This window comes from Streptomyces sp. NPDC046881 (assembly GCF_040645015.1).
In the GTDB taxonomy this organism is placed as follows: domain Bacteria; phylum Actinomycetota; class Actinomycetes; order Streptomycetales; family Streptomycetaceae; genus Streptomyces.
This window is the reverse complement of record NZ_JBEYXJ010000037.1, coordinates 1-53,500: the sequence shown is the minus strand read 5'-3', so window position 1 is coordinate 53,500 and position 53,500 is coordinate 1. Positions and strand designations below refer to the sequence as shown.

Sequence of the window (53,500 nt, the reverse complement as noted above, 5' to 3'; positions counted from 1 at the left end):
GGCCTGCGGCCCGACGATCGAGTACCCGCCTATTCGTATAACCGGTCGGGAGATTCACTGACAAGCCCCCACTGCATGAAGTTGACAGCAGAAGACTCAATCTCTTATCTGCTCACGAGAGGGCAGGAAGGGAGGCCGCTGGTGACGGAAAGGATGAAGACTGTCTGACTGCTGGGGGCCCGCGGCGCGGCAGCGGTGGTTTTCGTGCCATGGATACCGGAAGGCAGGTGAGCATCGTGACGCGGCTGCCACGCCGACGGCGGCGATCTGGTGGTGCGTCTGCCGTGGCGGTGGGCACTGGCGGCGCGACGCCGCAGCGTGCGCCTGCCGCTTGAGTTCGTGGACGAGGTCCGCGGGGAGCCGCACTGGTGGCGCGCGGTCAGCCCGCACCCCGGGCCCCGCTACCGCTTCCGCCCGGGACGCTGGTGCGTGGGCGAGCTGGAACACAGGCGTGGCCGGGACTTCGCCGCCCTGAGCGCCCGAGGACCGGTGCTCGCGGTGACGACCTTCGGCCACGACGCCCCGTACACCCGCCTGGCCGTGTCCACCCGCAGTCCGGAGGCCGACGCAGCCTGGCTGCGGCAGATCATCGCCCAGAACGGCGAAAAAAGTTGAGCCGGTAGTTGTCAACTTTCCGGCGCAGTGGTACATCAGAAGGAGAGCGAACTGGACGCGGGAACGACCTGAAGGAGGGACGACAGATGCTGATGCGTACGGATCCCTTCCGCGAGCTTGACCGGCTCGTCGAGCGGGTCTGGGGCACGACCTCACACCCGGCGGGCATGCCGCTGGACGCCTGGCGTGAGGGTGAGACGTTCGTCGTCGAGCTGGACCTGCCGGGCGTGAACCCGGAGTCGATCGATCTCGATGTCGAGCGCAACGTCCTGACGGTGAAGGCCGAACGCAAGCCGGCGTACGGCGAGAACACCGAGACGGTGGTCACCGAGCGGCCCGCGGGGACGTTCAGCCGGCAGCTGTTCCTCGGCGAGACCCTCGACACCGACAAGATCGAAGCCTCCTACGAGGCCGGTGTGCTGAAGCTGCAGATCCCGGTCGCCGAGCAGGCCAAGCCCCGCAAGATCGCCATCAGCGGCGGCAGCGACCGCAGGGAACTGGGCGGCTGACGCCGGAGCAACTCCATCTCTTCCAGGGCCTCGGGCATCCGTCCGGGGCCCTGCCCGCGATGCGGCAGCACTAGGACGGGGCCGGGCCCTCCGCCTTCCCGCCGTCCGCGTCGAACACCTTGGTGAAGGTGGCCCCGCACCGGCAGCGGGAGTGCTCGACCAGTTCTCCCTCGGCCGACACGCTCAGCCCCTGGCTGAGCCGCACGTGCACATGATCACTCATGAGGAGCTGCCTTTCTTGACCTCGCCTGGTCCAGTCATCGTGGAGGCCGACCGCGCGGAGCGACAATGTCGCAGCTCACACGTGAGTGTATGCGCGCCCGTCGGCAAGGGCGGGCGCGCACTGTCGGGGTCACCCGGAGCGCTTCGTGGACGGCTGGGCCGCTCGTGCGCCGGGTTGCGGCTGCGGGTGGCCGGCGGCGTGCAGCATCGGCGCGGCGTGCCGCTCGGGACGATGGCCGCCCTCGACCGGGACACGACTGCGCGGCGCCTCGGCGTCACCAGGCAGCGGCACGGGCCGGCGCGCCACCAGGCGTCCGACCCAGCGGCGGCCGCAGTACTCGCAAGGTGGGGCGTCCTGTGGCGTGTACGGGGAGGGGACGGCGGTGTTGTCGCGGTAGAAGACCTCCCACTCGGCGTCGAGAGCGTCTCGGTAGCGCTGCACGTCGTAGTCGACGCTCCAGCGGTGCCAGCACGAGCCGCAGGTGAACTCCACACGTTCGACTGCGAGTTCGGTGATCACTGCACTGCACCTCCCATCCGGTGTGCGGGAACGGTCCGGGGTGCCGACAGGGCCGCGTCGAGGGAGGGATACACGGGCAGGCCGGAAGCAGCGCCGCTGCTGTGCAGCAGCCGCTCTGTCCGCCCTTGTGGGCATACCAGGCGTAGCTCTCCCTGGTCCTGGGTCAGTAGCGTCCGCACGGCCAGCAGAGCATCGAGGCCGTCGGTGTCGGCATGGGTCAGTTCGGACAGGTCCAGGATCAGATGCTGGTGCCGGTGCTGCGCGTGGACGGAAGCCGCGAAGTCGCGCAGTTCCCGGGCCGTGGCCCCGTCCAGGACGCCTTTGATCCCGATCACGGCCCAGCTGTTGTGCCAGTGCGCCGCGAGAAACAGTGCCATCATCCGCACCCCGCTCTCCGCTTCTCGATGCCCGCCCGAGCCGCCTACGGTCAACGGCCCCGCATCTCTGATTCCACTCCTCCAGGCTTGACAAGGCAAGACTCAAGTTTTATCCCATAAAGGTAGGCAAGAGAATGCGAAACCGCAGATCAGCATGGGCAAGGAGGTGTCCGCACGTGCAGGCACCGGAGCCGGAATCGGACCTGTACGCGGTGCTGGGGGTGCAGCCCTCGGCGACGGCCGAGAAGATCACCTCGGCCTTCCGCGCCCGCGTGCGGGAACTGCGCCCCGACACCCGCGTGGACGCGGACACCGCCGCACGGTTCGGCGAGGTGCGGACGGCGTACGAGACGCTGCGTGATCCGGTCCTGCGGGCGGCCTACGACCAGCGCCTCGAGCACCCGCCGCCGGCGCCCGATCGAGGAGCGGCCCCTACCCCGCGCGCTCGGCCCGCGCGGCGGTACGCCGGGGACGTCCGGCGTGACCCGCCGCTGTGGGCGGGGCCGGTCCGGTGGATTCCCGGCCGGTAAGACACGCCTGGTGTGCTCGCAGCTTCTCAGGCCCGGCTACCGGCTGGGCGGGAACCTGCTGCGCCCGGCCACTGTCGAGGTCACCGGGCCGGCCCCGCCCGCGGGGAGTGCATCGGGGCGGGAGTGCGGCGTACGGGGTGCATCCGCCCGAGCGGACAAGCCGCCCCTGCCTGTCGCGCGGACCTGACAGGCTTGCCCCTACCTGGGTACCGGAGAAGGCGTATCGCAGTCGACGCCCTCAGATCGCTGGCAAGCGGAGGTGACGAACGATGCAGCACCACGAGTTCCTCGCGCGCGTACGCGAGCTCGGCGAATACGGAAGCCAGGACGAAGCCGCGAAGGTCACCGACGCGGTGCTGAGCGTGCTGGCCCAGCGCATCAGCCCGGGTGAGGTCGACGACCTCGCCTCCCAGCTGCCCGGACCGCTCGGACAGGCACTGGCCGCGGCCAAGCAGGCGCAGGCCGAGAGCTTCGGGATCGAGGAGTTCCACCGCAGGGTCGCCGAGCGCACCGGCGCCCGGCCGCGCACCGCGGAGTGGGACGCCAGCGCGGTTCTGACCACCCTGGCCGGCGCCGTCTCCGGCGGTGAGCTGAACCAGATCCTCAGCCAGCTCCCCTCCGGCTACGCCGTCCTGTTCGGCAAGGCCGATCTGGCCGGCTGACACCAGGACCCAGGCACCCGAGTACGGCCACACCGGCGTGGGGACCACAACGGCGGGTCCCACGAGGAGCGGCCGGGGCCGACCAGCGGCGGAGGACGGGCACCTTGATCTCCCCCTCGCCCGCCCTCCGCCCACCGGAGCAAGGAAGCTGAAGAAGGGCGGTGGCCGACGTGACCCTGCGACGCGAAGCCTTCCTCGACCATGTGAAGGAGCGCGGCGAGTACGAGACGGAGCACGAAGCAGAACGCGCGGCGCGCGTGGTCCTCGCCCTGCTGGGTGCCCACCTGGTCGGCGAGGTACGCGCCCGGCTGGCGGCGCGCCTGCCCGAAGAATTCGCCTTGGTTCTGCTGAACCCCCTGCAGAGCGCCGAGCCGCTGCCGCCGGAGAGGTTCGTGCGGGCGACGGCCGCCTGGATCGAGGGGGCCACCGAGCAGACCGCGGCCTGGGACGTCAGCGCCGTCCTCAGCACCGTCGCCGACGCTGCGGGCCACGACCTTCTCGGCCAGGTCCTGCTCCAGCTCCCCGCAGGCTACGACCTCCTCTTCGGCCACCCCCAGTCCACCTGACCACGCCCCGCACCCGCACCCACCTCGGACTCGGGCCCCTGCCCGACCCTCGACCACGCACCTCATCTAACGGTTCGTCAGGCAACTAGGCAAAGGGTCAGCATGAGACCGCCCGTACCTGGTTACAGATGACGACAGGCGCACATCAGCCCGTGTCCGCGACACCTCGGTCGGCCTGGGCAGACACCGGTTCCAAGGGGAGCTGGTCGAGTGAGGAGCGAGCCGTGTTCTACTACCTGCTCAAGTACGTGTTCCTGGGTCCGCTGCTCAGACTGGTCTTCCGTCCGCGGATCGAAGGCCTGGAGCACGTGCCCGCGTCGGGGCCGGCCATCATCGCCGGGAACCACCTGTCCTTCTCCGACCACTTCCTGATGCCGGCGATGCTCAAGCGTCGCATCACCTTCCTCGCCAAGGCGGAGTACTTCACCGGGCCCGGGGTGAAGGGCCGGCTCACCGCTTTCTTCTTCCGCAGCGCCGGGCAGATCCCGGTGGACCGCTCCGGCAAGGAGGCGGGGCAGGCCGCGATCCGTGAGGGCCTCGGGGTGCTGCGCAAGGGTGAACTGCTCGGCATCTACCCGGAGGGCACCCGTTCGCACGACGGCAGGCTGTACAAGGGCAAGGTGGGGGTCGCCGTGATGGCCCTCCAGGCGGGGGTCCCGGTGGTGCCCTGCGCGATGATCGGCACGTTCGAGGCGCAGCCGCCCGGGAAGGTGGTCCCCCGGATCCGCCCGGTGACCATCCGCTTCGGCGAGCCCCTCGACTTCTCCCGCTACGCCGGCATGGAGCACGAGAAGGCCGTGCTGCGGGCGGTCACGGACGAGATCGTCTACGCGATCCTTGCGCTGTCCGGACAGGAGTACGTCGACGAGTACGCGGCCGATGTGAAGGAGCGGCAGGCGGCGGAACAGGGGGCCCGTGAGCGCAGGTTCCCGCGGGCGCCGCTCGGCTGACCTCCGTCGTGGGCGGAACGCCGTATGAAGACGGCTGTGGTGATCGGACGAGGGGGTACGGACGGACCGGCTGGACCGTGCCGGCGACACGGCCCCAGCGGGAACTGCTCGACGGGGGCGCCGAGTTGCCGGTTTCGTCGCCGCGACGGTGGACGCCTGGGGCACCGCATGGCGGGTGCACGGCTGAGGGGCGGCCGGAAGAGTCCGGCCGCCCCTCGTCACCGTACGGGTGGGGTTACGGCTTGGGCGTGGCGTGCGGGGCGCAGGTCACGTCCTTGCCGTCCAGCGTGCCGTCGAGCAGGTAGGCGTCGACGCGCTGGTTGATGCAGGGGTTGACCAGGCCGGTCACGCCGTGGGAGCCCGCGTTCTTCTCGGTGATCAGGCGGGAGCCCTTGAAGCGCTTGTGCAGTTCGACGGCGCCGTCGTACGGGGTGGCGGCGTCGCGCGTGGACTGCACGATCAGGACCTTCGGCAGGCCCTTGTGGGTCGTGACGTCGACCGGCGTGTGCTGCTTGGCCGACCAGGTGGCGCACGGCAGGTTCATCCAGGCGTTGGCCCAGGTGAGGAACGGGTAGTCCTTGTTGAGCCGGGTGTTGTCCCGGTCCCACTTCTGCCAGCTGGTGGGCCACTTGGCGTCGGCGCACTCGACGGCCGTGTAGACGGCGTTGCCGTTCTCCGCGGCGATGTTGCCCGCGGTGTCCGACAGGTCCGGGGCGGCGGCGTCGACCAGCGCCTGGGTGTCACCGGCGAAGTACTTGCTGAACACGGTGGCGACCGGCACCCACGAGGAGTCGTAGTACGGCGCGCCCTGGAAGAAGGAGATCAGCTCGGCCGGGCCGACGACCCCCCCGATCGGGTGCTTCTTCGCGGCGGCCCGCAGCTCCAGCCACTTGGCCTGGACGGCGCCGCGGGTGGTGCCGAGGTGGAAGGCGGCGTCGTTGGCGGCGACCCAGTCCTGCCAGTCCTTCCAGCGGCGCTCGAAGGCGACGTCCTGGTCCAGGTTGGCCTGGTACCAGATCTTCTCCCGCGACGGGTTGACGACGCTGTCCACGATCATGCGGCGCAGGTGGCCCGGGAAGAGGGTGCCGTAGACGGCGCCCAGGTAGGTGCCGTAGGACACGCCGAGGTAGTTGAGCTTCTTCTCGCCCAGCGCGGCACGGATGACGTCCAGGTCGCGGGCGGTGTTCGGCGTGGTCATGTGCGGCAGCATCGCGCCGCTGCGCTCGGCGCAGCCGTCCGCGTAGGCGCGGGCCAGCTTGCGCTGCTTGGTCTTGTCGGCCTGGCTGTCCGGCACCGGGTCCATCTTGGGCGCCTTGACGAACTCCTGCGGGTCGACGCAGGAGATGGGCGTCGAGTGGCCGACGCCGCGCGGGTCGAAGCCGACGAAGTCGTAGGCCTTGGCGGCGTTCGCCCAGATGGCGTTCTTGGTGGTGACCCGGCGCGGGAAGCGCAGGCCGGAGCCGCCGGGACCGCCGGGGTTGTAGACGAGCGCGCCCTGGCGCTCCTTCTTGGTGCCGGTGTTGCCGATGCGGTCCACGGCGAGCTTGATCTGCTTGCCGTAGGGGTGGGCGTAGTCGAGCGGCACGCTGACCCAGCCGCACTGGATGGGCTTCTCCAGCCCCCAGTCGGCCGGGCAGTCGTGCCACTTGACGCCCGCCTTGGCGGCGCGGGCGGCGGCGATCTCCGCGCCCTTGGCCTCCCGGTCCGGCGCGGTGCGCCCGGCGGCACCGGCCGTGGGCGCCGACACGACGCCGGCGATCAGGGTGGCGGTGACGAGTGCTCCGGCGGAACCGAGTGCCAGCAGGCGGCTCTTCGGTCTGTTCTCCCTCAAGTGGGCCCTCCCCGTACCTCGCTGTGAATGGTCAGGCGGGGATCCTCTCGGCTGTGAGGCCGCGGGGAACAGGGTTTGCCGGGCTTCTTTACCAATCCGATAACCGGATGATCATGTTCGTGCCGTGGGTCGCCGGATTCGGCTCAGCCGAGCCTGGTCAGCACCTCGTCCAGGACCCGCCGCAGGCGCAGGGCGTCCGGGGCGACGGCACTGACCAGGACCGCCGGACCGGCCAGCGGGATCAGGGCCGCGCACTCCCCCAACACCTGCGCCTCGACCGCGCGCTGCGCGTACTCGGGGCGCACGACGACGAGTTGGCCCACCGCACGGCACCCCGCCAGCACGGCCGGTCCGTCCCAGCCGCCCGGCGCACCGGGGCCGCAGGACAGTTCCTGGTCCAGTACGGTGCGGCCCGCGACCCGCACGGTCAGCCGGCTGGTGAGCCGGCCGGGCTGCTCCCCGGTCCGCCCCAGCACCTGCTCCTCGCGCAGCACGAGCCGGGCACCGGCGCCCAGTTCGGCCCGGGTGGTGACGTACAGGTCGCTGCCGTAGGCGGAGATCAACTGCTCGGGCAGCCAGTGCAGTTCGGCCCCGTCGGCCACGTCGAGCCGGACGTCGTAGCGCGCTTCGCCCTTGGCTTGGCCCGGCAGGGCGAGGGTGGCGGCGGCCGATCCGACGTGCAGCCGGGCGCCCTCCTCCACCCGGGCGGACAGCAAGAAGCGGTCGCCGCCGAGCGGTCCGCTCATCGCGCCGACGACCATGACCTTCGTCCCGGGCCCGGTGGACCGGGTACGGCGCAGCGCCAGCGGTCCCCCGCCGTCCAGCACGGGCAGGGCCGTACCGCCGCGGCCGTCGGCGCGGGCGACGATCCGGGCGCTCGCCCGGACCCCGGTGCCGGTCACGCCGTCCACGCGGCGAGCCGCCCGCGGACCCACGCGGCCACGTCCGCGACCCCCGTCTCGCCGCGCAACGACTGGAAGACGACGGGGAGTTCGGCGCGCTGCGCCTTGGCGTCGGCGGCCATCCGGGCGAGGTCGGAGCCGACGTACGGGGCGAGGTCGGTCTTGTTGACGACGAGCAGGTCGGCGGTGGTGACGCCGGGGCCGCCCTTGCGCGGGATGTCGTCACCGCCGGCCACGTCGATGACGAAGACCTGGGCGTCCACGAGCCCCTTGGAGAAGGTGGCGGTGAGGTTGTCACCGCCGGACTCCACGAGGATCAGGTCGAGCGGGCCGACCGCGTCCTCCAGGTCCTCGACGGCTTCGAGGTTGGCGGAGATGTCGTCGCGGATCGCGGTGTGCGGGCAGGCGCCCGTCTCGACGGCGGTGATCCGCTCGGGCGGCAGCACGGCCTCCCGGAGCAGGAACTCCGCGTCCTCGCGGGTGTAGATGTCGTTGGTGACGACCGCGAGGGACAACTCGTCGCGCAGCGCCCGGCAGAGCGCGGCGACGGTGGCGGTCTTGCCGGACCCGACGGGGCCGCCGAGCCCGATGCGCAGGGCGCGGCGGGTGCCGTCGGGACGGCGGGCGTCCGCGCTGACGGCGGCGGGGCCGGAGTGGGTGTGGTCGAGGTGCATGTACGGCTCCTTGTACGAGTGGCCCGGTGCCGGCGAGGGCCACTGTCCTTCCGGGAAGGTCGGTTCTGCGGGGGCGGGGTCAGGACGCGAACAGCCGCACGGGCCAGGCGGCGTGGGCCTCGGCCATGACCTCCAGCAGCGGTGCCGAGGCCGCCGGCAGGGCGTCGACGCCCTCGTCGGCCACCCTGCGCGCCGCCTCCACCGCGGTGTCCGCGACGCGGTTCAGCTCGGGGGCGAGCCGGGCGAGGACCCCGGTCGCATCGAACGGGTCGAGGCTCAGCAGCCGCACGGTGGCCGTCGCCGGTCCGCTGACGCTCTCGTACGCCGCGCAGTGCGCCGCGTCCTCGGGTCCGAGTCCGGCCGCGCGGGCGGCGAGGCCGAGCACCACCGGCTGGTGGGCGCCCTTGGGGAACTGCCGGGCGAGGGCGTCGAGTTCGGCGGACGGCCAGGTCGCTCGGGCGGCCCGCAGCAGTTGCCGTCCGAGGCGCCGCGCGGCGCCTCGCAGGGCCGGGGACGGGGTGCGGGCGTCGGCCGCCGCGTCCAGCCCGGCGGGGTCGGCGCCGAGCACGGCCGCCGCCGCGAGGGCCCCCGCGACCAGCCCGGCGGTGTGCAGCCGGCCCCGGCAGAAGTCCTCCAGGCTCGCGGCGTCGGTGATGCGGCCGGCCTTGACGGCGGCCTCCGCCCCGCCGGAGTGCGCGTGCCCTCCGGCGGGGAAGCGGCCGTCGGCCAGGACGAGGAGTGCTGCCCGTGACATCACGCCGCCCTCAGAAGAGGAAGTAGCGCTGGGCCATGGGCAGTTCGGCGGCCGGTACCGCCTCGACCAGTTCGCCGTCGATGTGCACGGCGAAGCTGTCGGGGTCGATCCGGACGTCCGGCAGGGCGTCGTTCTCCCGCATGTCGGCCTTGGTGACCGCGCGCGTGGACTGGATCGCCACGAACCGCTTGCCCAGTGCCAGCCGTTCCGGCAGCCCGTCCTCGATCGCCAGGCCGGCCACGAAGTTGACGGAGTTGGCGGCGGGGGCCCGGCCGATCGCGCCGTACATCGGGCGGGGCAGGATCGGCTGCGGGGTGGGGATGGAGGCGTTGGCGTCGCCCATCTGCGCGTACGCGATCTGCCCGCCCTTGATGACGAGGAGCGGCTTGACCCCGAAGAACGCGGGCTCCCACAGCACCAGGTCGGCGAGTTTGCCGGTCTCGACGGAGCCGATCTCGGCGGCGAGGCCCTGGGCGAGCGCCGGGTTGATCGTGTACTTGGCGACATAGCGCCGTACCCGGTGGTTGTCGGCGCGGCCGTCGCCGGGCAGCGCGCCCCGCCGGCGCTTCATGACGTGCGCGGTCTGCCAGGTCCGCAGGACGACCTCGCCGACCCGGCCCATGGCCTGGGAGTCGGAGGAGATGATCGAGATCGCGCCGAGGTCGTGCAGGACGTCCTCCGCGCCGATGGTGGACGGGCGGATCCGGGACTCGGCGAAGGCGAGGTCCTCGGGCACGGCGGGGTTGAGGTGGTGGCACACCATCAGCATGTCGAGGTGTTCCTCGGTCGTGTTGACGGTGAAGGGCCGGGTCGGGTTGGTGGAGCTGGGCAGCACGTTCGGCCGCGAGACGACCGTCATGATGTCGGGGGCGTGGCCGCCGCCGGCGCCCTCGGTGTGGTACGAGTGGATGCCCCGGCCCGCGATCGCGGCGAGGGTGTCGCCGACGAAGCCGGCCTCGTTGAGGGTGTCGGTGTGGATGGCGACCTGGATGCCGGTGCGGTCGGCCACGGTCAGCGCGGCGTCGATGACGGCCGGCGTGGAGCCCCAGTCCTCGTGCAGTTTCAGGCCGACGGCGCCGCCGCGGATCTGGGAGAGCATCGCCTCGCGGCTGACGGTGTTGCCCTTGCCGAGGAAGCCGACGTTGACCGGGTAGGCCTCCATCGCCTCCAGCATCCGGGCCAGGTGCCAGGGGCCGGGGGTGACGGTGGTGGCCTTGGAGCCCTCGGCCGGTCCGGTGCCGCCGCCGACCAGGGTGGTGATGCCGGAGGACAGCGCCTCGTCGGCGACCTGCGGGCAGATGAAGTGGACGTGCGCATCGATGGCGCCGGCGGTGAGGATGCGCCCGTTGCCCGCGATGATCTCGGTCTCGGGGCCGATGACGAGGTCCGGGTGGACGCCGTCCATGGTGTCGGGGTTGCCGGCCTTGCCGAGCGCGGTGATGCGGCCGTCGCGGATGCCGACGTCGGCCTTGACGATGCCCCAGTGGTCGACGACGACGGCACCGGTGATGACGGTGTCGGGGGTGCCCTCGGCGCGGGTGGCGCGGGACTGGCCCATGGACTCGCGGATGACCTTGCCGCCGCCGAAGACGGCCTCGTCGCCCGAGTTGCCGGGGCCGCCGGAGCGGTCCTCCTCGATCTCGATCAGCAGGTCGGTGTCGGCGAGCCGGATCCGGTCGCCGGTGGTGGGGCCGAACAGGTCGGCGTAGGCGGCGCGGGAGACCTCAGGCATCGAGGGCACCTCCGGTCTCCCCGCGCAGCCCCGGCACGATCCGGGCGCCGCTCAGCGGCACGAGCTCGGCCTCCACGGGGATGCCGGGCTCGAAGCGGACGGCGGTGCCCGCGGCGACGTTCAGCCGCTTGCCGCGGGCGGCGGCGCGGTCGAACTCCAGGCCCGGGTTGGCCTCGGCGAAGTGGTAGTGGGAGCCGACCTGGACCGGCCGGTCGGCGGCGTTGAGGACGGTCAGCCGGGTGACCTCGCGGCCCGCGTTGCAGACGACGGGGTCGTCCGCGAACAGGATCTCTCCGGGAATCATCGCGGCCCCTTCAGATGATCGGCTCGTGGACGGTGACGAGCTTGGTGCCGTCCGGGAAGGTGGCCTCGACCTGGACGTCGTGGATCATCTCCGGGACCCCGTCCATGACGTCGTCCCTGGTCAGGATCTTGCGGCCGGAGGACATCAGTTCGGCGACGGTGCGGCCGTCGCGCGCGCCCTCCAGGATGTGCGACGTGATGAGGGCGACCGCTTCCGGGTGGTTGAGTCTGAGGCCGCGGGCCCTGCGCTTCTCGGCCACGTCGGCCGCCACGTGGATCAGCAGCCGCTCTTGCTCGTGCGGGGTCAGTTGCACGTCCCACCTCACAGTCCTTGCTCCGGACCGTGCGGGGTCCGGTTGCCGCAGCCACCGCGACGGGGACAGGTGTAACACACAGACAAATCCCCGGATCGTCGTCAACCCGGGCAGAAAAACCCCTGGTGGCGTGGATCGGCAGGCTAGAGCGCCGGAGTTTCAACGACGTTAACCAGACCTTGATCGGCCCATGACCGGCCGATGGGCTCCCCCGGAGACGACCGGTTCAGGATGCGCCCGGCCTCCGGTGCTCCGCCGCGATCCCGAAGCGCTGCCGGTCGTGGGGTACGGAACCGGCCTCGTGGACGCGGGACACCGAGCTGATGATCTGCTCTTCGGCCGGCTCGTCCAGCGCGTCGAGCCGTTCCAGATCGGCGGCCGAGACCAACGCGACCAGCGGCTTGCCGTGCCGGGTCACGACGACGCGCTCACCGCCGTACACGACGCGGTTGATCAGGTCGGCGAGTTCAGCCCTGGCTTGCGTCACCGGAATCTCGTAGGCCATACCCCCATCATAACGTCACGTACGTCCTGTACATTTTTTACAGAAGTCGAGCCCTTCGGGGCTTCGTCATGAGGAGGGGTATGTCCATGCACCGACCGGCCGCCCGCCACGTGCTGCCCGAGTTCAGCGAGCGCACCGGGAACGCCGTCCGCACGCTCGACCCGTACGCGAAGCTCTTCGAGGACCGGATCGTCTTCCTCGGCACACCGGTCGACAACGCGGCGGCGAGCGATGTGACCGCGCAGCTGATGTACCTGGAACACGCGGCACCGGACCGGGACATCACGCTGTACGTGAACTCGCCCGGCGGCTCCTTCGACGCCATGGCGGCGATCTACGACACGATGCAGTACGTCAGCTGTGACGTGGTGACCTACTGCCTGGGCCAGGCCGGCGCCTCGGCCGCGGTGCTGCTCGCGGCCGGCGCCCCGGGCAAACGGTTCACGCTGCCCGGCGCCCGCATGGTGATCGAGCAGCCCGGGCTGCCGGAGCCGGTGCGCGGCCAGCCCAGCGACCTGCTCATCCAGGCCGAGGAGTTGGTGCGGACCCGGGCGACGCTGGAGCGGATGCTCGTCCGGCACACGGGGCGCACGGCCGAGCAGGTCCACGAGGACCTCGATCGCGACCTGATCCTGGACGCCGCCGGGGCCGTCGCCTACGGTCTGGTGGACGGCATCGTGCCCAGCCGCCGGAACACGCCCGGCGCACCGGACGCGAGGTGAGCCGCCCGTGCTGCCGGACCTTCCGCCGCTGCCGGCGCTGACCCGCGCCGAGGGCGAGTTGATCGACCGTTACCTGGAGGCCGTCGACCTGCTGGGCCGTATCAACCCGGCCCGGCCCGGGGACACCTACGGCGGGCTGCGCGCGGCCCAGGCCCTGGTGCGCAAGGCGGCAGAGCTGCGGGACGCGCTCGCGCTGATGCACCAGCGGGGCGAGACGGAGCTGCACGGGGACACGCTGGCACGGGCGTTGCGGGTGCTGGACGGTGAGCGCCGGGCCGCTCGCGTCGCGCTCCCGCCGGACGGCGTCGGCTGAGGCGGACGCCTGTCCGGCCCGGTGGCCCCGGACGTCGACGCGTGCCGTGCGAACGGAGCATGAAACGCCCCGAACGACGTACCGCCGACCGGTGGACTTCCCGATCGTTCTCCGGGCCTCCCGAGTTGCGCGGCGCGCAGATCCATGGGCCGCCGGAAAGGCGCGTCGCCCCAGGTCGGAGGCTACGCAGGGAAGTTGACGGGGGCTCGGACACAGCAGCGTCCACCCGAACGGGCGAGTGGTGAGTAACGCCACAAACTCCCGATTCCGTTGGGATTTTCAGACAGTCGTGAGTCAAGATCCCTGTCTGACGACAAGCCCCCGCCACCGCGGCGGGGCGGTCCGGGCGGACGCCGAGTCCTGCCGCCGCCCGGATGACCGGTCGACGGAAGTGGATCGGCAGGAGTGGAGGACCCAAGCAAGACGGGTCGCCGGACCGGATGTACGTCTGTTCGACACGGACGGGCGTCAGGCACCGAGCAACCCTTGGGGTGAAGCCGCGGCAACGCGGCCGGGCAACTTCGCCAGCCCGAATCCGACAGGTCATCCTTCACAGGCGGCTGACGAAGGGTTGCGCATGACTGCGCTCAATCGTGTCCCGTCGCTGATGGCCCGGGCCGGCACGGCCTCGGCCCTCACCCTCGCCGCCGTGGGCGGCTCGATCGCGGTGCCCGGCCTCGCCACCGACGCCTCCGCCGCGACCATGGCGACGAAAGCACTCAAGGTCGCGGCCTCCAAGAAGGGAGCCCCGTACTCGTGGGGGGCCACCGGGCCGCGCCGGTTCGACTGCTCGGGGCTGACGCTCTACTCGTACAAGAAGGCCGGCAAGAAGCTGCCGCGCACCGCCGCCCAGCAGTACAACAAGACGCACCACATCTCCGCCAGAAGCCGTAAGGCGGGCGACCTGGTCTTCTTCCACTCGGGGTCGTACGTCTACCACGTCGGCATCTACGCCGGTCACAACAAGATATGGCACGCGCCGAGGACCGGGGACGTGGTGAAGCTCCAGAAGATCTGGACGAAGAGCGTCTGGTACGGCCGGGTCAGCTGACCGGCCGTCAGGCCAGGAGCGGCTCCAGCAGCAGGGCCGCTCCCAGCGCCGTCAGCGCCACCCCGGTGCCCGCCTGAAGCCCACGGGCGGCCCGGGGCCGGCGCAGCCACCCGCCGAGCCGCTCCACCAGCAGGGCGACCAGCTGGAACCAGGCCAGCGCCAGCGCGCAGACGATCAGCGCGAGCAGCAGGGTCCGGGGCAGGGCGGGGCTGGACGCGGGCACGAACTGCGGCAGCAGGCTCAGGAAGGTCAGCGAGGCCTTCGGATTGAGCACGTTGGTGACGAACCCCTGCCGGAGCGGGTGGGCGGCTCCGGCCGCGGTCTCCTCGGGGGCCCGGGCGGACCGCCGCAGGGCCCACAGGGCGCGCACCCCGAGGTGCAGCACATAGGCGCCGCCGAGCAGCTGCAGCGCCCGGAACAGCGCGGGTACGGCGACCAGGACGGCGGCGACGCCGGCCACCGCCAGCGTGGTGTGCACCAGGAGCCCGCCGGCGATGCCGAGCCCGCAGACCGCGCCGTCCCGGCGCGAGACGAGCGCGTTGCGTACGACCACGGCGAAGTCCGCGCCCGGCATGGCGACCAGACCGGCGGCGATCCCGGTGAAGGCGATGAGCTGTCCGTCCATGCCGCCCAGCCTGCCCGGCCGCGGCCTTCAGTAGGTATTTCGAATCGACTGGGCCTGCCTTAAGCACTGCTTTAGGCTGACGGCATGTACGACCCGACCCGGCTCGCCGCGCTCGTGGCGGTCGCGGAGGCCGGCTCGATCACCCGGGCCGCCGACCGGCTCGGCTACACGCCGCCCGCCCTCTCCCAGCAGTTGGCCAAGCTGGAGCGGGAGGCGGGCGCGGCGCTGCTGGTGCGCCACCACCGCGGGGCCCGGCTGACCGAGGCGGGCGAGGTGCTGGTGGTGCACGCCCGACGGGTGCTCGACGAACTGGAGCGGGCCCGGCACGAACTGGCGCGGCTGACCGGGCTCACCGGCGGCGCGCTGCGGCTCGGCACCTTTCCGACCGCCGGGGTGCACCTGCTGCCGCCGGCGCTGAGCGCGTTCCGCCGGGCGCATCCCGACGTACGCCTGTCCGTCGCGGACTACGACCCGCCGGCCGGGGTCACCGCGGTGGCGGCCGGCGAGGTGGACCTGGCGCTCACCCACACCTACCACCCGGCCGAGCCCGTCCCGGTGCCGACGGCGGTCCGGCTGGAGCCGGTGCTGGTGGAGGAGCTGGTGCTGGTGACCTCGCCGGGGCACGCGCTCGGCAGTGCCTCGTCCCGGCTGCCGCTGGCGGAGCTGGCCGGGCAGCCGCTGATCAGCATGGCGCCGCACCATCAGGCCCGGCGGGAGATCGAGGCCCTGCTCGCCGAGGCGGGTGCCACGCCGGCGCTGCTGGTGCCGACCCCCGGGTATGCCGTGGTGTGCGCGCTGGTCAGTGCCGGGCTGGGGGTGGCGGTGGTACCGGAGATGGTGGCGCGGACCGCGACCACGCCGGTGGGGGTGCGGCCCCTGGAGGGCGGCCGGCTGCGGCGGACGATCTCGGTGGCGTACCGCGCGGAGGAGACGAACCCGGCCGCGGACGCCTTTCGCGCGCTGCTGCGGGGGGCGTTCGGGCGGGCGGGGAGAAGCACGGGCGGCTGAGCGCGCCGGTCCGCAGGCCACCGGTTCCCGACGTGGGCCGACGCCTCGGGGAACCTGCCGTGCGCCACCTGTCCCGTGGGGCCGCGCAGCACCGCCGTGGCCCGTCCGGACGGCTACGGCTCCGGCTGGCCCGCCGGGACCGGGGCGGCCGGGATGGTCCAGGGGAGTTCGATGGAGACCGTCTTGCCGCCCTCGCGGGTGGGGCGGACGCGGAGTCTGCCGCCGCACTCGGCGGTGAGCCAGCGGATGATGACCATGCCGCGCCCGTTGTCCTGCTGGACGGCGGCGGGCAGTCTCTTCGGGAAGCGGGGATGGCTGTCCGTGACGCCGATGCGCAGGTGTTCGTCATGGTGCAGCGCGATGTCGACCGTGAAGGTGGGTGACTGTCCGAAGGTGTGCTGTACGGCGTTCGTGGCGAGTTCGGAGACGATGAGCCGGACGGTGTCGGCCGTCTCGGTGTCCGACGGCAGGCCCCACTCCGCCAGGGTGCCCACGACGTAGGAGCGGGCGGCGGAGACCGAGGCGGGATCGCTCGGCAGAGTGACGGATGCTTCCAGGTGGTCTGCCATGGCGACGTCGTCCCTTTCCCACGGGACCGCGGTCCGACAGACGGCGGGGGGTTCGAGTACGGTCCCGGACTGGTGCTTGTTCGCCAGACTGCCATCACCGGGCCGGTCACGGGGGGCCATCCACCAAGATATGCATATATCTGTCGCCCGAAGCGGTGAACTCTGCGACGCGAGACCGTATGTGGGCGGCCCGGAAGGAGTAAGGAGAAGCCCATGCAGAACGGTCCGGCGGTACGGCGCCGCAAATTGGGCGCCGAACTGCGCATGCTGCGTACCGGTGCCGGGCTCACGAGCGGTGACGCGGCAAGGCTGGTCGGCTGGCACCAGTCGAAGGTGAGCCGCATCGAGACCGGTGCCAGCGGAGTGAAACCGGCCGATCTGCGGTTACTGCTGGACGCCTACGGGGTGCGGGACAGACATCTGCGCGAGCTGCTGCTGATGCTGGCGGGGTCGGAGGACGCGGGCGGCCGGCACCGCTGGTGGCACGCCTACCGCGGGGTGCTGCCGCCCACGTACCGGGACTTCATCAGCCTGGAGTCGCAGGCCAGCGCCATGCGCACCCTGGAGACCACGGTCGTGCCCGGGCTGCTGCAGACCGCCGAGTACGCCCGCGCGGTGACCCGGGGGGCGGTGAAGGACCTGGACGAGGAGCGCCTGGACACGCTGGTGGAGGTGCGTCTGGCCAGGCAGGACGTGCTGCGTTCGGACCCGCCGCTGGTGTTGAGCGCCGTACTGGACGAGGCGGTGCTGCGCCGCGAGGTGGGCGGTCCGGAGGTGATGGCCCGGCAGCTGGAGCGGCTGATGGAGGCGGCACGCCTGCCCCAGGTACGGCTGCAGGTTCTGCCGTTCGCCGCGGGAGCACATGTCGGCCTCACCGGGCCTTTCGTTATCTTCTCATTTCCGAGCACTTCTGATCTGGATGTGGTTGTTCTCGACCAGCTGACGAGTAGCCTCTACCTGGAACGGAAAGAAGACCTCATGGCCTACTCCGAGGCCTTCAAGACCCTTCAGTTCCACGCCCTTTCCCCCGAGGAATCGTTGGACTACATCGCCGGGATAGGTGACGGCGCGTAAGGAGGCACCATGTCAGCACTGCCTCGGAACGTCCCTGCCAGTACCGACTTGCACGAGGTGCGCTGGCTGCGCAGCAGCTACAGCACGGGAGCCAACAACTGCGTGGAGACGGCACGGCCGCGCTCCGGCCCCGCGGCCGGACTGCTCGCCGTGCGCGACTCGAAGCAGCCGGCCGGACCCGCCCTGCTCTTCTCCCCCGCGAGCTGGACGGGCTTCCTGACCGCACTCTGATCAAAATCGATCAGTATCTGACCACTTTCGGGCGGCACACGGCCATGTAACGCCGACTCATGGTCGCGTTTCGCCGATGACTCGTACAGCGCGTTCGATCTCCGCCCCGGAGAGGTCCGCGCGGGCGGTCAGCCTCAGCCGGGAGATGCCGTCGGGCACGGAGGGAGGGCGGAAACAGCCCACGGCCAGGCCTGCCGTACGGCAGTCGGCCGCCCAGCGCACCGCCTGTTCCGGGGACGGAGCCCGCACGGAGACCACCGCGGCGTCCGGACGCACCGCCTCCAGACCCGCGGCGGTCAGCCGTGCGTGCAGCTCCGCGGCCACCTCGCGGGCCCGCGCCGCCCGACCGGGCTCGCGCTCCAGCAGCCGCAGCGCCGCCAGCGCGGCACCGGCCGCCGCCGGCGCCAGACCGGTGTCGAAGATGAACGTCCGGGCCGCGTTGACCAGGTGGTCGATCACCCGGGCCGGGCCCAGCACCACACCGCCCTGACTGCCCAGCGACTTGGACAGGGTGGCCGTGACCACCACGTCCCCGGCGCCCGCCAGCCCGGCCGCGTACGCCGCGCCCCGGCCGCCGTCGCCCAGGACGCCCAGTCCGTGCGCGTCGTCCACGACCAGTCCCGCGCCGTGCTCGCGGCCGGCCGCGGCCAGCCCGGCCAGCGGGGCCTGGTCACCGTCGACGGAGAACACCGTGTCGGACACGACGATCGCCGGTCCCTCGTGCCCGGCCAGGGCCTTGCGCACGGCCTCGGGATCGGCGTGGCCGACGACCTGCCGCTCGCCCCGGGCGAGCCGACAGCCGTCGATGAGGGAGGCGTGGTTGCCCGCGTCCGACACGATCAGCGAGCCGTGCGGGCCGAGCGCTGTGACCGCGGCCAGGTTGGCGGCGTACCCGGAGGAGAACACCAGGGCCGCCTCGAAGCCGCAGAAGTCCGCGAGCGCGCGCTCCAGCTCCGTGTGCAGCCCGGTGGTGCCGGTGACCAGCCGGGAGCCGGTGGAGCCGCCGCCCCAGGTCCGGGCGGCCGCGGCCGCGCCCTCGGTGACCTCCGGATGGCGGGCCAGGCCCAGGTAGTCGTTGCTCGCCAGGTCCAGCAGCGGCGAGTCGGCGGGGCGCGGGCGCAGGGTCCGTACGAGTCCGGCGCGGCGGCGCGCCTCGGCCTGCTCGTCGATCCAGCCGAACGCCATGGGTCCTCCGGTGCTTTTGTAGGTAGCGGACAGACCCTAGCGGTACGACCAGCCGCCCACGGTGTGGCAATACCCACACGGTGAACCGGCTCTGTTGTGCGAAGTCTCCTTGGCCCGGGGCGGTCCCGTAGGACAGGATCAGGCCTCATGGACCTGCTGAACACGCTGGTGGACAAGGGGCTTCGGCGCGAGCTGCCGACCCGCGAGGAAGCGCTCGCCGTGCTGGCCACCTCCGATGACGACCTGCTCGACGTGGTGGCCGCGGCCGGCAAGGTGCGCCGGCACTGGTTCGGGCGCCGGGTGAAACTCAACTATCTGGTCAACCTCAAGTCGGGCCTGTGCCCCGAGGACTGCTCGTACTGCTCCCAGCGGCTGGGCTCCAAGGCCGACATCCTGAAGTACACCTGGCTCAAGCCGGACGAGGCCTCCCAGGCCGCCGCCGCGGGTCTCGCGGGCGGCGCCAAGCGGGTCTGTCTGGTGGCCAGCGGGCGGGGTCCGACGGACCGGGACGTGGACCGGGTCTCGCAGACCATCAAGGCCATCAAGGAGCAGAACGAGGACGTCGAGGTGTGCGCCTGCCTCGGCCTGCTCTCCGACGGCCAGGCCGAACGGCTGCGCGAGGCCGGCGCGGACGCCTACAACCACAACCTCAACACGTCCGAGGGGACGTACGGGGACATCACGACCACCCACACGTACGCCGACCGGGTGGACACGGTGCAGAAGGCGCACGCGGCCGGTCTGTCCGCCTGTTCGGGTCTGATCGCGGGCATGGGCGAGACCGACGAGGACCTGGTCGACGTGGTGTTCTCGCTGCGGGAGCTGGACCCGGACTCGGTGCCGGTGAACTTCCTGATCCCGTTCGAGGGCACCCCGCTGGCCAAGGAGTGGAACCTCACCCCGCAGCGCTGCCTGCGGATCCTGGCGATGGTCCGGTTCGTCTGCCCGGACGTGGAGGTCCGCATCGCGGGCGGCCGCGAGGTGCACCTGCGCTCGGTGCAGCCGCTGGCGCTGCACCTGGCCAACTCCATCTTCCTCGGCGACTACCTGACCAGCGAGGGCCAGGCCGGCAAGGCCGACCTGGAGATGATCGCGGACGCCGGCTTCGAGGTGGAGGGCGCCGGCGAGGTGACGCTGCCGGAGCACCGGGCGGCGGCCGCCGGGGGCGGCTGCGGGTCGCACGCCGAGGCGGGCTGCGGGTCGCACGAGAGCGCGGGCTGTGGGTCGCACGAGGGTGGCGGTGTCTGCGGTACGGCGGCTGTCGCCACGGCCGCCGAGCCGCGCACCGATCTGGTCGCGGTCCGCCGCCGGGGTGCCGGAACGGACCTCGCGCCCAATGCCTGACCCCGGCGTGCCGGAGCTGCTGGAGCTGGACCGGCGGCATGTGTGGCATCCGTACGGTCCGATGCCCGGGCGCGTGGAACCGCTCGTCGTGGAGGCGGCGAGCGGGGTCCGGCTGCGGCTGGCCGACGGCTCCGGCGAGCTGGTCGACGGCATGTCGTCGTGGTGGTCGGCCATCCACGGCTACAACCACCCGGTGCTGAACGAGGCCGCGCGCGAGCAGCTGGGCCGGATGAGCCATGTCATGTTCGGCGGGCTCACGCACGAGCCCGCCGTCCGGCTCGCGAAGCACCTTGTCGACTTGTCGCCCGACGGCCTGGAGCATGTGTTCCTGGCCGACTCGGGGTCGGTGTCGGTCGAGGTCGCCGTGAAGATGTGCCTGCAGTACTGGCGTTCGCTCGGCCGGCCGGAGAAGCAGCGGATGCTGACCTGGCGGGGCGGCTACCACGGTGACACCTGGCAGCCGATGTCGGTGTGCGACCCGCAGGGCGGGATGCACGAGCTGTGGACCGGTGTGCTGCCGCGCCAGGTGTTCGCGGACGCGCCGCCCGCCGGGTACGAGGAGTCGTACGCGGAGCATCTGCGCGAGCTGATCGGGCGGCACGCGGACGAGCTGGCCGCGGTGATCGTGGAGCCGGTGGTGCAGGGTGCCGGCGGCATGCGCTTCCACTCCCCCGCGTATCTGCGGGTGCTGCGCGAGGCGTGCGACGCGCACGACGTGCTGCTGGTGTTCGACGAGATCGCCACCGGTTTCGGCCGTACCGGCGCGCTGTTCGCGGCGGAGCACGCGGGCGTCAGCCCGGACGTGATGTGCGTGGGCAAGGCGCTGACCGGCGGCTATCTGACGATGGCGGCCACCTTGTGCACCGCGCGGGTCGCCGACGGCATCTCGCGGGGCGAGGTGCCGGTGCTCGCGCACGGCCCCACGTTCATGGGCAATCCGCTGGCGGCGGCCGTGGCCTGTGCCTCCATCGAGCTGCTCCTCGGGCAGGACTGGCTCGGCGAGGTCAAGCGGATCGAGACGGGCCTGCGCGAGGGGCTGGCGCCGGCGCGCGAGCTGCCCGGGGTGCGCGACGTCCGCGTCCTCGGGGCCATCGGGGTGGTCCAGCTCGACCATGCGGTGGACATGCGGGCCGCGACCGACGCCGCCGTGCGGGAGGGCGTGTGGCTGCGCCCGTTCCGCGACCTGATCTACACGATGCCGCCGTACGTCACCTCGGACGAGGACGTGGCACGGATCGCGCGCGCGGTGTGCGCCGCGGCGCGGGAGGGATGACATGCCGGTACTGGTGATCACGGGGACGGGCACGGAGGTCGGCAAGACCGTCACCACGGCCGCCGTCGCCGCCGCGGCGCTCGCGGCCGGACGCTCGGTGGCCGTGGTGAAGGCCGCCCAGACGGGTGTACGGCCGGACGAGCGCGGGGACGCCGACGAGGTCGCGCGGCTCGCCGGTCCGGTCACGGCCACGGAACTCGCCCGGTTCCCCGAGCCGTTGGCGCCGGGTACGGCGGCCCGGCGGGCCGGGATGGCGCCGGTGCACCCGCACGAGGTGGCCGAGCGGGCCGCCAAGCTGGCCACCGAGCACGATCTGGTGCTGGTCGAGGGGGCGGGCGGGCTGCTCGTCCGGTTCGACGCGGCGGGCGGGACGCTGGCCGACGTGGCCCGGCTGCTGAGCGCGCCGGTGCTGGTCGTCGCGCAGGCCGGGCTCGGCACGCTGAACGTCACCGAGCTGACGGCCCGCGAACTGCGGCGCCAGGAGCTGGAGTTCGCCGGGGTGGTGATCGGCAGCTGGCCCGACGCCCCCGATCTGGCCACCCGCTGCAACGTGGCCGACCTGCCCGAGGTCGCCGGCGCCCCGCTGCTGGGCGCACTGCCCACCGGCGCCGGGACACTGCCCCCCGCGGAGTTCCGCACGGCGGCACCGGGCTGGCTCGCCCCCCGACTGGACGGCACCTGGGACGCCGAGGCCTTCCGCATCCGCCAGGCCCCGTAGCCCCACGACCGGCACGGCGCCCGTACACCTCCCCCGGAACTCCGACGAGAGCAACGGGCGCCCGCGCCGGAAAGGCCGACACAGGCCACACCCGGACGCACGGCAGCACCAGGCCGGCTCGCCCCCGGCTGGACGGGAGCGCCGGGGCGTTCCGGGCCCGGCAGGGACCGTAGGCGCGCACCGGCGCGGCGGCCGCCACCTCCCCGCGGAACCCCGGCGAGAGCAACGGACGCCCGCGCCCGAAAAACCGACAAAGCCACACCCGGACGCACGGCAGCACCAGGTCGGCTCGCCCCCGGCTGGACGGGGGCGCCGAGGCCTTCCGCATCCGCCAGGCCCCGTAGCCCCACGACCGGCACGGCGCCCGTACACCTCCCCCGGAACTCCGACGAGAGCAACGGGCGCCCGCGCCGAAAAAACGACCCAAGCCACAGCCAGAAGCCCGGCAGCACCAGGCCGGTTCGCCCCCGGCTGGACGGGGGCGCCGGGGCGTTCCGGGCCCGGCAGGGACCGTAGGCGCGCACCGGCAAGGCGGTCGTGCCCCGGGACTTCGGGGTGAGTGGCCGGCTGTGGGAGTCGTTCGGTGGGATGCGGGGGCGTGTCGCGGGGGACACTCTCCCCAGGACCGTGCTGTCCAGGGAGGTTGCCATGCGGCTGCTGTCCACCCGTTCCGGCCGGGTTGCGCGCAGTCCCGTCCACCATCCGGTGTTCGCCCGTTACTACGCCCGGATCAGCGTGGGCGCCGAGTCCCGGCTCGGGATGGCCGGGGTGCGGGAGCGGCTGCTCGCCGGGCTGTCCGGGCGGGTGATCGAGATCGGCGCGGGCAACGGGCTGAACTTCCGGCACTACCCCGGCACCGTCGCGGAGGTCGTCGCGATCGAACCGGAGCCGCTGCTCAGGCAGCTGGCGCTGGAGGCCGCCCTGCGCGCCGAGGTGCCGGTCGACGTGGTGCCGGGCTCGGCCGAGGCCCTGCCGGTGAAGAGCGAGGCGTTCGACGCGGCCGTGCTGTCGCTGGTGCTGTGCAGCGTGCGGGACGTCGAGCGGGCGCTCGGCGAGGTACGACGGGTGCTCCGCCCCGGCGGCGAGGTGCGGTTCTTCGAGCACGGGCGGGGCGGCGGCCGGGTGATGACGCTGACCCAGCAGGCCCTGGACCGCACCCTGTGGCCGGTCCTGAACGGCGGCTGCCACCTGACCCGGGATCCGCTCGCCGCGCTGCGCGCCGCCGGTTTCCGCCTCGGCCCGCACCGGCGGGTGCTGCTGCCGGAGAAAGGGCCGGCGCTGCCGACGTCGTACTGCTCGCTCGGCGTCGCCTGGCGGCCGGACGAACCGGCCGCCCGCTGATCAGATGCTCCAGCCGCGCAGTTCCCGCGCGATGTCGTCGACGCTCGCCCCGCCGTCCTTGACCAGCCGGGCGAGGTCCCGGACCTGTTCGGGGGTGGTGGCGACCTTCTCGCCGCTGGCGACCAGGTAGGCGTAGGCGACCGCCGAGGCGAACAGCGCGTTGGAGCGCTCCAGCGCGGGGACGTGGATCAGCAGCTGGAGCAGGGAGGCGGCGCGGGCCTGCGGGGTGTCGTAGACGGGCACGCCGAATATCTCGGCCCGGTGCCGGGCCACGGCGGCGACCAGGGCGCCCCAGTCGGTGACCTGGGGGTCCCCCGGGGTCCGCTGTTCGGCGAGCATGAGGAGCCAGGCCAGGTCGATACGGAGCTCGTTCAACGGATCAGCGGCCGCCTTCGCCGGCATCGGCGCCGCGGGTCTCGGCGAACTCCTCGGCGAACACGGACGCGTAGCTCTTCATGAAGTCGGCGGCGGCCTCCACGAAGGTGCGGCCCGCCTCCCCGGCGTCCTGTCTGACCAGCTCTTCGATGTAGCGGTTGACGCTCATCCCGCGGGCCTGGGCGCGCTCGCGCGCCGCGCGGGCGGTGTCCTCGTCCACGCGCACGTTCAGCTGGGTCTTCGCCATGCCTCGACGCTAGCGCCGGATTGCTAGCGCCGGCAAGGGCGCACGGAAGCGCTGCGCCGGGCCCGCGCGTCCCTTACGCTCGCCCGGGACGGGCGGTGGTGTGACGCCCGCCCGGGGCGGGCGGAGCCGTACGGCCGTCCGCGGAAGGCGGTTCCGGCGACGGGGAGGCTGTCTTGTCGACACCTGCTGCGCAGCACGCACCCGACCGCACACCGGACGGCGGGATCGCGGCCCGCGCCCGCGGGCTGACCAAGGCCTACGGCTCCGGTGAGACGGCCGTACTCGCCCTGGACGCGGTGGACGTCGACATCGCGCGGGGCCGGTTCACCGCCGTGATGGGCCCGTCGGGATCCGGGAAGTCCACGCTCATGCACTGCCTCGCGGGCCTCGACACCGTCTCGGCCGGCCGGATCTGGCTCGGCGGCACCGAGATCACGGGGCTGCGGGAGCGGGAGCTGACCCGGCTGCGCCGGGACCGGGTCGGGTTCGTGTTCCAGTCGTTCAACCTGATTCCGACGCTGACCGCGGCCGAGAACATCACCCTGCCGATGGACATCGCCGGCCGGAAGCCCGACCCGCGCTGGCTGGACCAGGTCGTCGACACGCTCGGGCTGCGGGACCGCCTGACGCACCGCCCGGCCCGGCTCTCCGGTGGCCAGCAGCAGCGGGTGGCCTGCGCGCGGGCGCTGGTCTCCCGGCCGGAGCTGGTCTTCGCCGACGAGCCGACCGGCAACCTGGACTCGCGGGCCGGCCTGGAGGTGCTGGGCTTCCTGCGCGGTGCCGTGGACGACCTCGGGCAGACCGTCGTCATGGTGACGCACGACCCGGGCGCCGCCGCCCACTCCGACCTGGTGCTCTTCCTCGCCGACGGGCGGATCGTGGACGAGATGCCCGAGCCGACGGCAGAGGCCGTGCTGGAGCGGATGCGGGTGTTTCCCGGGGGACATCCCCAGCCCCCGGAGTTCGACGTGGTCCGGGGCCGGCCCGGCGACGGCCGCATCGCCGAGGAGGGCTGACCCGGTGCTCAAGGCGACCCTGAGGAGCTTCCTCGCGCACAAGGGGCGGCTGGCGCTCTCCGCGCTGGCCGTGATCCTTTCCGTGGCGTTCGTGGCGGGCAGCCTGATCTTCTCCGACACCGTCACCCGCACCTTCGACCGGCTGTTCGCCTCCACCGCCGCCGATGTGACGGTCCAGCCCCGGCAGGACCTTCGGTCGGCGCGGGCGAGCGGCGCGGTGCAGACGGTGCCGGCCGCGCTGCGGGACCGGGTGGCCGGGGTCGACGGGGTGGCGGCGGCTCGCGCGCTGGTGTCGGTGCAGAACGTGGTGGTGGTCGACCGCCGCAACCGGTCCGTCGGCCCGACCACCGGCGCCCCCACCGTCGCCGCCGCCTGGTACCCCACCGGCCGCAGCCCGGTGCGGCTGACCTCCGGTCACGCGCCGCGCGGGGCCGGTGAGGCGCTGCTGGACGCGGACACGGCCGGCCGGAGGCACGTGCGGACCGGGGACACCCTGACCGTGCAGGCCCAGCCGGGCACCTTCCGGGTCCGGGTCGTCGGCATCGCCACGTTCACCACGACCAATCCGGGCGCGGCCCTGCTGTACCTCGACCCGGCGGTGGCCGGCCGGGAGTTGCTCGGCTCGTCCGCGCGGGCGACCGGCATCGCGGCGGACGCGGCACCGGGCGTGTCCGACACGGAACTCAAGGGCCGGATCGGCGCGGCGGTCGGCACCCGCGCGTACGACGTGAAGACCGCCGGTGAACAGGCGAAGTCGGCCGCGGCCGCGCTCGGCACCTTCCTCGACGTGGTCAAGTACGTGATGCTGGGCTTCGCGGGTGTCGCCCTGCTGGTCGGCGTGTTCCTGATCGTCAACACCTTCTCCATGCTGATCGCCCAGCGCACCCGGGAACTGGGCCTGCTGCGGGCGCTGGGCGCGGACCGGCGCCAGCTGCGGCGCTCGGTGCTCACCGAGGCGCTGCTGCTGGGGCTGGCCGGCTCGACGCTCGGGCTGGGCGCCGGGATCGGGCTGGCGTTCGGGCTGATCCGGCTGATGAGCGCGTTCGGGATGAACCTGCGGGCCGCGGAGCTGGTGATCGGCTGGGGGACGCCGGTCACGGCCTGTGCCGTCGGCCTCGGCGTGACCTTCGTGGCCGCGTATCTGCCCGCGCGGCGCGCGGCGGCCGTCTCGCCGATGGCGGCGCTCGCCGGCGACGGGGTCGCCGAAGGGGCCGGCGCGGCCCGGCCGTTGAAGGTGCGGGCGATCGCCGGGGCGGTGGTCGGGGCGGCCGGCGCGGCGGCGCTGGCCGGGTGCGCGACGGCGACCCGGACCGCGCAGGCCGCCTCCCTGCTGGGGGTCGGTGTCGTGCTGACGCTGATCGCGACCGTGGTGGCCGGCCCGCTGCTGGTACGGCCCGTGATCCGGGTGCTGGGCGCGGCCTTCCCGGCGCTGTTCGGCCCGGTCGGCCGGATGAGCCAGCGCAACGCGTTGCGCAATCCGCGCCGGACCGGCGCCACGGCCGCCGCGCTGATGGTGGGCCTGGCCCTGGTCGGCGGGATGTCGGTGGCCGGCGCCTCGATGTCCGCGTCGTTCGACCGGCAGATCGACCGCACGCTGGGCGCCGACTTCGTCGTCCAGAACGGCAACTTCATGCCGTTCACCCGACAGATCGCGGACCGGGTGGCCGCGACACCGGGGGTCGGGCTCGTCGTACGGCAGCGGCTCACCCCGGTCGCCGTGCGCCTGCCGGACGGCCGGCGGGTGACGACGTCCGCCGCCGGGTACGGCCCGCGGCTCGACGACGTCGCGCACATCACCTACGCGCGGGGCGGCTCGGCGGCCGCCCTGGCCGAGGGGCACCTCGCCCTGGACGCCGGCTACGCGGAGGACCACGGGGTGCGGGTCGGCAGTGTGCTGCCGGTCGGGTTCCCGGGCGGGCGCCGGGCGGAGCTGACCGTCGGGGCGCTGACCGACCAGGAGGCGGCCGACGGCTTCGGCAACCAGGGCGGCCTCTTCCTCGGCCTGGCGACCCTGGAGCGGTACGTGCCGAACGGGCAGGACGCGGCGCTCTACGTCAACGCGGCCCCCGGCACCGACCCGGCCAGCCTGCGGCCCCGCCTGGAGCGGGCGCTCCGGTCCTTCCCGCAGGTCCAGGTGCGCGACCAGGCCGACTACAAGGACCTGGTCCACGACCAGATCGCCGTGCTGCTGTACCTGGTGTACGCGCTGCTCGGGCTGGCGATCGTCATCGCCGTGCTCGGCGTGGTCAACACGCTCGCCCTGTCGGTGGTGGAGCGGACCCGGGAGATCGGGCTGCTGCGGGCGATCGGGCTGGGGCGGCGACAGGTGCGCCGGATGATCCGGCTGGAGTCGGTGGTGATCGCGGTGTTCGGGGCGGTCCTGGGGCTGGGCCTGGGACTGGTGTGGGGGGTGTGCATGCAGCGGGTGCTGGCCCTGCGCGGGCTGACGGCGCTCGCCATCCCGTGGGGCACGGTCGTGGCGGTGGTGATCGGCTCGGCGGTGGTGGGCGTGGTGGCGGCCCTGCTGCCGGCACTGCGGGCGTCCCGGATGAACGTGCTGGCGGCGATCGCCCACGAGTGAGCCCACCCGGGTGATCACGCCGGCGCGGGCGTGATGGAATCGGAACTGGTCCAAGTCGTCCGCGACCGGGGAGATGTGATGGCGCGTCCGTTCCGTTTCGGAGTCAACCTGCTCGCACCGGCGCCCGCCGCCGAGTGGCGTGCCCGGTGCCGTCGCGCCGAGGAACTGGGCTACGACGTGATCCTCGTCCCGGACCATCTCGGCATGCCCGCGCCGTTCCCGGCGCTGGTCGCGGCGGCGGAGGCGACCGAACGGCCGCGGGTCGGCACGTTCGTGCTCAACTCCGGTTTCTGGAACCCGGCGCTGCTGGCCCGCGAGGTGGCGACCACCGACGCGCTGACCGGCGGCCGGCTCGAACTGGGCCTGGGCACCGGGTACGTGCAGGCGGAGCACGAGACGGCCGGGCTGCCGTACGGTTCGCCGCGCGAGCGGGTGGACCACCTGGAGCGCACGGTGACGGAACTGAAGCGGCTGCTCGGCTCCGCGGAGTACGCTCCCCGGCCCGTCCAGTCCCGGGTGCCGGTGCTGATCGGCGCCAACGGCGACCGGATGCTGCGCCTGACCGCCGCGCACGCGGACATCGCGGCCTTCACCGGGGCCCGGCCGGGGAAGGCGTCGGGCACGCTGGATCCGCTGGACGCCGAGGAGCTGGACGAGCGGGTGGCCCGGTACCGCGCGCTGGCGGCGGACCGGGCGGAGCCCGCCGAGCTGAACCTGCTGATCCAGCTGGTGGCCGTCGCCGACGACCCCGAACCGGCCCTGGCACCGCTGCTGGAGCGGCGGCCCGAGCTGACCGTGGACCGGGCGCTGGCCCTGCCCCTCGTGCTGGCCGGCCCGCTGGAGGACGTCGTGGCGAAGGTGCGGGCGCAGCGCGAGCGGTTCGGGTTCTCGTACCTGACCGTGCTGGAGCCGTTCATGGAGGCGTTCGCGCCCGTGATGGCACGGCTGCGGGAGGAGTCCGCATGACGGAATTCCGGGTGACGCCCGGATGGCGGCGATCATGATGGCCGCATGACCGATCCGCGTATACGCGCCGCCGTGCCCGGGGACCTCGACTCCGTCCTGGCCTTCTGGAGGACGGCCGCCGAGGGGACGAGCATCAGCGACGACCGCGCCGGGGTGGAGCGGCTGGTCGACCGCGACCCGGAGGCGCTCCTGCTGGCCGAGCTGGACGGCGGTCTGGTGGGCACGGTGATCGCCGGCTTCGACGGCTGGCGGTGCCATCTGTACCGGCTCGCGGTGCACCCGGAGCGGCGGCGGCAGGGCATCGGCTCGGCGCTGCTGGCCGCCGCCGAGGAGCGCTTCGTACGGCTGGGCGGGCGGCGCGCGGACGCGATGGTGCTGGTCCGCAACGAGACCGCGCAGCACGCCTGGCGCGCCGCCGGGTACGGGCCGGAGGAGCGGTGGCGGCGCTGGGTGAAGCCGCTCACGGAGTAAGGCCGGGGGCCGGGACGGGCCCCGGGAAGGCTTTTTTTGCCCATCCTTTACCCTGGAGGGAGCACTCGGCCCTCTATGAAAGGTTGTGAGCGTCCGCCCATGGGCGAGCCTCCCAGTACGCGACACCGCGCGTTCCGCCCCACCCTGTCCGATCATGGGACGGGGGTGACCCGATGACCGAAGTGCTCCTCCTTCTGGTGGCGATCCTGCTGTCGCTGGCCTGCGGTGCCTTCGTGGCTGCCGAGTTCTCGCTGACCACGGTGGAACGCGGCGAGCTGGAGCGGGCCGCCGCGCGCGGCGAGCGCGGTGCCGCGGGCGCTCTGAAAGCCGTACGGAACCTGACCTTCCAGCTCTCCGGCGCCCAGCTCGGCATCACCGTGACCAACCTGGTGGTCGGCATGCTCGCCGAGCCGTCGATCGCCAAGCTGCTCGCCGGGCCGTTCACGGCGCTGGGCCTGTCCCGGACCACGGCGAGTTCCGTCGCGCTGGTGGTGGGCACGGCCCTGTCGACGGTGTTCCTGATGGTCGTCGGCGAACTGGTGCCGAAGAACTGGGCGATCTCCTCGCCGCTGACCATGGCGAGGCGGGTGGGCAGCGCCCAGCGCTGGTTCAGCGCGGTCTTCCGGCCCTTCATCACCCACCTGAACAACACCGCCAACCGTTTCGTCCGCCGGCTCGGCATCGAGCCCGCCGAGGAGCTGGCCTCCGCGCGCGGGCCGCAGGAGCTGGCCGCGCTCGCCCGGCACTCCGCCAAGGAGGGCGCCCTGGAGCCGGACACCGCCGAACTGTTCGTGCGGACGCTGAACCTGGCCGACCTCACGGCCGAGAACGTGATGACCCCGCGCGTCCAGGTCATCGCCCTGGACACCCAGGCGACCTGCGAGGACGTGGCCAACGCGACCCGGGCGACCGGACTGAGCCGGTTCCCGGTCTACCGGGGCAGCCTGGACTCCGTCGTCGGCACCGCCCACATCAAGGACGTCCTGGCCGTCCCCGCGGACCAGCGGCGCCACCGCACGGTCGCGCAGATCATGCGCGAGCCGCTGCTGGTGCCCGAGTCCCTGACCGTCGACCGGCTGCTGGACCGGCTCGGCGGCCGGCGCACCATGGCCGTCGTCATCGACGAGTACGGCGGTACGGCCGGGGTGGCCACCCTGGAGGACATCGTGGAGGAGGTCGTCGGCGAGGTGCGGGACGAGCACGACCCGCACGAGACGCCCGACCTCGCCCCGGCCGGCGCGGACGAGCGGGGCCGGGCCCTGTACTCCGCGGACGGCGCCGCCCGCACCGACCAGCTCGCGCGCGTGGGGCTGCGCGTGCCCGAGGGGCCGTACGAGACACTGGCCGGCCTGGTCGCCACCGAGCTGGGCCGGATACCCGCCGTGGGGGACAGCGTCGAGGTGGCCGGCTGGCAGCTGGACGTGGTCGACGCCTCGGGCCGCCGGGCCGCGCGGGTGCTGCTGCACGCGCCGCTGGACGACGAGCGCGTCCAGGGCGCCGGTGGGACGCACGGGACGCGGAAGGGCACGCGATGACCGCCGTACAGCTGCTGATCGGCCTGGCGACCCTCGTCGTCAACGCCTTCTTCGTGGGCGCCGAGTTCGCGTTGATCTCCGTGCGCCGCTCCCAGATCGAGCCGCTGGCCCAGGAGGGCGACCGGCGCGCGCGGAGCGTGCTGTGGGGTCTGGAGCACGTCTCCGCGCTGCTGGCCGCCGCCCAGCTCGGCATCACGCTGTGCACGCTGGTGCTGGGTGTGGTCGCCGAGCCGGCGATCGCGCATCTGCTGGAGCCGGTGTTCCACGCGCTGGGCGTGCCGGTGAGCGCCGGGCACGCCGTGTCCTTCGTGATCGCGCTGACCCTCGCCACCTATCTGCACATGCTGCTCGGCGAGATGGTCCCGAAGAACATCGCGCTCGCCGAGCCGGTGCGCAGCGCGCTGCTGCTCGGCCCGCCGCTGGTCGCGCTCGCCCGGGCGCTGCGGCCGGTGATCTTCACGATCAACGCCTTCGCGAACGGGCTGCTGAAGCTGCTGCGGGTGGAGGCGAAGGACGAGGTCGCGGCGACCTTCACGGACACCGAGCTGGCCGAGATCGTCAAGGACGCCAGCGAGGCGGGCCTGATCGACGACCGGGCGCAGGAGCGGCTGCACGACGCCCTGGAGCTGGGCAGCCGGCCGGTGCGGGACGTGATCGTGCCCCTGCAACGGGTCGTCTACGCGCGCGTGGGCGTCACCCCGGAGCAGCTGGAGCGGCTGTCGGCCGAGTCGGGCTTCTCCCGGTTCCCGGTGGTCGACAACGGCCGTCGGATCGTGGGCTACCTGCACGTCAAGGACGCGCTGGACGCCTCACCGCGGGACATGGCGTTCCGGCTGCGGGACATGCGCCCCATCGCGCGCGTCCGCGAGGGCACGCCGCTGGACGACGTCCTCACCGCGATGCGGGGCAGCCGCACCCACCTCGCCGCCGTGCTCGGCGACGACGGCCGGCTCGCGGGCCTGGTGACGATGGAGGACGTGCTGCGCCAGCTGTTCGGCCAGCCGGCCCAGAGCTGAGCGGGCGCGGCGGACACGGAACCCGGGGCTGACCGACCGGCTGGTATTGGCCTCGGGATACCATCTCTGTCGCCATGCAGACGAATCCCACATCTCCCGCCTACACCAGCCTGGTCGCGGTCGGCGACTCCTTCACCGAGGGCATGTCGGACCTGCTGCCCGACGGCTCCTACCGGGGCTGGGCCGATGTCCTCGCCGCGCGGATGGCCGCCCGCACACCCGGCTTCCGGTACGCCAACCTCGCCGTGCGCGGGAAGCTGATCGGGCAGATCGTCGACGAGCAGGTGCCCGTGGCCGCGGCCATGAACGCCGACGTCGTCACCCTGGTCGGCGGCCTCAACGACACCCTGCGCCCCAAGTGCGACATGGGCCGGGTCCGCGGGCTGCTCACCGAGGCCGTGGAACGGCTGGCACCGTCCTGCAAGCAGCTGGTGCTGATGCGCAGCCCCGGCCGGCAGGGCCCGGTGCTGGAGCGGTTCCGGCCGCGCATGGAGGAGCTGTTCGCCTGCGTGGACGAGCTGGCCGCGAAGCACGGTGCCGTCGTGGTCGACCTGTACCGGGCGCCCGCGCTGGCCGACCCGCGGCTGTGGGACGTGGACCGGCTGCACCTGACGGCGGAGGGGCACCGCCGGGTCGCCGAGGCGGTGTGGCAGACGCTCGGGTACGACCCGGAGGACACCGACTGGCACGTACCGATGCCGGCGACGCTCCCGCCGGGCTGGCTGGCGCGGCGGGTCGCCGACGCCCGGTTCGCCCGGCAGCACCTGCTGCCCTGGATAGGCCGCCGCCTGACCGGCCGCTCCTCGGGCGACGGCCGGGCAGGCGCGCATTTTAGCGCTGAGCTGGGTAAGGCCTTCTGGGTCACCCCTGCGGACCACACAGACCCCGGCCCTGTGACGGACTGGCGACGCACCGGTTGAGCAGCTCAACGTAGGGCAGAGCCGGGCAGGCCCCGGCTGTTTCGTCGGCCGTGACCGGGAGGACCCTGCGCCCTCCGTCAGCCAGCCGTTCGACGGCCGTCACTGAGCTCACTGGATCGGGGAGTCGGGCGGGGGGAGCTGGACAGCGCGTTCCCGATCGACGGATTCGACGCCGTCGACCATCTCCAGGGCCGGTATACGGTCCTCCGCGACGGTGCCGGAGAGCGTACCGAGGACCGGCTGCTCGCCGGTGACCGTGAGCCCGGCCCGCCGCAGGGCCTCTACCACCTCCGCGAACCGGTCGGGGTCGACCGCGAGGATGACCCCGACCAGCGGGGACTGGGTGGGCTCACTCACGGGGCCTGCAGCAGGCCCGCGCCGACGTCCCGGACGGGCTGTGCCAGTGGGAACGCGCCGGACTTCAGGCTCGCCACGAGATCGGCCGCGGAAGCGTTGGGGTTGGCCTCGGCGAGCAGGGCGAGGACACCCGCCACGTGCGGCGTGGCCATGCTCGTGCCGCTCATGGTCTGATACCCGCCGCCAGGAGCGGCCGAGTGCACGTCCCTGCCGGGCGCGGCAATGTTGATCTCACCGCCCTGGCCGTTGATTCCGCCGTTGGAGAAGAACGACGGCGTGATCGACTTGTCGAGCGCGGCCACCGCGAGGATGGAGGGACAGTTGGCGGGTCGGCTGACCGGCAGAATGCTCGGAGGCCGGTTGCTGTCGTTGCCCGCGGCGGCGACGATCACCGTCCCACGCTCGAGCGCGCGCTGGGCCAGAATCTCGTACGTCTGCGGAAACAGCTCACCCGGTCGGACCCGAGCGCCGAGCGACATGGAAATCACCCGGGCGCCCTGGGCGACGGCCCAGGCCATGCCCGCCAGGATCTGACCGTCGGTGCCGCTGCCCTGGTTGCTGAGGACCTTCCCGGCGAGGATCCGGGCATCGCAGGCCACGCCGTAGCGGGGTGCCTGCTGGGGGTTTTTCGGTCCGGCGACGGTGCCGATGCAGTGGGTGCCATGGCCATGACCGTCCTCGACCGCCTCGCCTATGACGAAGGACATCGTGGCCTCGACACACCGGACCAGGTCCGGGTGGGCGGTGTCCACGCCGGTGTCGAGGACGGCGACCTTCACACCGCGTCCGGTCAGGTGGGACAGGTTGGCCCGGATCGCCTGCAGGCCCCAGGTGAAGCTCTGCTCGTCCAAGGCCGGGCCCTGGGCAGCGGCGATTTCGGCCCTGGTGTGGCGGGCGACCACGTCCTCGTCGCTGCGGTAGGCCGGGAAGAACTCGGTCGGTGCCTGCTGCGGGGCGGTGATCGGCATGGCGTACACCATGCGCTCCGGCTCCGCCGCGATGATCGACGGCTCCGCCTCGGCCGTCGTCACCAGCGTGTGGCGCTGATCGGGCCGTACCTCGACGACGGCAGCTCCGAGTTCCTCGAGGTGCACCGAGACGTCAGGACGTTCCAGGAGTTCGGCGACGTTCGCGGCCTCGGTGCCCCGAACGCGTTCGACAGGCGCGATGTCGGCGGCGGAACTCAGGGCGTTCAGGCCGCTCTCCTGGTTGCTCTGGTCGAGCAGGACCACGTACCGACCGGTGTACTCCGTACCCTGGCCCCTGACGGGGCCATTGGGCCGATCGGGTTGCCCATTGAAGACACGCCTGTCCATCGGTCCGTTCACCATTGAATTTCCCGCTTTCTGTGTGCTTCCCGGTTTGCAGAGGCGCGACGATTCACGGATTGACAGGCGCCACGGGTGGGGAGCCACGGTTCATTCGTGTCTCGACGCCTAGTGCCGTGGCCTGCAGCGCTGTCCAATGCCAGGTCGTCGGCGTCCCCCTGTTTAGACCGTGACATCGGGCATGGAGGCCCGCAACTCAGCGTCGCCCCCTACGGCGGGAGGCGGCGCCCCGCGGTGCGGCTGTGTTCGAGCTGGAGCAGGACGAGGGCGGCGCGGGCGATGCGGGTGGTGGAGGCTGGGTCGAGGCTGACTCGGCGCAGGGCCTTGAAGGGGACCTTCAGCAGGGCATTGGCGCATTCGGCGACGGCGTGGACGTCCTGGATCACGGTGTTGAACGTCGCGTCACAGTCGACGAGTTCACCGCCCTGGGCCTCTTGACCGGGTGGCGGAGTCCGGGTCGCGATGACTTGCATGTTCCCTCCGTGGTGCTGGTGCTTGCCGGACCACCATGAGCCCGTGCCCTTGGGGCCGGCTGTTGAACGCTGAAGATGTGCGCCAAGGCGACGTACCGGTTGCTGGCGGAACAAGGTGAAAGGGTCTGTACGGCGGTCCCCGGTGTAACGGCCGAGGACCGCTTCCTGGCCTTCCAGGAAGAATGGGGTGCCGAATATCCGGCGATCGTGCGCCTGTGGGAAGTCGGCTTCATACTGCCCGTCCTGTCTCGTAGTTGGTAGTCGCTCGCCACTTGAGGTGGGAGGAGGTGAACACGCGCTGTTTCCGGTACGCCTCGATGTCGCTGTCCCAGGCGATGCACCAGCGGCGGTGGCGGGCCCGGCTGGCGACCGTCTCACCGCTGCGGATCCAGGGGTGGATTGCAGCTTCATGGACGCCGAGGATCCGGGCGGCCTCGAGCACGGTGATCCCCGGACCCGGTGAGGTCGTTGTTCACCGTGAAGGAACGTCAGTTCCCGATGATGAAGTCGAGGCTGTTGAGGTAGTCGGCTGTCTCGGCGTCGCTGCGGCTGTCCAGCAGGTCGCGCACGATGTCGACGGCCTGGGTGACGTTGCGGTAGGTGCGACGGTCGCAGGTGATCCCTTGGCGGTGGTCGTCGGCGATCGCCACAGAGCCGGCTCGGCTGCGGCCTGCGCCGAGTTCGTACCGTCCGCGTGGCTTGGTTGCCAGTGCGAGGTCATCACCGCGTAGGCGCGCTCCTGCTGCTCAACGATCTCCCGCTCGTGGCGGCGCAACGCCTTGTCGTTGTACTCGCAGCCCTAGCCCTTGGTGACCAGGTGCCAGCACAAGGTGGTCACCTTCCGGGCGGTGGCGACGATGGCGACCTGGATGCCGCACCGCGACTAGATGCACTGGTAGAATGCACACAAAGGCCCCAGATTACCCTTGTCCGCAGTGCTCATCGGCAGCAGCCGTATGAAGGCGAACGCACTCGACAGGGCCAGGTAGGGCAGTCGCAACAGTACGATCCACCCGAGAACGAGCGGGGTCGTACGGGTGGACCCTCAATCCCGCTTCAGCAGACTCATCTTGGCAGGGCACGCCATCACGCCACCGCGCATCCCCTGCCAGAGAGAGGAAGTCTGAGATGACAACGACGACCACCAACATCAAGCAGGCATTGCCTCCGCGCGTTGAGGCAACGATGGCGCTTGGAGACGACCACGCCATCCAGATCATCGAGTTCTCCGACGGCACGAAGGCGATCGTGGAGAGCGGTCGCGCGGTCGACCAGCTTCCCGCCACTCCGGTCGAGGTCGAGGGACCGCCCGACGCCGGTGAGCAGGCGAGTGGCGAACGGGCCGGCTACGACGAGCCGACGGTGCTCACCACGGACGAGCAGATCTGGTTCCGGGACACGTTCTGCAACGGCGCCCAGGCGTGTGTACAGGGTTGGGACTGGGCGACCTGCGGGACGAATCGCGCTGTGGGTTTCGGAACAGGGATCGCGATGGTGGGTCGCGAGGGGTCGCACAACGCCACCTTCTTCGTCGACATATGGCAGTGCAGCGGCCAGGAGTGTTTCTGGGTCCAGAACTGGCAGGGCGTGGTTGTTCCGGGACACTGGCTCTCCGTGAACACGAACGCGCCCGACCGCAAGTGGCTGCGGTGGCGGCTCGCAGGCGCCGGAGGCGACACTCAGGTCAGTCTGGCCGCCAAGTACTGACCGAACGGCCCGGCGACATGGGCGCCACGCTTCTGGACGTGCGACCACGGGGCCTCGTCCTGGTCGGCGACCGTCATGTACGCGGAGTGCGCAGGCGGGCCGTGCTGCTGATGGTGAGCATCGTCAAGGGCTGGCCGGTACTGCCGTTGGTGTTCGGCGCGGTGCTGATCGGCTTCATGGTGACCACGGCCGCGCGCCGGCAGCAGACCGAAGGGCGCACCGGGAAGGTGGGCGAGCGGCCCTGGAAGAACGGCGCCGAGTAGCCGACGAAGCGGGCTCTTACTCGGCCGGAGTGACTCCATTTACCGTCTGCCCAGGAAGGCGGGGCGGCAGCCTCTCCATGCCCGAAGGCTTGGCGGATGATGCGTTCCAGCCCGCTCGGAACATGTCGTCCCGCAACACCGCGACCTCATCGGCCAGCGCTTCCATCTCCTCAACGGTGACGGCAGAGGTGTGATAGCCCAGCATCTTGTGCACGATCGTGTTGCGGCGGTTCCGGAACTTCTCCGCGCGAGTGAGACAGGACTGGATGGCCTCGACGTCCTCGGCAGCGATGTGGCCCACGTTCAAGGCGAGCTTGCAGAACTCGATGAGCTGGCTGGTGTTGGCCGCGTTCGCGTGCATCAGCCACGGCAGCTGCAGTTCCGGTCATGGCTGGTCTTGGAGAGCGTGTCGGCGCTGGTGGCAGGCTTGCGCGACGGCTTGACGATGTCGGCGCCAGGCTGTCCAGCGCAGGACGTGTTCCGCTTTCCGGACGGGTGGTGTCAGGACGAAGGCCCGTAGGAGCCGGACGAGTTCAGGGCAGGTCAGCGGGACGAGGCGGGACGGTCCGGCAGGGATGGCGCTGGTCGTGGCGGCGATGGTGAGTACGAGGACGGCGCCGGCGATCAGGGAGAACAGCGACCAGCGCATCCAGGAGTTCCAGCAGGTCACCTGGCCTTCGTCGAGGCCGGTGAAGGTCTTGCCGAGCTGGACAGCGCAGACATCGGAGCTACGGTTCCGGTGTCAGAGACCGCCAGTACGGTCTACGGCATGAGTGATCACGAACAGACGCTGGTGGAGATCTCCCTGTCAGCGGCTGACGCACGCAATCGTGCTGCGGCGGTACGGGACTGGCTGCTGGCTACGGGCGTCATCGTTGCGAACCCCACCCCCGGCACGCTGGCAGACCCGAGCGAGTTTCTCGCCGGCCCGGAGGCCGAAGCCAGGGCAACCGATGACGACGTTGAGCGGGCCTTGATGAACTCGGGTGTGGACATAGTGACCAGACGGCAGGTATTCGACTCGGGCGAGAACCTCGAGCCACCAGCCTGTCGGCGCTGTGCAGCGCCACTCGCCCAGGACCAGTACGTAGACCTGCTTCTGCGTTGGCTGCACTCCGATGAACCGACTGTGTTCTGCTCCTCGTGCGAGCACTCAGAACCCCTGGGGGACTGGCCTGGAGAATGGGCTTGCCAAGTTGGTGAACTGGCTGTGTGCTTCAACAACTGGCCCCCGCTTCGGGAGGCGTTCGTATGCGAGCTCGGACAGCGTCTGGGGCCACGCTGGCGTGTGGTCTACGGACACCACTGAGACCTCATTGCCGAGCGATCCTCCGTAGCGGCTTCGGCCCGGGCCGAGTGGAGGGACGTCCGCGAGTGAGTCGGCGGACCATGATGCCGACCATGGCCCACCGACTCATGGCTTCGGCGTGGGCTGGGTGATGCTCGTAGTCCCAAGCCAAACGGTGATGCGCGGTGAACCACGCGGATGTCCGCTCAATCGCCCACCGCTTGGGCTGGACCCGCAAGCCATGCCGCCCCGGCTCCTTGCGCACACGATCTTCAACTCTCGGTTCAGGACCTGGCCTGCCCAGTCGACCAGGCGGCCGGCAAAGCCCTGGTCCGCCCAGACCTGGTCTGCTTGATGAACGCGGCGCGCACCGTGATGCCCTCGCGGCCGCGGGCGAGGATGCCGGTGCCCTGCTCGTCGATGCTGATGTCCGTGGCGCGCAGCCCGCGCTCGTAGGCGCTGGTGCCGAGAACGTTGTTGTTGGCGCGCCGGTCCATGACGGCCAGGCACAGGCGGGTGCCCACCGAAGAGGAGACGGACGTCGGCAGGGACGGGGCGTCGGGGTTCTGGCGCACCAGCGGGGGCCGTCTCGTTTCCGAGAGGCTTAACCTTGTATCTACACGGCATCCGGAACCTTGTAGATACACAAGACCCTCTGCGAGGATCTGTGCTTCTACGAGAGAGACAGCAGTGGCCGAGCAGTCAGCAGAGAAGAAGCGGCACACGACCCCACGGCCGATCCGCGTACCGGATCCCCTGTGGCAGGCCTACGGCCGCGTGTGCGAGCGGCTGGGCACTGATCGCACGGCTGACGTGCTGGACCACATGAAGGCGCGGATCCGGGAGCACGGCACCGACGAGGACCGGGCGGACCTTGAGAGGGCCGAGAGGGAGGTCGCCGAGCGCCGGGCCCGCAAGGGCGGCCGGCCGAAGACGGAGCCCGCGGCCGACAGCTGAGGGCCGGGCTGGCGGGCGTTGTCTCACACTCGTCTCACGAACCGACGCACGTGAACCCGTCCGACAGCCCGTTGACCTGTAGTTTCCTACGGCTCCTGGACGGTACGGACCCTGTATGGACGGACTGTAAACTCTGGACACGTGACTTCTGCGCCCGCCAAGCCCCGCATCCCGAACGTCCTCGCCGGACGCTACGCCTCCGCCGAGCTCGCCACGCTCTGGTCCCCCGAGCAGAAGGTGAAGCTGGAGCGGCAGCTCTGGCTCGCCGTGCTGCGGGCCCAGAAGGACCTCGGCATCGAGGTGCCGGACGAGGCGATCGCCGACTACGAGCGTGTCCTCGACACCGTCGACCTGGCCTCGATCGCCGAGCGCGAGAAGGTCACCCGGCACGACGTGAAGGCGCGGATCGAGGAGTTCAACGACCTCGCCGGGCACGAGCACGTGCACAAGGGCATGACCTCCCGCGACCTCACGGAGAACGTCGAGCAGCTGCAGATCCGGCTCTCGCTGGAGCTGATGCGCGACCGCGCGGTGGCGGTGCTGGCCCGGCTCGGCAAGCTCGCGGGCGAGTACGCCGAGCTGGTCATGGCCGGCCGGTCGCACAACGTGGCCGCCCAGGCCACCACCCTCGGCAAGCGTTTCGCGACCGCCGCCGACGAGCTGCTGGTGGCCCACGGCCGCGTCGAGGAGCTGCTCGGCCGCTACCCGCTGCGCGGCATCAAGGGCCCGGTCGGCACCGCGCAGGACATGCTCGACCTGCTGGGCGGGGACGCCGGCAAGCTCGCCGAGCTGGAGAACCGGATCGCGGGGCACCTCGGCTTCTCGCAGGCCTTCACCTCCGTCGGCCAGGTCTACCCGCGCTCGCTGGACTACGAGGTCGTCACCGCGCTGGTGCAGCTGGCCGCGGCGCCCTCCTCGCTGGCCAAGACGATCCGGCTGATGGCCGGGCACGAGCTGGTCACCGAGGGCTTCAAGCCGGGTCAGGTCGGTTCCTCGGCGATGCCGCACAAGATGAACACCCGCTCCTGCGAGCGCGTCAACGGCCTGATGGTCATCCTGCGCGGCTACGCCTCGATGACGGGCGAGCTGGCGGGCGACCAGTGGAACGAGGGCGACGTGTCGTGCTCGGTGGTGCGCCGGGTGGCCCTGCCGGACGCCTTCTTCGCGCTGGACGGCCTGCTGGAGACCTTCCTGACGGTCCTCGACGAGTTCGGTGCCTTCCCGGCCGTCGTCGCCCGCGAGCTGGACCGCTACCTCCCCTTCCTCGCCACCACCAAGGTGCTCATGGGCGCCGTGCGGGCCGGGGTCGGCCGCGAGGTCGCGCACGAGGCGATCAAGGAGAACGCCGTGGCGACCGCCCTCGCGATGCGGGAGCAGGGCGCCGAGCGCAACGACCTGCTCGACAAGCTCGCCGCCGACGAGCGGCTGCCGCTGGACCGTGACCGGCTGGGCGCGCTGATGGCCGACAAGCTGTCCTTCACGGGTGCCGCCGCCGCCCAGGTCGGCGTGGTCGTCGCCCGCATCGAGGAGATCGTCAAGCAGCACCCGGAGGCCGCCGGGTACACGCCCGGAGCGATCCTCTGACCCGCGCACCGCGCTCTGCCCGCTTCACCCGGGCGGAACTGGAGGCCGCCCGCGACCGGCTCGTCCCGGACGTGGTCGCGGACGGTCTCCACGTGCTGTTCTGCGGGATCAACCCGGGACTGATGACCGCCGCGACCGGTCACCACTTCGCCCGCCCCGGCAACCGGTTCTGGCCGGTGCTGCACCTGTCCGGCTTCACACCCCGGCTGCTGCGGCCGGCGGAGCAGCGGGAGCTGCTCTCCTACGGCCTCGGCATCACCAACGTGGTCGCCCGGCCGACCGCGCGGGCGGACGAACTGACCGCCGAGGAGTACGCCGAGGGCGGCCGGCTGCTGACCGCCAAGGTGACGCGTCTGAAGCCGAGGTGGCTGGCCGTGGTCGGCGTGACCGCCTACCGGGCCGCCTTCGCCGACCGCACCGCCCGGGTCGGCCCCCAGCAGCGCACGATCGGTGACACCCGCATCTGGGTCCTGCCCAACCCCAGTGGCCTGAACGCCCACTGGACCGCGACGACGATGGCGGAGGAGTACGCCCGGCTGCGGGAGGCCGCGGGGGTCGACGGTCAGCTGCCCGGATGACGCCGTCACGTCATCTCCAGCAGCCCCTTGACCAGTACGGAGCAGCCGCCGGCGAGGGCCAGGGCGAGGATGAGCCGACGCACCGCGCGCTCCCGGACCCTCGGGGCCAGCGCCCGGCCGACGAGGGCACCCGCCACCATGGCGGCCACGGACACCGTCCAGGCCGGCCCGCTCAGCCGTGGCACACCGTTGACGGCCACCGAGAAGACGTTCACCGCGATGCCGTAGAACTGCGCGTTCGGCACGAACTCGTGGACCGGCCAGCCCGCGTTCACGGCGTAGAGCGAGTACGGCGGCCCGCCGACCCCGGCGGCGGAGTTCATGAATCCGCCCACGGCACCCGCGGTCACCGCGCCCTTCGTCCCGGTCAGGGCCGGGATGCGCGCGCCCGCCATCACGAGGGCCACGGCGAACGTCACCAGGGTCCCGATGCCGGCCAGCAGGACCGGTTCGGAGAGCCGGGCGGCCGCCCATGAGCCCACGGGCACGGTGCACGCGGCGGCGATGACCAGGGGGACCATGGCGCCGATCCGCACGCGCCGCCAGCCCGCGGCGAGTCCGGCGATGCTGATGACTCCGGCCGCGCAGTTCGCGAGGACCACGCCCTGCGCCGGTCCGAGCGTCAGCACGAGCACGGGGACCGCGATGAGCGCGAAGCCCATGCCGGTGAGCCACTGCACCGAGGCGGCCACCACGACCGTGCCGCCCAGCAGCAGTTCGGCCGCTCCCGCACCTGCCACAGCCGACCCCCACCGTCACCCTGATGATCACGGCCATCCTCGGCGGAGGAGGCCACCGGACGCAATGGCCCGGCAGCAGGGAGCGGATGTCAGGGCGGGTCGGTCTCCGTGACGATGCCGAGCAGTTGGAACGGCAGCTCCTTGTCCCACTGGGAGACGCCGAGGGCGAGCCAGCGCTCCGTCCGCGGGAGGCGCCACAGGTGGACGTCGGGGACGTGGCCGCTCAGGCCGGCCCAGGGCTCGGGGACCTCCTCGCCCGCCAGGGTCCGGTCGAGGACGCTGTACAGGCTGACGTGGTGCGGCGGGCCCCAGCGCTCGCCGAGCCGCTCGACGAGGCCGTCCCGGTCGGCCTCGTACTGTGCCGCGGTCTCCTCCCGGGTGCTGCCGTCGCCGTCCCAGAAGTCCTCGCTCGTCTGTAAAGCGGCTATGTGGTAGCCGGGCCCGCTCTCGCCGTGCTCCGTCCTGCCGTGCGCGGCGGGGAACTCCCGGTCGCACAGCAGGTCGATGAGGGTCAGGCACTGCACGATGTCCATGCCGTCCAGTAAAGCGGGCACCACTGACAATTGGCGGCCTGTCAGGCGTCGCCCCCGTCCGGCGTCAGGCGTCCCTGCGCCGCAGGCTCCACGCGCCCGCCAGCAGGGCCGCCGCCGTCCACAGCGCGGTCACCGCGAGGCCGGTCCACGGGCCGAGGGTGCCGTCCCAGGTGCTGTGCAGCGCGACCTGGCCGGCCCGGTCGGGGAGGAAGTCGGCTGCCCCGCCCGACAGATCGCCGACGACGAAGGAGACGACGAGGAGGAACGGGATCAGCACGGAGAGGGTGGCCACGCCGCTGCGCAGGACCGTGGCGAGGCCCGCGGCGAACAGCGCCATGAGCGTCAGGTGCACACCGCACCCGACCGCGCCGCGCACCCCCTCGGCCCAGCCGGGCGCGGAGGCGCCGAGGGCCGCCCGGCCCGCCAGGAGCGTGACGAACCCCGTGAGCAGCCCGACGGACAGTACCGGCAGGGCGATCGCGGTCGCCTTCGCGGCGAACCAGCGCCCCCGGTCGGGCACCGCCGCCAGCGTGAGCCGCAGCGCGCCGCCCCGGAACTCCGACGAGACGGCCGTCGTACCGAAGGCGATCGCGGCCACCTGGCCGAGGCTGATGCCGAAGAACACCGAGAACAGCGGGTCGGAGTCGTCGGCGTCGGCCGCGGCGAGCGCCGAGAACGCGGCGGTGCAGACGAGGATCGCGGCGAGGGCACCCAGCAGGGAGCGCAGGGTACGGATCTTGATCCACTCGGCGTGGAGCACGGGGGCGAAGGGCATGGTCAGGCCTCCTGGCGTGGTGCGGTGAACTCGGCCTCGGCCGCGGTCAGATCGAGGTAGGCCTCCTCCAGGGTGGCCTCACGGGCGGCGAGTTCCAGGACGGGGACGCCCGCCTCGGACATCAGCCGGCCGAGGTCGTCCACGCGTGCGTGCCGTACGGTCCAGGTCCCGTCCTCGTCCCGGGAGGCGTCGTGACCGTGCCGGGCGAGGAGGTCGCCGAGGGCGACGGGATCGGTGGTGCGGATGCGGACGTGGGGCCGTACGCGCGCGTGGATGAAGTCCTGGACCGGTGTGTCGGCGAGCAGGCGGCCCCGGCCGAGGATCAGCAACCGGTCGGCGAAGGCGGCGGTCTCGCCCATCAGATGACTGGAGACCAGGACCGTGCGGCCCTCGGCGGCAAGCCGGCGCAGCAGGGTGCGGATCCACACGATGCCTTCGGGGTCGAGGCCGTTGGCGGGTTCGTCGAGCAGCACGACCTCGGGGTCGCCGAGCAGGGCGGCGGCGATGCCGAGCCGCTGGCGCATGCCGAGGGAGTACGTCCGTACCCGGCGCCGGGCCACGGGGGCGAGGCCGGTCTCCTCCAGGACGGTGTCGACGCGGCGGACCGGGATGCGGTTGCTCGCGGCGAGGGCGAGCAGGTGGTCGCGGGCGGTGCGGGAGCCGTGCGCGGCGCGGGCGTCGAGCAGGGCGCCCACCCGGCGCAGGGGGTCGCGGAGCCCGGCGTAGGCGTGGCCGCCGACGGTGGCGGTGCCGGCGGTGGCCCGGTCGAGGCCGAGGACGAGGCGGAAGGTGGTGGACTTGCCGGCGCCGTTGGGGCCGAGGAAGCCGGTGACCCGGCCGGGGTGCACGCGGAAGGTGAGCCGGTCCACGGCCCGCCGGCCGCCGTACTCCTTGGTGAGGTCTCGTACGTCGATGCTGGTCATGGCAACAGCCTGGCCGGGCGGCGGAGTCGGGTCCTCCCCCGCCGGTGGAGAGCGTCTCCCCCGTGCGGGGGAGGGCTGTTGTCGGTGCCGCCTGCGACGATGAGGCCATGGCCCGCTTCCTGCGCCTGCTGCTGAGCGGGACGACGTACACGCGCCTGCTGCATCTGTGGGTGCCGATGCTGGTGGTCAGCGTCTGGCTGTTCGTCGTCCCGTCGGCCCCGTGGGTGCCCGCGCTGCTGCTCGTTCCGCTCGGCCTGGTGCCCGCGGTGCGGCGGGGCGAGGGGGTGCAGGCGCGGCTGCTGCTCACGCCCGCCGAGCCGGACCCGGGCATATCCGAGGCGCCGGCGGCGACCTGGCGGGACCGGCTGCGTACGGTGCTGTGGCTGGAGTTGCGCATGCTGCTCGGCGGCGCGACCGTGTTCGCCTCGGTGTGGCTGCCCGTCAGCTGCTTCGAACTGGCCCGGTGCGCCTGGGGTGCGGCGCCCGCCGGGATACCGCTGCTGGACCGGCTGCCGCCGCACCCCGCCTGGGCGCTGCTGGCGCCGCTGCCGCTGCTTGCCCTGTACGGGGTGGTCGTCGGGCTCGGCGCGCTGCTCACCGCCGCCGCGCGCCGGCTCCTGGGGCCGTCGGCGGCCGAGCGGCTGGCCGCGCTGGAGGAGCGCACCGAGCAGCTGCTGGAACGCACCCGGATCGCGCGGGAGTTGCACGACTCGATCGGGCACGCCCTGACGGTGGCGGTGGTGCAGGCCGGTGCCGCGCGCGCGGCCGGTGATCCGGAGTTCACCGCCCGGGCGCTGGCCGCCGTCGAGGAGACCGGCCGGGCCGCGCTGGAGGACCTGGAGCGGGTGCTGGGCGTGCTGCGGGAGGCCGAGCGGCCGGTGAGCGCGCGGCCCACGCTGGCCGACGCCGGCCGGCTGCTGGAGTCGGCGCGGCTCTCCGGCGCCAAGGTCGACGCCGAGGTGACGGGCGCGGTCGAGGCTGTGCCGGGCCCGGTGTCCCGCGAGGGCTACCGGATCCTCCAGGAGGCGCTCACCAATGTGCTGCGGCACGCGGGGGCCGTCCCGGTCCGGGTCCGGGTCGCGGTCACCGGCGGGACCCTCACCCTGGAGGTGCGCAATCCGCTGCCGGGGGCGGTACCGGGCCCCGGGCGGGGCAGCGGCCTGCGCGGCATACGGGAGCGGGCCGCGCTGCTCGGCGGCACCGCGCGGACCGGCCCGGACGAGGGCGACTGGCAGGTGCGCGCGGAGCTGCCCGCCTGCTGATCTACGCTGGCCGGATGCCGGTCACCGTACTCCTCGTCGACGACGAACCCCTGGTCCGCGCGGGTCTGCGGGCCGTGCTGGCGGCGCAGCCCGACATCGAGGTGGTGGGCGAGGCGGCCGACGGCGCGGCGGTCGTCCCGCTGGTGCGGCAACTGCGGCCGGACGTGGTCGCGATGGACGTACGGATGCCGCTGATGGACGGGATCGAGGCCACGCGCGCGGTGCTGCGCACGGTGCCGGAGCCGCCGAAGATCCTGGTGGTGACCACCTTCGAGGACGACGAGTACGTGTACGAGGCGCTGCGCGCGGGCGCCGACGGGTTCCTGCTGAAGCGGGCCCGTCCGGCCGAGATCGTGCACGCGGTGCGGCTCGTCGCGGAGGGCGAGTCGCTGCTGTTCCCGGCGTCGGTACGGCGGCTCGCCGCCCGGTACGGCGACAGTGACCGGCCGGCGCGGGCCGTGCTGGAGCGGGCCCGGCTGACCGAGCGGGAGGCGGAGGTGCTGCGGCTCATGGCCCGGGGGCTGTCGAACGCCGAGATCGCCGGCCGGCTGGTGGTGGGCGCGGAGACGGTGAAGTCGCATGTGAGCGCCGTCCTGGCCAAGCTCGGCGCGCGGGACCGCACCCAGGCGGTGATCGCGGCCTACGAGTCCGGGTTCGTGGAACCCGGGTGACCCAGGCCCGGCCGTGGGCGGAACCCGGCACTCGCCGGGTAGCACCGGGCCGAGTACGATCCGGCCAACACGCCCGCGAGCTGGGAGGACGGACGGTGGGGCAGCTGACCGGCGGCGATCCCTCGCTGCTGCGAAGGATCAATTCCGCGGTGGTGCTGCATGCGCTGCGTGCCACGGACTGCGCGACACTCACCGAGATCACCCGCGTCACCGGACTGTCCCGGCCGACCGTCGAGGGCGTCGTGGAGGGGCTCATCGAGGGCGGGCTCGTGGTGGAGGCGGCGGCCGACGAGGGCGGCGCCCGCCGCCAGGGCCGGCCCGCCCGGCGGTTCCGGTTCCGGGCCGAGGCGGGGCATCTGCTGGGCCTGGAGGTCGGTCCGCACCGGGTCGCCGCGCTCCTGTCCGACCTGGACGGACGGGTGTTGGGCGCACAGGCCAAGGACGTCGACGCGACGGCCCCGGCGGACGAGCGGCTGGACCGGCTGCGCGGCGCGGTCGCCGAACTGCTGCGCCGGGCCGGGGTGGCGCGCAGCTCGCTGCGGGCGGTGGGCGTGGGCACGCCGGGCATCGTGGAGGCGGACGGCACGGTGCGGCTGAGCACCGCCCTGCCGCAGTGGACGGGGCTGCGGCTCGGGGAGCGGCTGAGCCGTTCCTTCCGCTGTCCGGTGCTGGTGGAGAACGACGCCAACGCGGCGGCCGTCGCCGAGCACTGGAAGGGCGCGGCGACCGACACGGACGACGTGGTCTTCGTCCTGGCCGGGCTGAGCCCCGGGGCCGGCTCACTGATCGGCGGACGGCTGCACCGGGGCTACGGCGGGGCGGCCGGGGAGATCGGCGCGCTGCACCTGCTGGGCCGGGAGGCGACGCCGGAGACGCTGCTGTCCACCACCGACGAACCGCTGCACCCGCTGGACGAGCAGGCGGTCGCCGAGGTGTTCGCGCTGGCCCGCAAGGGCGACCAGCGGGCCCGGGCGGCCGTGGAACGGTTCATCCAGCGGCTCGTGCACGATGTCGCCGCGCTGGTGCTGGCGCTCGATCCGGAGCTGGTCGTGATCGGGGGCTGGGCGGCGGGGTTGGACGGCGTCCTGGAGCCGCTGCGGCGGGAACTGGCCCGCTATTGCCTGCGGCCGCCTCGGGTGGCGTTGTCCTTACTGGGCGAGGCGGCCGTCGCCACGGGGGCGCTGCGCCTGGCTCTGGACCATGTGGAGGAGCAGCTGTTCGCCGTGGAGGGCACGGTGACGCGGCGCTGAGCCGTGCACCGAGGGGGCACGGGTCGTCGCGGAGCCGCTGCGGCGTGGTGGCCGGCCGCGCCGTTCCCCACGCCCCCAGAGGGGTCGGCCCCGCCCGGAGCCGTGGAAGAGCCGGTGTGCGGGCTGCCTCCCGGCTCACGAGGCCCGCTGCCGAGTCGTCGTGAAGCCCCTGCGGCGTGGTTGACCGGCCGCGCCGTTCCCCACGCCCCCAGGCGGGTCGGCCCCGCCCGAAGCCGTGGAAAAGCCCGGTGTGCGGGCTGCCTCCCGGCTCACGAGACCCGCTGCCGAGTCGTCGTGAAGCCGCTGCGGCGTGGTGGCCGGCCGTGTCCTTCCGCGCCCCCCAGGGGGTTGGGCCCGCCCGGAGCCGTGGAAAAGCCCGGTGTGCGGGCTGCCTCCCGGCTCACGAGGCCCGCTGCCGAGTCGTCGTGAAGCCCCTGCGGCGTGGTTGACCGGCCGCGCCGTTCCCCACGCCCCCAGGCGGGTCGGCCCCGCCCGGAGCCGTGGAAGAGCCCGGTGTGCGGGCTGCCTCCCGGCTCAGGAGGCCCGCTGCTCCGGGTCGTGGTGTATTTCCACGCCCGCCGATTCGCCGAAGGTCAGCCGGCAGGTGTCGGCGCGGTAGGTCGCCACCGACAGTGCGGCGGTGCGGCCCTGGACAAGGAAGCGGGTGGTGACGACGAGGACGGGTGAGCCGGGGAGGCGGTCGAGCTCCTTGGCGTCGTCCGCGCGTGCGGAGCCCAGCTCGACGGCGCGCTCCTCGCCCTCCAGCGGCAGGTGCTGCAGCTCGCGTAGCACCGCACGCGCGCGTGCCGCGCCGGACGGGGCGTCGATCGCGGTGAGGCCGGGCACCGAGGCCGCCGGGATGTAGAGCAGTTCGGTGGCGACCTGCTGGCCGTGGGACATGCGGGTGCGGCGGACGGTGTGGACGGTCTCGTCCGCGCCGGTCTCCAGGGCGGCGGCGACCGCGGCGGGCGGCGTCGCCAGGTCGCTGTCGACGGGCTGCCAGGCGTCTCCGGCGGCGCCGGGCCAGGCGTGCTGCTCGGTACCGACGGCCACGCCCACGCGCGGCGGCGCGACGGTCGTGCCGACGCCGCGGCGGCGCTGCAGCCGGCCTTCCAGCTCCAGCTGTTCGAGGGCCTGGCGGAGCGTGGCCCGGGCCACGCCGAAGCGGGCGGCGAGGTCACGTTCGTTCGGCAGGATCTCGCCGACCGAGAACTCGGAGTCGAGTGCCTCGGTGAGCACGGTCTTGAGATGCCAGTACTTCGGTTCCGGCACCGTTTCCAGCTGCGTGGTCCCCACCCTGTCCTCCGCAAGAGCCGTGGTCCGGCGGTTTTTAGCGCCCTTGTTTATTAAAGGTTGTTGCACTTCTCTGCGACGATAGGGCGGCCGTCACCCTTGGTCAAGACCAATCCTCGGTCCGGCGGCGAACGCGCGGCCGGGCTGCCGCGGAGCGTTCATGAGGCGTTCGTACGCGGCACGCCGTATGACATCGCGGCAAAGCCCCCGTCGCACGACGGGGGCTCTGCGGGTGGAGCGGTGGGTTCAGCGGTCGGCGAGGTGCCGGAGCTTGTCCGGGTTGCGGACGACGTAGACGGCGGTGATCCGGCCGTCGGCGATGTCCACCTGGAACAGGCTGTCGGGCTTGTCGCCGGACAGGATCAGCAGGGCGGGGCCGCCGTTGACCTCCACGGGGCGGAAGGACAGGTCCGCCGGGCCGGAGCGCGCGACGCCGACGAGGAAGCGGCCGACCTTGTCGGCGGTGTGCAGGACGCGCAGCGGCGCCTTGGCCTTGCCGCCGCTGTCACCGACCAGGCGGACGTCCGGCGCGAGCAGGGTCAGCAGGCCCTCCAGGTCGCCCCCGGCCGCGGCGGCGAGGAAGCGCTCGGTGAGATCGCGGCGCCGGGCGGGGTCGACCTCGTACCGGGGGCGTCCTTCGGCCACGTGCCGGCGGGCCCGGCCGGCGAGCTGCCGTACCGCGGGCTCGGCCCGGTCGAGCAGGGAGGCGATCTCGGCGAAGGGGTAGCCGAAGGCCTCGCGGAGCACGAACACCGCGCGCTCCAGCGGGGACAGCGACTCCAGGACGACCAGGACGGCCAGGGAGACCGTGTCGGCGAGCACGGCGCGGTCCGCGGTGTCCGGGGCGGTGTCGGCGAACTCGGTGAGGTACGGCTCCGGCAGCCACGGTCCGACGTACGCCTCGCCGCGGGACTGCACCTGGCGCAGCCGGTCGATGGCCAGCCGGGTGGTGATGCGCACCAGGTAGGCGCGCGGTTCGCGGACGTCGGTGCGGTCGGCCTGGTACCAGCGCAGCCAGGCCTCCTGCACCACGTCCTCGGCGTCGGCGACCCGGCCGAGCATGCGGTAGGCGACTCCCATGAGCAGCGGCCGGTGCTCTTCGAAGACGTCGGTGGCAAGGTCGGCGGTCACGGGTCCATCCCAGCCGACACGCCTGTCGGTGTCCAGCCGGAATGCCCGGCTCCGGGAGCGGTGCGGATCACAATGACGGCGGACCGCCGGCGGGCGGCGGCCGGTGACCGTGAGGTGGGCGATGCGGTACGCGGTGCTGGGCACGGGCGAGGTGGGCCGTACCCTGGCCGGCCGGCTGCTGGAGCTGGGCCATGAGGTGACCCTCGGTTCCCGCACCCGGGACAATCCGGTGGCGGTGGAGTGGGCGACGGCCGAGGCCGGCCGGGCCCACGCGGGGACGTTCGCGGACGCGGCGGCGGCGGGCGAGGTGATTGTCAACGCGGTGAGCGGCCGGGTGGCGCTGGACGCGCTGCGGGCCGCGGGTGCGGAACACCTGGACGGCAAGGTGCTGGTGGACGTCTCCAATCCGCTGGCGTTCGAGGACGGGCAGCCGCGGCTGGACCCGGTGGAGTCGGACAGCGTGGCCGAGCAGATCCAGCGGGCGTTCCCGCACACGCGCGTGGTGAAGACGCTGAACACCGTCAACTGCCAGGTGATGGTGGATCCGGGACGGGTGCCGGGCGAGCACCATGTGTTCGTGTGCGGGGCGGACGCCCGGGCCAAGGAGCGGGTGACGGGGCTGCTCGTGGAGTTCGGCTGGCCGGCCGGGCGGGTGCTGGACCTGGGCGGCATCGGGTCGGCGCGCGCGGTGGAGATGTATCTGCCGCTGTGGCTGGCCCTGTCCCGCGGCTTCGGGCACGCCGACTTCAACATCGAGGTGCGCCGGGCGCGTTGAGGGCCGTGCGGCGGACGGCATCCGGGGGCTACCGGCCGGTAGTAATTGCTGACAAGCTGTCTACGGCGTCCGTCAGCAGCCCAGACGAGGAGCACCCCATGTCCGCCACCGTCTCCTTCAAGGTCCCCGCCCCGCACGGCCCGGGCGATGTGACCGTGTCCTACGCGCGCGTGGGCCGCGGCGAACCGCTGGTCCTGCTGCACGGCATCGGGCACCACCGGCAGGCCTGGGACCCGGTCGTGGACATCCTGGCCACCGAGCGCGAGGTGATCGCCGTCGACCTGCCCGGCTTCGGCGCCTCCCCGGGACTGCCGGACGGCCTGGCCTACGACCTGCCCACCACGAACTCCGTGCTGGGCGCCCTGTTCGAGGCGCTGGAGCTGGACCGCCCGCACGTCGCGGGCAACTCGCTGGGCGGCCTGCTGGCGCTGGAGCTGGGCCGGGAGAAGCTCGTACGGTCCGTCACCGCCCTCTCCCCCGCCGGTTTCTGGACCGAGGCCGAGCGGCGGTACGCGTTCACGGTGCTGCTCGCGATGCGGGGCATCGCCCAGCGGCTGCCGCTGCCGCTGGTGGAGCGGCTGGCCCGCACCGCGGCCGGCCGTACCGCGCTGACCAGCACCATCTACGCCCGCCCCGGGCGCCGTTCGCCGGAGGCGGTGGTCGCCGAGACGCTCGCGCTCGTCGGGGCCACCGGCTTCGAGGCGACCCTGCGGGCGGGCTCCTCCGTCCGGTTCAACGACGAGCTGGCGGGCCTGCCGGTCACGGTGGCCTGGGGCAGCCGGGACCGGATCCTCGTGCGCCGCCAGGGCGTCCGCGCCAAGCAGCTCATACCGCACGCCCGGCTGGTGCGGCTGCCCGGCTGCGGCCACTGCCCGATGAACGACGACCCGGCGCTGGTCGCGCGGGTCATCCTGGACGGCAGCCGCTGAGCACCGCCGACCGCCTCCGGGCCGGCCGGAGTTCACCTCGGGTTCGCGTGCGCGCCGCGGCGCCCCCGTAAGTGTGGCTGTGCACACTGGCCGGATCCCGTCCCTGGAGGCGCAGCCATGTCCCACCGTCCGCTCCCCGGTCGCCGCAGTGTTCTGCGCGGCTCCCTCGCCGCGTCGGCGGCCCTGACCCCGCCCGTGGGCCTCGGCGCGGCCCCGGCGTTCGCCCGCTCCGGACGCCCCGCGGCGGGCTGGGGGGTGCAGACCGGTGACGTGACCGCCGACTCCGGCCTGGTGTGGGTCCGCGCGGACCGGCCGGCCCGGATGATCGTGGAGACCTCGGCCACCGAGTCGTTCCGCGACCCGCGCCGGTGGCACGGCCCGCTGCTGGGCGCCGGCACGGACTTCACCGGCACCACCCGGCTGCACGGCCTGCCCTCCGGCGAGCAGATCCACTACCGGGTGCTGCTCGCCGACCCGGACGACCCGCGCCGCACCGGCGAGCCCGTGACCGGCACCTTCCGTACCGTGTCCCGGCGCCGCCGGGACGGCGTGCGGTTCCTGTGGTCGGGCGACCTGGCCGGCCAGGGCTGGGGCATCAACCCGGACCGGGGCGGCTACCGCATCTTCGACGCGATGGCGAAGCTGGACCCGGACTTCTTCCTGTGCAGCGGCGACAACATCTACGCCGACGGGCCGATCGCCGCCACCCAGGCGCTGCCCGGCGGCGGCACCTGGCGGAACGTCACCACCGAGGAGAAGTCCAAGGTCGCCGAGACCCTCGCCGAGTACCGGGGCAACTTCCGCTACAACCTGCTCGACGCCAACCTGCGCCGGTTCAACGCCCAGGTGCCGTCGATCATCCAGTGGGACGACCACGAGGTGCGCAACAACTGGTACCCGGGCGAGGTGATCGCCGCCACCGACACCCGCTACACCGAGAAGAGCATCGACGTGCTCGCCGCGCGCGCCCGGCGGGCGTTCGGCGAGTACTTCCCCGTGTCCACGCTGCGGCCGGGCGCGCGGGAGGGCCGCGTCTACCGGGTGCTGCACCAGGGTCCGCTGCTGGACGTGTTCGTGCTGGACATGCGCACGTACCGCAACGCCAACTCGCCGGACGACCAGACCGTGGACCCGCAGGGCATCCTCGGCCGGGAGCAGCTGGAGTGGCTCAAGCGGGAGCTGGCCCGGTCGCGTGCGGTGTGGAAGGTGATCGCCGCGGACATGCCACTCGGTCTCGTCGTACCGGACCCGGTGGAGAACAGGCCGAACTTCGAGGCCGTGGCCCAGGGCGACCCGGGCGCCCCGCTCGGCCGTGAGCTGCAGATCGCCGAGCTACTGCGGTTCGTCAAGCACCGGCGGATCACCGGCACGCTGTGGCTGACGGCGGACGTGCACCACACCTCCGCACAGCACTACCACCCCTCCCGGGCCGCGTTCACCGACTTCGAGCCGTTCTGGGAGTTCGTCTCCGGCCCGCTGAACGCCGGTGCCTTCCCGGCCAGTGCGCTGGACGGCACCTTCGGACCGGAGCGGGTGTTCGTGAAGGCGCCGACCGCGTCGAACGTCTCGCCCGCGGGCGGCTACCAGTTCTTCGGCGAGGTCGACATCGACGGGGACGGCGGCGAGCTGACGGTACGGCTGCGGGAGCAGGACGGGACTGTACTGTTCACACAGACGCTGCAGCCGGGCCGGGTCGGTCAGTAGGGCCCCTGCCAGGAGAGAGCGGGCGGTCGGCCGTAGAAAATGCAACAAATGGGACGGAGCATGCTTTACCCATCGGTCACAATCAGTTCGTGATCACGCAACACCCCTGGTCCACAGTGGTTGCATGACTCCAGACATGCCTGATGTGACCCGGGCCAGGCACGGGCGGCCCGTGCACCACTGGCGGCGCGACGTCGTCGAGCTCGCCGCGCTGTTCACGGCCGTCGCCGTCGCGGACGCGGTGGCGAACCTGATCGGACACGGGCCCGACGGCCCGGCCCTGCTGGTGATCTCGGCGATCGTGCTGGCCGCGACGGCGGGGTTCCACGTGTGGTGGTGCTCCGCTCCTTCGACCCCGCCGTCGGCGACGACCTCGACGTACCGGACCCGTACTACGGGGGCCGGGACGGCTTCGAGGAGTGTCTTGAGATG

General features: G+C 72.5%; 62 protein-coding genes, 2 pseudogenes and 1 riboswitch. Of the genes and pseudogenes, 36 read left to right on the top strand and 28 right to left on the bottom strand.

Annotated elements, in window-relative coordinates; all coding sequences use genetic code 11:
- Positions 1-318: 318 nt before the first annotated feature.
- On the top strand, positions 319-615 hold the full coding sequence (locus ABZ923_RS19745; protein ID WP_361473176.1) for a hypothetical protein: 297 nt from the start codon (positions 319-321) through the stop codon (positions 613-615).
- Between the two features lie 86 nt (positions 616-701).
- Positions 702-1,124 (top strand): Hsp20/alpha crystallin family protein, encoded by a 423-nt coding sequence (locus ABZ923_RS19740; protein ID WP_361473173.1) that lies wholly within the window; start codon positions 702-704, stop codon positions 1,122-1,124.
- A 70-nt stretch (positions 1,125-1,194) separates the two neighbouring features.
- On the opposite strand, the gene ABZ923_RS19735 is transcribed toward ABZ923_RS19740, so the two are convergent.
- From ABZ923_RS19735 to ABZ923_RS19725, 3 genes are all read right to left on the bottom strand, one after another.
- Positions 1,195-1,347, bottom strand: a complete 153-nt coding sequence (locus ABZ923_RS19735; protein WP_361473170.1) for a hypothetical protein — start codon at positions 1,345-1,347, stop codon at positions 1,195-1,197.
- Between the two features lie 129 nt (positions 1,348-1,476).
- Entirely contained in the window at positions 1,477-1,866 is a 390-nt protein-coding gene (locus ABZ923_RS19730; protein ID WP_361473167.1) for a hypothetical protein, read from the bottom strand.
- Complete coding sequence (locus ABZ923_RS19725; RefSeq protein ID WP_361473164.1) at positions 1,863-2,243, bottom strand: STAS domain-containing protein; 381 nt, start codon at positions 2,241-2,243, stop codon at positions 1,863-1,865. Before ABZ923_RS19725 ends, ABZ923_RS19730 begins: the two co-directional genes overlap by 4 nt.
- Positions 2,244-2,419: 176 nt before the next feature.
- On the opposite strand from ABZ923_RS19725, the gene ABZ923_RS19720 reads away from it, so the two are divergent.
- The 4 genes from ABZ923_RS19720 (at position 2,420) to ABZ923_RS19705 (ending at position 4,951) form a co-directional block, all read left to right on the top strand.
- Positions 2,420-2,773, top strand: a complete 354-nt coding sequence (locus ABZ923_RS19720) for a J domain-containing protein (protein ID WP_361473161.1) — start codon at positions 2,420-2,422, stop codon at positions 2,771-2,773.
- A gap of 269 nt (positions 2,774-3,042) precedes the next feature.
- A complete protein-coding gene (locus tag ABZ923_RS19715; RefSeq protein ID WP_361473159.1) occupies positions 3,043-3,435 on the top strand; it encodes a DUF2267 domain-containing protein in 393 nt (130 codons plus the stop codon).
- Positions 3,436-3,605: 170 nt separating this feature from the next.
- A complete protein-coding gene (locus ABZ923_RS19710) occupies positions 3,606-4,001 on the top strand; it encodes a DUF2267 domain-containing protein (protein WP_361473225.1) in 396 nt (131 codons plus the stop codon).
- A gap of 224 nt (positions 4,002-4,225) precedes the next feature.
- Entirely contained in the window at positions 4,226-4,951 is a 726-nt protein-coding gene (locus ABZ923_RS19705; RefSeq protein WP_361473156.1) for a lysophospholipid acyltransferase family protein, read from the top strand.
- A 235-nt stretch (positions 4,952-5,186) separates the two neighbouring features.
- Here ABZ923_RS19705 and ABZ923_RS19700 read toward each other — a convergent pair whose 3' ends face one another.
- The 8 genes from ABZ923_RS19700 to ABZ923_RS19665 form a co-directional block, all read right to left on the bottom strand.
- Positions 5,187-6,782: an alpha/beta hydrolase gene (locus ABZ923_RS19700; protein ID WP_361473153.1), complete on the bottom strand. Its 1,596-nt coding sequence runs from the start codon at positions 6,780-6,782 to the stop codon at positions 5,187-5,189.
- Positions 6,783-6,925: 143 nt separating this feature from the next.
- A complete protein-coding gene (locus ABZ923_RS19695; protein WP_361473222.1) occupies positions 6,926-7,684 on the bottom strand; it encodes an urease accessory protein UreD in 759 nt (252 codons plus the stop codon).
- A complete protein-coding gene (gene ureG / locus ABZ923_RS19690) occupies positions 7,681-8,358 on the bottom strand; it encodes an urease accessory protein UreG (protein ID WP_361473150.1) in 678 nt (225 codons plus the stop codon). The genes ABZ923_RS19695 and ureG overlap by 4 nt, the downstream gene beginning before the upstream one ends.
- A gap of 79 nt (positions 8,359-8,437) precedes the next feature.
- Entirely contained in the window at positions 8,438-9,112 is a 675-nt protein-coding gene (locus tag ABZ923_RS19685; protein ID WP_361473148.1) for an urease accessory UreF family protein, read from the bottom strand.
- 10 nt (positions 9,113-9,122) lie between these two features.
- The gene (locus ABZ923_RS19680; RefSeq protein ID WP_361473145.1) at positions 9,123-10,844 is read right to left on the bottom strand and encodes an urease subunit alpha; all 1,722 of its coding nucleotides are present in this window, start codon (positions 10,842-10,844) and stop codon (positions 9,123-9,125) included.
- On the bottom strand, positions 10,837-11,148 hold the full coding sequence (locus ABZ923_RS19675) for an urease subunit beta (protein ID WP_361473142.1): 312 nt from the start codon (positions 11,146-11,148) through the stop codon (positions 10,837-10,839). The genes ABZ923_RS19680 and ABZ923_RS19675 overlap by 8 nt, the downstream gene beginning before the upstream one ends.
- 10 nt (positions 11,149-11,158) lie before the next feature.
- Positions 11,159-11,461, bottom strand: a complete 303-nt coding sequence (locus ABZ923_RS19670; protein WP_030339960.1) for an urease subunit gamma — start codon at positions 11,459-11,461, stop codon at positions 11,159-11,161.
- A gap of 226 nt (positions 11,462-11,687) precedes the next feature.
- Entirely contained in the window at positions 11,688-11,966 is a 279-nt protein-coding gene (locus ABZ923_RS19665) for a type II toxin-antitoxin system Phd/YefM family antitoxin (protein ID WP_361473138.1), read from the bottom strand.
- An 86-nt stretch (positions 11,967-12,052) separates the two neighbouring features.
- Between ABZ923_RS19665 and ABZ923_RS19660 the strand changes: the two genes are divergently transcribed.
- The 3 genes from ABZ923_RS19660 (at position 12,053) to ABZ923_RS19650 (ending at position 14,052) form a co-directional block, all read left to right on the top strand.
- Positions 12,053-12,688: an ATP-dependent Clp protease proteolytic subunit gene (locus ABZ923_RS19660; protein ID WP_361473219.1), complete on the top strand. Its 636-nt coding sequence runs from the start codon at positions 12,053-12,055 to the stop codon at positions 12,686-12,688.
- 7 nt (positions 12,689-12,695) lie between these two features.
- Entirely contained in the window at positions 12,696-13,001 is a 306-nt protein-coding gene (locus tag ABZ923_RS19655) for a hypothetical protein (protein ID WP_361473135.1), read from the top strand.
- 373 nt (positions 13,002-13,374) lie between these two features.
- A riboswitch (cyclic di-AMP (ydaO/yuaA leader) is annotated at positions 13,375-13,575 on the top strand.
- A 3-nt stretch (positions 13,576-13,578) separates the two neighbouring features.
- Complete coding sequence (locus ABZ923_RS19650) at positions 13,579-14,052, top strand: C40 family peptidase (RefSeq protein ID WP_361473132.1); 474 nt, start codon at positions 13,579-13,581, stop codon at positions 14,050-14,052.
- Between the two features lie 7 nt (positions 14,053-14,059).
- Here the strand turns inward: ABZ923_RS19650 and ABZ923_RS19645 are convergent, their stop codons facing one another.
- Positions 14,060-14,677 (bottom strand): LysE family translocator, encoded by a 618-nt coding sequence (locus tag ABZ923_RS19645; RefSeq protein WP_361473129.1) that lies wholly within the window; start codon positions 14,675-14,677, stop codon positions 14,060-14,062.
- An 84-nt stretch (positions 14,678-14,761) separates the two neighbouring features.
- Between ABZ923_RS19645 and ABZ923_RS19640 the strand changes: the two genes are divergently transcribed.
- Positions 14,762-15,685 (top strand): LysR family transcriptional regulator, encoded by a 924-nt coding sequence (locus ABZ923_RS19640; protein WP_361473127.1) that lies wholly within the window; start codon positions 14,762-14,764, stop codon positions 15,683-15,685.
- A gap of 113 nt (positions 15,686-15,798) precedes the next feature.
- On the opposite strand, the gene ABZ923_RS19635 is transcribed toward ABZ923_RS19640, so the two are convergent.
- Positions 15,799-16,254, bottom strand: a complete 456-nt coding sequence (locus tag ABZ923_RS19635; RefSeq protein ID WP_361473125.1) for an ATP-binding protein — start codon at positions 16,252-16,254, stop codon at positions 15,799-15,801.
- A 213-nt stretch (positions 16,255-16,467) separates the two neighbouring features.
- On the opposite strand from ABZ923_RS19635, the gene ABZ923_RS19630 reads away from it, so the two are divergent.
- Together ABZ923_RS19630 and ABZ923_RS19625 are read left to right on the top strand one after the other, a co-directional pair.
- Positions 16,468-17,328, top strand: coding sequence for a helix-turn-helix transcriptional regulator (locus ABZ923_RS19630; protein WP_361473123.1), 861 nt, complete (start codon positions 16,468-16,470; stop codon positions 17,326-17,328).
- A 9-nt stretch (positions 17,329-17,337) separates the two neighbouring features.
- Positions 17,338-17,559 carry a DUF397 domain-containing protein gene (locus ABZ923_RS19625; protein WP_361473120.1) on the top strand — a complete coding sequence of 74 codons (222 nt, stop codon included), beginning with the start codon at positions 17,338-17,340 and terminating at the stop codon, positions 17,557-17,559.
- A gap of 57 nt (positions 17,560-17,616) precedes the next feature.
- Here ABZ923_RS19625 and ABZ923_RS19620 read toward each other — a convergent pair whose 3' ends face one another.
- Positions 17,617-18,744, bottom strand: a complete 1,128-nt coding sequence (locus tag ABZ923_RS19620; RefSeq protein WP_361473117.1) for an 8-amino-7-oxononanoate synthase — start codon at positions 18,742-18,744, stop codon at positions 17,617-17,619.
- A gap of 147 nt (positions 18,745-18,891) precedes the next feature.
- Between ABZ923_RS19620 and bioB the strand changes: the two genes are divergently transcribed.
- From bioB to ABZ923_RS19600, 4 genes are all read left to right on the top strand, one after another.
- Positions 18,892-20,088: a biotin synthase BioB gene (bioB, locus tag ABZ923_RS19615; protein ID WP_361473114.1), complete on the top strand. Its 1,197-nt coding sequence runs from the start codon at positions 18,892-18,894 to the stop codon at positions 20,086-20,088.
- Positions 20,081-21,361, top strand: a complete 1,281-nt coding sequence (locus ABZ923_RS19610; RefSeq protein WP_361473111.1) for an adenosylmethionine--8-amino-7-oxononanoate transaminase — start codon at positions 20,081-20,083, stop codon at positions 21,359-21,361. The genes bioB and ABZ923_RS19610 overlap by 8 nt, the downstream gene beginning before the upstream one ends.
- 1 nt (position 21,362) lies before the next feature.
- Entirely contained in the window at positions 21,363-22,079 is a 717-nt protein-coding gene (gene bioD, locus ABZ923_RS19605) for a dethiobiotin synthase (protein WP_361473108.1), read from the top strand.
- A 648-nt stretch (positions 22,080-22,727) separates the two neighbouring features.
- On the top strand, positions 22,728-23,420 hold the full coding sequence (locus ABZ923_RS19600; protein WP_361473105.1) for a class I SAM-dependent methyltransferase: 693 nt from the start codon (positions 22,728-22,730) through the stop codon (positions 23,418-23,420).
- On the opposite strand, the gene ABZ923_RS19595 is transcribed toward ABZ923_RS19600, so the two are convergent.
- Both ABZ923_RS19595 and ABZ923_RS19590 read right to left on the bottom strand, forming a co-directional pair.
- Positions 23,421-23,795, bottom strand: coding sequence for a fic family toxin-antitoxin system, toxin component (locus ABZ923_RS19595; protein ID WP_361473102.1), 375 nt, complete (start codon positions 23,793-23,795; stop codon positions 23,421-23,423). It abuts the gene before it with no gap.
- Positions 23,796-23,799: 4 nt separating this feature from the next.
- On the bottom strand, positions 23,800-24,042 hold the full coding sequence (locus tag ABZ923_RS19590; RefSeq protein WP_361473099.1) for a toxin-antitoxin system HicB family antitoxin: 243 nt from the start codon (positions 24,040-24,042) through the stop codon (positions 23,800-23,802).
- Between the two features lie 173 nt (positions 24,043-24,215).
- On the opposite strand from ABZ923_RS19590, the gene ABZ923_RS19585 reads away from it, so the two are divergent.
- The 7 genes from ABZ923_RS19585 (at position 24,216) to ABZ923_RS19555 (ending at position 32,547) form a co-directional block, all read left to right on the top strand.
- On the top strand, positions 24,216-25,058 hold the full coding sequence (locus tag ABZ923_RS19585; RefSeq protein ID WP_361473097.1) for an ABC transporter ATP-binding protein: 843 nt from the start codon (positions 24,216-24,218) through the stop codon (positions 25,056-25,058).
- Between the two features lie 4 nt (positions 25,059-25,062).
- Complete coding sequence (locus ABZ923_RS19580; protein ID WP_361473094.1) at positions 25,063-27,639, top strand: FtsX-like permease family protein; 2,577 nt, start codon at positions 25,063-25,065, stop codon at positions 27,637-27,639.
- A 78-nt stretch (positions 27,640-27,717) separates the two neighbouring features.
- Positions 27,718-28,605, top strand: a complete 888-nt coding sequence (locus ABZ923_RS19575) for an LLM class F420-dependent oxidoreductase (protein ID WP_361473091.1) — start codon at positions 27,718-27,720, stop codon at positions 28,603-28,605.
- 45 nt (positions 28,606-28,650) lie between these two features.
- On the top strand, positions 28,651-29,076 hold the full coding sequence (locus ABZ923_RS19570) for a GNAT family N-acetyltransferase (RefSeq protein WP_361473088.1): 426 nt from the start codon (positions 28,651-28,653) through the stop codon (positions 29,074-29,076).
- A gap of 173 nt (positions 29,077-29,249) precedes the next feature.
- Positions 29,250-30,611, top strand: a complete 1,362-nt coding sequence (locus tag ABZ923_RS19565) for a hemolysin family protein (protein ID WP_361473085.1) — start codon at positions 29,250-29,252, stop codon at positions 30,609-30,611.
- Entirely contained in the window at positions 30,608-31,627 is a 1,020-nt protein-coding gene (locus tag ABZ923_RS19560; protein ID WP_361473082.1) for a hemolysin family protein, read from the top strand. Before ABZ923_RS19565 ends, ABZ923_RS19560 begins: the two co-directional genes overlap by 4 nt.
- Positions 31,628-31,701: 74 nt before the next feature.
- Positions 31,702-32,547, top strand: a complete 846-nt coding sequence (locus ABZ923_RS19555; RefSeq protein WP_361473080.1) for an SGNH/GDSL hydrolase family protein — start codon at positions 31,702-31,704, stop codon at positions 32,545-32,547.
- Between the two features lie 108 nt (positions 32,548-32,655).
- Here the strand turns inward: ABZ923_RS19555 and ABZ923_RS19550 are convergent, their stop codons facing one another.
- From ABZ923_RS19550 to ABZ923_RS19535, 4 genes and pseudogenes are all read right to left on the bottom strand, one after another.
- Complete coding sequence (locus ABZ923_RS19550; protein ID WP_361473077.1) at positions 32,656-32,904, bottom strand: hypothetical protein; 249 nt, start codon at positions 32,902-32,904, stop codon at positions 32,656-32,658.
- Entirely contained in the window at positions 32,901-34,319 is a 1,419-nt protein-coding gene (locus ABZ923_RS19545) for a S8 family serine peptidase (protein WP_361473074.1), read from the bottom strand. Before ABZ923_RS19545 ends, ABZ923_RS19550 begins: the two co-directional genes overlap by 4 nt.
- A 122-nt stretch (positions 34,320-34,441) precedes the next feature.
- Positions 34,442-34,738, bottom strand: a pseudogene (locus tag ABZ923_RS19540) (IS5/IS1182 family transposase); the annotation flags it as partial.
- Between the two features lie 455 nt (positions 34,739-35,193).
- Complete coding sequence (locus ABZ923_RS19535; RefSeq protein ID WP_361473071.1) at positions 35,194-35,355, bottom strand: hypothetical protein; 162 nt, start codon at positions 35,353-35,355, stop codon at positions 35,194-35,196.
- Positions 35,356-35,833: 478 nt separating this feature from the next.
- Between ABZ923_RS19535 and ABZ923_RS19530 the strand changes: the two genes are divergently transcribed.
- Together ABZ923_RS19530 and ABZ923_RS19525 are read left to right on the top strand one after the other, a co-directional pair.
- Positions 35,834-36,412, top strand: a complete 579-nt coding sequence (locus ABZ923_RS19530; RefSeq protein ID WP_361473069.1) for a hypothetical protein — start codon at positions 35,834-35,836, stop codon at positions 36,410-36,412.
- Between the two features lie 38 nt (positions 36,413-36,450).
- Positions 36,451-36,675, top strand: a complete 225-nt coding sequence (locus ABZ923_RS19525; RefSeq protein ID WP_361473066.1) for a hypothetical protein — start codon at positions 36,451-36,453, stop codon at positions 36,673-36,675.
- Between the two features lie 16 nt (positions 36,676-36,691).
- On the opposite strand, the gene ABZ923_RS19520 is transcribed toward ABZ923_RS19525, so the two are convergent.
- A complete protein-coding gene (locus tag ABZ923_RS19520; RefSeq protein ID WP_361473063.1) occupies positions 36,692-37,036 on the bottom strand; it encodes a hypothetical protein in 345 nt (114 codons plus the stop codon).
- A 408-nt stretch (positions 37,037-37,444) separates the two neighbouring features.
- Here ABZ923_RS19520 and ABZ923_RS19515 point away from each other — a divergent pair, with 408 nt between their 5' ends.
- On the top strand, positions 37,445-37,984 hold the full coding sequence (locus tag ABZ923_RS19515; RefSeq protein WP_361473060.1) for a hypothetical protein: 540 nt from the start codon (positions 37,445-37,447) through the stop codon (positions 37,982-37,984).
- A gap of 263 nt (positions 37,985-38,247) precedes the next feature.
- Here ABZ923_RS19515 and ABZ923_RS19510 read toward each other — a convergent pair whose 3' ends face one another.
- Positions 38,248-38,538 carry a hypothetical protein gene (locus ABZ923_RS19510; RefSeq protein WP_361473057.1) on the bottom strand — a complete coding sequence of 97 codons (291 nt, stop codon included), beginning with the start codon at positions 38,536-38,538 and terminating at the stop codon, positions 38,248-38,250.
- 115 nt (positions 38,539-38,653) lie between these two features.
- On the opposite strand from ABZ923_RS19510, the gene ABZ923_RS19505 reads away from it, so the two are divergent.
- From ABZ923_RS19505 to mug, 3 genes are all read left to right on the top strand, one after another.
- Positions 38,654-38,920, top strand: a complete 267-nt coding sequence (locus ABZ923_RS19505) for a hypothetical protein (RefSeq protein WP_361473054.1) — start codon at positions 38,654-38,656, stop codon at positions 38,918-38,920.
- A gap of 141 nt (positions 38,921-39,061) precedes the next feature.
- On the top strand, positions 39,062-40,504 hold the full coding sequence (purB, locus tag ABZ923_RS19500; protein WP_361473051.1) for an adenylosuccinate lyase: 1,443 nt from the start codon (positions 39,062-39,064) through the stop codon (positions 40,502-40,504).
- A gap of 71 nt (positions 40,505-40,575) precedes the next feature.
- Entirely contained in the window at positions 40,576-41,082 is a 507-nt protein-coding gene (gene mug / locus ABZ923_RS19495; RefSeq protein ID WP_361473048.1) for a G/U mismatch-specific DNA glycosylase, read from the top strand.
- 5 nt (positions 41,083-41,087) lie between these two features.
- On the opposite strand, the gene ABZ923_RS19490 is transcribed toward mug, so the two are convergent.
- The 4 genes from ABZ923_RS19490 to ABZ923_RS19475 all read right to left on the bottom strand — a co-directional run bounded on the left by ABZ923_RS19490 (position 41,088) and on the right by ABZ923_RS19475 (position 44,053).
- On the bottom strand, positions 41,088-41,822 hold the full coding sequence (locus tag ABZ923_RS19490) for a sulfite exporter TauE/SafE family protein (protein ID WP_361473045.1): 735 nt from the start codon (positions 41,820-41,822) through the stop codon (positions 41,088-41,090).
- An 89-nt stretch (positions 41,823-41,911) separates the two neighbouring features.
- Complete coding sequence (locus ABZ923_RS19485; RefSeq protein WP_361473042.1) at positions 41,912-42,355, bottom strand: hypothetical protein; 444 nt, start codon at positions 42,353-42,355, stop codon at positions 41,912-41,914.
- Between the two features lie 64 nt (positions 42,356-42,419).
- Complete coding sequence (locus ABZ923_RS19480; protein WP_361473039.1) at positions 42,420-43,130, bottom strand: ABC transporter permease; 711 nt, start codon at positions 43,128-43,130, stop codon at positions 42,420-42,422.
- 2 nt (positions 43,131-43,132) lie between these two features.
- Positions 43,133-44,053 (bottom strand): ATP-binding cassette domain-containing protein, encoded by a 921-nt coding sequence (locus ABZ923_RS19475; protein WP_361473036.1) that lies wholly within the window; start codon positions 44,051-44,053, stop codon positions 43,133-43,135.
- A gap of 107 nt (positions 44,054-44,160) precedes the next feature.
- Here ABZ923_RS19475 and ABZ923_RS19470 point away from each other — a divergent pair, with 107 nt between their 5' ends.
- The 3 genes from ABZ923_RS19470 (at position 44,161) to ABZ923_RS19460 (ending at position 47,236) form a co-directional block, all read left to right on the top strand.
- Positions 44,161-45,315, top strand: coding sequence for a histidine kinase (locus ABZ923_RS19470; protein WP_361473034.1), 1,155 nt, complete (start codon positions 44,161-44,163; stop codon positions 45,313-45,315).
- A gap of 14 nt (positions 45,316-45,329) precedes the next feature.
- A complete protein-coding gene (locus tag ABZ923_RS19465; RefSeq protein ID WP_361473031.1) occupies positions 45,330-45,986 on the top strand; it encodes a response regulator transcription factor in 657 nt (218 codons plus the stop codon).
- 95 nt (positions 45,987-46,081) lie between these two features.
- The gene (locus ABZ923_RS19460) at positions 46,082-47,236 is read left to right on the top strand and encodes an ROK family transcriptional regulator (protein WP_361473028.1); all 1,155 of its coding nucleotides are present in this window, start codon (positions 46,082-46,084) and stop codon (positions 47,234-47,236) included.
- 534 nt (positions 47,237-47,770) lie between these two features.
- Here ABZ923_RS19460 and ABZ923_RS19455 read toward each other — a convergent pair.
- Together ABZ923_RS19455 and ABZ923_RS19450 are read right to left on the bottom strand one after the other, a co-directional pair.
- Complete coding sequence (locus tag ABZ923_RS19455; protein WP_361473026.1) at positions 47,771-48,532, bottom strand: GntR family transcriptional regulator; 762 nt, start codon at positions 48,530-48,532, stop codon at positions 47,771-47,773.
- 243 nt (positions 48,533-48,775) lie between these two features.
- Positions 48,776-49,660: an RNA polymerase sigma-70 factor gene (locus tag ABZ923_RS19450; protein ID WP_361473023.1), complete on the bottom strand. Its 885-nt coding sequence runs from the start codon at positions 49,658-49,660 to the stop codon at positions 48,776-48,778.
- A 121-nt stretch (positions 49,661-49,781) separates the two neighbouring features.
- Here ABZ923_RS19450 and ABZ923_RS19445 point away from each other — a divergent pair, with 121 nt between their 5' ends.
- The 4 genes and pseudogenes from ABZ923_RS19445 to ABZ923_RS19430 form a co-directional block, all read left to right on the top strand.
- Positions 49,782-50,435 carry an NAD(P)-binding domain-containing protein gene (locus ABZ923_RS19445; protein ID WP_361473216.1) on the top strand — a complete coding sequence of 218 codons (654 nt, stop codon included), beginning with the start codon at positions 49,782-49,784 and terminating at the stop codon, positions 50,433-50,435.
- Positions 50,436-50,533: 98 nt separating this feature from the next.
- Positions 50,534-51,364 (top strand): alpha/beta fold hydrolase, encoded by an 831-nt coding sequence (locus tag ABZ923_RS19440; RefSeq protein ID WP_361473020.1) that lies wholly within the window; start codon positions 50,534-50,536, stop codon positions 51,362-51,364.
- Positions 51,365-51,481: 117 nt separating this feature from the next.
- Complete coding sequence (locus tag ABZ923_RS19435) at positions 51,482-53,068, top strand: alkaline phosphatase D family protein (protein ID WP_361473017.1); 1,587 nt, start codon at positions 51,482-51,484, stop codon at positions 53,066-53,068.
- 124 nt (positions 53,069-53,192) lie between these two features.
- A pseudogene (locus ABZ923_RS19430) lies at positions 53,193-53,500 on the top strand (GNAT family N-acetyltransferase); the annotation flags it as partial.

What these genes read in the sequence shown, in the direction of transcription:
- ABZ923_RS19740 (WP_361473173.1), top strand. Translation starts at nt 702, where the DNA reads ATGCTGATGCGTACGGATCCCTTCCGCGAGCTTGACCGGCTCGTCGAG.
- ABZ923_RS19735 (WP_361473170.1), bottom strand. Translation starts at nt 1,347, where the DNA reads ATGAGTGATCATGTGCACGTGCGGCTCAGCCAGGGGCTGAGCGTGTCG.
- ABZ923_RS19725 (WP_361473164.1), bottom strand. Translation starts at nt 2,243, where the DNA reads ATGGCACTGTTTCTCGCGGCGCACTGGCACAACAGCTGGGCCGTGATC.
- ABZ923_RS19715 (WP_361473159.1), top strand. Translation starts at nt 3,043, where the DNA reads ATGCAGCACCACGAGTTCCTCGCGCGCGTACGCGAGCTCGGCGAATAC.
- ureG (WP_361473150.1), bottom strand. Translation starts at nt 8,358, where the DNA reads ATGCACCTCGACCACACCCACTCCGGCCCCGCCGCCGTCAGCGCGGAC.
- ABZ923_RS19685 (WP_361473148.1), bottom strand. Translation starts at nt 9,112, where the DNA reads ATGTCACGGGCAGCACTCCTCGTCCTGGCCGACGGCCGCTTCCCCGCC.
- ABZ923_RS19680 (WP_361473145.1), bottom strand. Translation starts at nt 10,844, where the DNA reads ATGCCTGAGGTCTCCCGCGCCGCCTACGCCGACCTGTTCGGCCCCACC.
- ABZ923_RS19675 (WP_361473142.1), bottom strand. Translation starts at nt 11,148, where the DNA reads ATGATTCCCGGAGAGATCCTGTTCGCGGACGACCCCGTCGTCTGCAAC.
- ABZ923_RS19665 (WP_361473138.1), bottom strand. Translation starts at nt 11,966, where the DNA reads ATGGCCTACGAGATTCCGGTGACGCAAGCCAGGGCTGAACTCGCCGAC.
- ABZ923_RS19660 (WP_361473219.1), top strand. Translation starts at nt 12,053, where the DNA reads ATGCACCGACCGGCCGCCCGCCACGTGCTGCCCGAGTTCAGCGAGCGC.
- ABZ923_RS19650 (WP_361473132.1), top strand. Translation starts at nt 13,579, where the DNA reads ATGACTGCGCTCAATCGTGTCCCGTCGCTGATGGCCCGGGCCGGCACG.
- ABZ923_RS19645 (WP_361473129.1), bottom strand. Translation starts at nt 14,677, where the DNA reads ATGGACGGACAGCTCATCGCCTTCACCGGGATCGCCGCCGGTCTGGTC.
- ABZ923_RS19640 (WP_361473127.1), top strand. Translation starts at nt 14,762, where the DNA reads ATGTACGACCCGACCCGGCTCGCCGCGCTCGTGGCGGTCGCGGAGGCC.
- ABZ923_RS19635 (WP_361473125.1), bottom strand. Translation starts at nt 16,254, where the DNA reads ATGGCAGACCACCTGGAAGCATCCGTCACTCTGCCGAGCGATCCCGCC.
- ABZ923_RS19630 (WP_361473123.1), top strand. Translation starts at nt 16,468, where the DNA reads ATGCAGAACGGTCCGGCGGTACGGCGCCGCAAATTGGGCGCCGAACTG.
- ABZ923_RS19625 (WP_361473120.1), top strand. Translation starts at nt 17,338, where the DNA reads ATGTCAGCACTGCCTCGGAACGTCCCTGCCAGTACCGACTTGCACGAG.
- ABZ923_RS19620 (WP_361473117.1), bottom strand. Translation starts at nt 18,744, where the DNA reads ATGGCGTTCGGCTGGATCGACGAGCAGGCCGAGGCGCGCCGCCGCGCC.
- bioB (WP_361473114.1), top strand. Translation starts at nt 18,892, where the DNA reads ATGGACCTGCTGAACACGCTGGTGGACAAGGGGCTTCGGCGCGAGCTG.
- ABZ923_RS19610 (WP_361473111.1), top strand. Translation starts at nt 20,081, where the DNA reads ATGCCTGACCCCGGCGTGCCGGAGCTGCTGGAGCTGGACCGGCGGCAT.
- bioD (WP_361473108.1), top strand. Translation starts at nt 21,363, where the DNA reads ATGCCGGTACTGGTGATCACGGGGACGGGCACGGAGGTCGGCAAGACC.
- ABZ923_RS19600 (WP_361473105.1), top strand. Translation starts at nt 22,728, where the DNA reads ATGCGGCTGCTGTCCACCCGTTCCGGCCGGGTTGCGCGCAGTCCCGTC.
- ABZ923_RS19590 (WP_361473099.1), bottom strand. Translation starts at nt 24,042, where the DNA reads ATGGCGAAGACCCAGCTGAACGTGCGCGTGGACGAGGACACCGCCCGC.
- ABZ923_RS19575 (WP_361473091.1), top strand. Translation starts at nt 27,718, where the DNA reads ATGGCGCGTCCGTTCCGTTTCGGAGTCAACCTGCTCGCACCGGCGCCC.
- ABZ923_RS19570 (WP_361473088.1), top strand. Translation starts at nt 28,651, where the DNA reads ATGACCGATCCGCGTATACGCGCCGCCGTGCCCGGGGACCTCGACTCC.
- ABZ923_RS19565 (WP_361473085.1), top strand. Translation starts at nt 29,250, where the DNA reads ATGACCGAAGTGCTCCTCCTTCTGGTGGCGATCCTGCTGTCGCTGGCC.
- ABZ923_RS19560 (WP_361473082.1), top strand. Translation starts at nt 30,608, where the DNA reads ATGACCGCCGTACAGCTGCTGATCGGCCTGGCGACCCTCGTCGTCAAC.
- ABZ923_RS19555 (WP_361473080.1), top strand. Translation starts at nt 31,702, where the DNA reads ATGCAGACGAATCCCACATCTCCCGCCTACACCAGCCTGGTCGCGGTC.
- ABZ923_RS19530 (WP_361473069.1), top strand. Translation starts at nt 35,834, where the DNA reads ATGACAACGACGACCACCAACATCAAGCAGGCATTGCCTCCGCGCGTT.
- ABZ923_RS19520 (WP_361473063.1), bottom strand. Translation starts at nt 37,036, where the DNA reads ATGCACGCGAACGCGGCCAACACCAGCCAGCTCATCGAGTTCTGCAAG.
- ABZ923_RS19515 (WP_361473060.1), top strand. Translation starts at nt 37,445, where the DNA reads ATGAGTGATCACGAACAGACGCTGGTGGAGATCTCCCTGTCAGCGGCT.
- ABZ923_RS19485 (WP_361473042.1), bottom strand. Translation starts at nt 42,355, where the DNA reads ATGGACATCGTGCAGTGCCTGACCCTCATCGACCTGCTGTGCGACCGG.
- ABZ923_RS19480 (WP_361473039.1), bottom strand. Translation starts at nt 43,130, where the DNA reads ATGCCCTTCGCCCCCGTGCTCCACGCCGAGTGGATCAAGATCCGTACC.
- ABZ923_RS19475 (WP_361473036.1), bottom strand. Translation starts at nt 44,053, where the DNA reads ATGACCAGCATCGACGTACGAGACCTCACCAAGGAGTACGGCGGCCGG.
- ABZ923_RS19470 (WP_361473034.1), top strand. Translation starts at nt 44,161, where the DNA reads ATGGCCCGCTTCCTGCGCCTGCTGCTGAGCGGGACGACGTACACGCGC.
- ABZ923_RS19465 (WP_361473031.1), top strand. Translation starts at nt 45,330, where the DNA reads ATGCCGGTCACCGTACTCCTCGTCGACGACGAACCCCTGGTCCGCGCG.
- ABZ923_RS19445 (WP_361473216.1), top strand. Translation starts at nt 49,782, where the DNA reads ATGCGGTACGCGGTGCTGGGCACGGGCGAGGTGGGCCGTACCCTGGCC.
- ABZ923_RS19440 (WP_361473020.1), top strand. Translation starts at nt 50,534, where the DNA reads ATGTCCGCCACCGTCTCCTTCAAGGTCCCCGCCCCGCACGGCCCGGGC.
- ABZ923_RS19435 (WP_361473017.1), top strand. Translation starts at nt 51,482, where the DNA reads ATGTCCCACCGTCCGCTCCCCGGTCGCCGCAGTGTTCTGCGCGGCTCC.